Source organism: Burkholderia sp. Ax-1724 (assembly GCF_011752995.1).
Taxonomy (GTDB): domain Bacteria; phylum Pseudomonadota; class Gammaproteobacteria; order Burkholderiales; family Burkholderiaceae; genus Paraburkholderia.
Map to the genome: position 1 here is coordinate 170,985 of NZ_VWWL01000009.1, position 57,671 is coordinate 228,655.

Sequence of the window (57,671 nt, forward strand, 5' to 3'; positions counted from 1 at the left end):
CGGCATCGAGGTCGACTATCCGCGCGAGCAAACCTGCTGCGGCCAGCCGATGGCCAATAGCGGCGCGCATGCCGACGCGGCCGCCACCGAGCGGCTTTTTGCGCGCAATTTCGCGGGCTACGACTATATCGTCGGGCCGTCCGCGAGCTGCATTCATCACGTGCGCGAACATCTGACCGCGCTCGAACAGACCGACGCAGTGAAGAAGGTGCGGGCGAGTGCCTATGAACTGGTCGAGTTTCTGCATGACGTGGTCGGCGCGCGGGAATTTCCCTGGGCCGAGTTTCCGCATCGCGTCGGTCTGCACAATAGCTGCAGCGCGCTGCGGCATCTGAAGGAGGCGTCGGTGTCGGAAATCAGGGGCACGCCGTTTTCGAAGCCGCGTACTTTGCTCGAAGGCGTGAAGGGCATCGAGTTCGTCAAGCCGGCGCGGCCCGACGAATGCTGCGGTTTCGGCGGCACGTTCTCGGTTACGGAAGAGGCAGTGTCCGTGCGCATGGGGCAGGACAAGGTGCGCGATCATCTGAATGCGGGCGCCGAGTACATCGTTTCGGGCGACATGTCGTGCCTGATGCATCAGCAGGGCTGCGCGGAACGCATGCAGGCCGAGGCGCGCTTCATCCATATTGCGCAGGTTCTCAATGGAGCGCGCGCATGAGCCGCATCGATCACGCCAAGGCCGCGGGCGCGTTCATCAAAAAGACCGAGCACGTCGCGTTTCACGATCGGCGTCTATGGGACTTGCGCGAGAAGCGCGACGCGCAGGCGCACGGCATCGCCGAATGGGAAACGCTGCGCGTGCTCGCGTCGGGCATCAAGGAACATACGCTGTCGCATCTGGCCGACTATCTCGAACAGTTTGCGGCGGCGGCCGAAGCGAACGGTGTGATCGTGCATTGGGCCGCCACCGCCGAGGAGCACAACGCGATCGTCCATCAGCTGATGTCCGAGCGCGGCATGACGACGCTCGTGAAGAGCAAGTCGATGCTGACCGACGAATGCCGGATGCGCGAATACCTCGAACCGCGCGGTATCACGGTGATGGAAACGGATCTCGGCGAACGCATCCAGCAACTCGATCATCAGGACCCGAGCCATATGGTCGTGCCCGCCGTGCACAAGCTGCGCGCGGACGTGGCCGAACTGTTCGGCCGTACGATCGGCACCGATCCGGACAATAGCGACATTCACTATCTCGCCGAAAGCCAGCGCATGAATACGCGGCCGTATTTCGTGCGCGAAAAGACGGCCGGCATGACCGGCTGCAATTTCGCGGTGGCGGAAACGGGCACGGTGGTCGTCTGCACGAACGAGGGCAATGCGGACCTTTCGGCGAACGTGCCGCCGCTGCATATCGCGTCGATCGGCATCGAGAAGCTGATTCCGCAAGTATCGGACCTCGGCGTGTTCGTCCGCATGCTGTCGCGCAGCGCATTGGGTTCGCCGATCACGCAGTACACGTCGCATTTTCGTGCGCCACGTCCCGGCACCGAGATGCATTTCATCCTCGTCGATCATGGCCGTTCGGAGCGGCTCGCGATGGAGGACTTCTGGTACTCGCTCAAATGCATTCGCTGCGGCGCGTGCATGAATACGTGCCCCGTGTATCGGCGCAGCGGCGGGTTGTCGTATGGCGGCACCTATTCGGGGCCGATCGGCGCGATCATCAATCCGACTTTCGATCTGAAACGCTATAGCGCCTTGCCGTTCGCCTCGACGCTGAATGGCAGTTGCAGCAACGTGTGTCCGGTGAAGATCAATATTCACGAGCAGATCTACAAATGGCGCACGGTGATCGCCGAGCGCCACGAAGTCCCGTTCGTGAAGCAGGAAGTCCTGAAGATGGCGGGGCGTCTGCTCGCGAGTCCGACCTTGTATCGCGCGACGGTGTCGTCGATGGGCGGCGCATTGCGGCGCTTGCCGAATTTCGTGCTCTACAACCCGCTCAATATCTGGGGCAAGCAACGCGACTTGCCGGAAGCACCGAAGATGACTTTTCACGCATGGTACAAAAAGAATCGCGGAGGCGGCGATGACAACGCGTGAGGCTTTTCTCGCGAAAGTGCGTGCCGCGCAGCCCGAGGCGCGGCCGCGTCCCGAGGTGCCGCTTTTCGAGTCGGCCGGCGGCGATCCGCGCGCGCGTTTCACCGCTGCATTGGAGGCGATGGGCGGCGCCTGCGTCGAAGCGTCGAGCGCGAGCGAGGTGAGTGCATTGATTTGCGAGCGCTTCGGCGCGATGGCTTCGGTTGCCTCGGCAACGCCCGAGATACCGGGCACGCGCGAGCTTGCCGCGGGCACGGCCCCGGCCTCGCTGCAGGACGTCGAGGTCGGCGTGGTGCGAGCGCGCTTCGGTGTCGCCGAAACGGGGTCGGTCTGGTTCAGCGAGCGCGAGTATGTGGTCAATGCGCTCGGCTACATCGTTCAGCATCTCGTGGTTCTGCTCGATCCGGCGCAATTGCTCGATGGCTTGCAGGACGTTTACCGCCGCGACGATTTTCGCGAGGCACGTTATGCGGCGCTCGTCACCGGACCTTCCGCGACCGCCGATATCGAAGGCGTGCTGATTCGCGGCGCCCAGGGCGTGCGCTCGCTGACGGTCGTATGGATCACGGCGTGAGGTATCGGGTGCTCGCGCCCGTCATGGGGCGCGGCACGTCTCACGCATGCGGCGACGCCGGCCCCGGATTGCCGGCCGGACCCGGCTCGACCGGTATCTGATCTTCCACCGGCGCGTCGCCCTTGCGGGACGCCTTGCTTTCCATCTGCCCATGTCCGGGCTCGTGCGGCGTGCGGGGATCGGTCTTCACCGCATGGCTCTCCGGGTCCCACGTCAGCAGATGACGCTGCGGATTCGCGATCTCGATGCTGCGTTCGCTGAAGCGCTCGACGATGCGCCGGTTGAATTCGCGCTGCACGCCCCAGCGCGCCGTATCGCGGCATTGCATCTGACCGGCCAGCGTGACGGCCGAGCCGTCCACTGCATCGACGCCCCAGAACGCAAAGTCCGACAGGATGCCGTTCTGGAACTTCTCGTCGGTGCGCAGCGACGCGCCGATTTCCTTGAGCGTGTCGATCGCGCGCTCCACGTCCTGGCCGAACACGATGCTCACGCGCACGGCCGCATTGCCGAGTCCGCGATTGGTATTGTTCACGGTCGACACCGAACTGAACGGCACCGTGAACAGCGAACCATCGCTGCCGCGCAGCCGCACGGTGCGGATCGACAGATATTCGACGGTGCCTGACACGCCCGCGAGCGTGACCCAGTCGCCGACCTGCATCGCGTTTTCCATCAACAGGAAGATGCCGGTGATGAAGTCCTGCACGAGCTTTTGCGAGCCGAAGCCGAGCGCGACGCCGAAGATGCTCGCGCCCGCGAGCAGCGGCCCGATGTTCACGCCGAGCTCGCTCAGGCCGGTCAGCACGACGACGAGCGCGATCACGCAGAACAACGCGCTGCGCAGCATCGGCATCAGCGTGCGCAGCCGCGCGGCGCGCATCAGATCGCCGCGCTCGGTCCAGCTGTCGAGGCGCCGTTCGGCCGCCACGTTGACGGCTTCCCACACGGCCAGCGCAATCACTGCGGCCACGCCGATCGTCGCGAGCGCCGAGGCGAGCCGGTGGCCGATCGTGCCTGTGCGGAACAGATCGACGACGTCCACACCCCATGCCTGCAACAGCGCGAGCGCGGTGACGATGCCGATGATCCAGCTCACGAGCCGCCGCAGCAGCGGGTAATAGCGGTACGCGTGCTGATGCACGAGCGAGCGCGATGCTTCGTCCTGCACATGAAAAATACGCGCGAGCGCGCCGAAGATCACGATCGACGCGAGCCGCGCGCCGACCAGGATCGCGAGCGTCATGCCGCCGACGTGCATGAGCGTGTGATAGCCGTTCTGCACGTCGAAGGCCCAGACGAACCAGAGCGCCATGACGATCACGACCGTGACCCAGGCCCATGCGTCGGCGAGCGCGTTGCCGAACATCTGCAACGATTCGTTCGTGGAGAAGCGCTGGCGGATGCGCTTGCCGACTGGCTTCGCGCAGCGCAGTACGAGGATCGAGATCATCACGTGGCCGACGAGCGCGACCACCTTCAGCAGCGCGAGATGCGCGGCGTCGTTCATGCCGAGCGCCTGCGCGACTTCGGCGAGCGCGACACCGGCGCCGACCACGCCGACGATGCGCGTGATCCACTGGAGCACGAACGCGGCCCACGCGTCGCCCATGCGCAGCAGCCGCAGACGCGGCGCGCCCGGCTGCAGGAAGCACGCGCCGACGATCACGATGCCGCGGCACAGCGTGTAGACGTCGACGAGCGAATCGAGCGCGCGGTCCTGCGGCGTGCCGGTGTCGGTGAAGAACGACATCAGCGCGCCCGCCGCGCCGACGAAGACCGCGAGCGGCAGCAGCCGCAGCACGGTGATGAGCAGCGCGCGCGGCAGGCGTTGCAGCAGCGTCCAGTGATGCGTCGCGTTGCGCTTGCCTTCGGCCTCCTCGGCGGACGGCGTTGCTTCGGCGGCGGCCGGTCCGATGGCGACGGCCTGCGTCCCGGCTTCGAGCACGGGTGGCACCGGCGGCATGCGGGTCGGTACGTCGATCTCCTGCGGGTACGCGGCGCTGTCGCCGCCTTCATCCTGTTGCGTGCGCTCGCGACGCGCCGCGAGCGCCAGGTACGCGCGCCGCAATAGCCGGCGCGTCAGCCATTCGAGCAGCAGCGCCGGGATCAGCGCGGCGAGCAGCGACCACAGGACTTCGAACAGCACCGAGCGGGCCTGCGGATTGGTGAACTGCCAGTTCCACCAGGCGCGCACCGAGGCGACGTCGAGTAAGGCCGCGACCGAGCCGCGCAGCGACTTCGCCAGATACGCGGCCCAATACGCGCCACGGCGCGCGATCTGCGAGGCGAGACCGTTGGTTTTGAACGCGTCGGGTACGAGCGAGGCCGTGCCGCTGGCCGCAGCCGCAGCCGAGGCAGGGGGCGATGCAGCGGCTGGCGCGGAAGCGGGCGGCGCGCTCAGCGCGTCGGCGGCGGCGATCGCCTGCAGCGTAGCGGCGATTTGCGCGCGCCGCTGCGGATCGTCGAGTACCGCGAGTGCCTCGCGCGCCTGCTCCGGCGTCAGGCTGATCGCGGCAGCGGAAGCAGGCGAGGCGGCAGGCGAGGCGGCAGGCGTGGCGCAGAGGGCCGGCGCGGCGCCGGCAAGCAGGACAACGAAGAACCAGAGACGCAATAGTTTTTGCATGGGGTCTGAAGCAGATCTGAAGCGGCCGTAAAGCCAAGGGGATGCAACGAATGCGGACGATTGTGCCGGAATGCGGGACGTGTTTCAGCGACACTGACCAAGGACCGACACCCGCCGGGGCGCACAAGTTCCTCGCGCGGCGGTCCGCCGGACGGCCCGGAGCGCCTGGAGCGGGCAGAGACGGCGTGCTTGCCCGGGCTTACGGGCGAAGTAGCACGAAGCCTGCCCGGAGCCGGTTCAGGTGGAAAACAGAGGGGTGGAAAGGGCGTGGCGCGCTCGGGTAAACGGGCGTGACGGCGGCTCAGCAGCGTGTGGACGACCACTAGCGGATGCCGGCTCGCGGCACGAATCGCTACCCAGGAGTGGGGCAGGCCGAGGAGAAAATTCCAGCGATGCGACGGCGCGGCAAGTACGGTGCGACGATCTCAGTGCGGCGATCGCCACGGAACTCGATCACAGGACCCGATAAGCGTATGCAGTCAACCAGGCATGCGCCGTCACCGACAACAACACCAGGCGCTTTCAACCGCATGACCCTCGACCGGCCCGCCGCGCAAAAAAGCGCTTAAACCTCGCTCATGCCACGGACGATGCCTGCCGCTCCGCCTCGTCGTCGGCATCGGCGCCGCCCTGCGCGCCGCGTGTGCCGCCCGGCTCCTGATGCAGCCGGTTCGCATGCATGAGCCGGTACAGCGTCGCGCGCGAGATGCCGAGTTCGGCCGCGGCATCGGAGAGCTTGTAGCCGTGCCGCAGCAACGCCTGTTCGATGCCGTCTTTCTCGGCCTTGCTGCGGATTTCCGCGAGCGTGATGGCCGGGCCGCCATGCGTTTCCGGCAAGCCGAGATCGCTCGCGGTGATGAAGCGGCCCTCGCTCATCACGACCGCGCGGCGCACGCAGTTGATCAACTCGCGCACGTTGCCCGGCCACGGATAGTTCGACATCGCGACGATCGCGTCGCTCGACAGCCCGCGCAGTTTGCGCGCGCCGTCCTGGCGATACATGCTGAGCGCATAGTTGGCGAGCAGCTTGATGTCGCCGCCGCGCTCGCGCAGCGGCGGCTCGACGAGGCGCAGCACGCAGAGCCGGTGATAGAGGTCAGAGCGGAAGCGGCCGTCCTCGACCGCGCGGTCGAGATCGACGTGGGTCGCCGAAATCACGCGCACGTCGATGCTGATCGGGCCATTGCCGCCGAGCCGCTCGATCGTGCCTTCCTGCAGAAAGCGCAGCAGCACCGCCTGGCACTCGTGCGGCATGTCGCCGATTTCGTCGAGAAAGAGCGTGCCTTCGTGCGCGCTTTCGATTCGGCCGATCTTGCGTTGCAGCGCACCGGTAAACGCGCCGCGCTCATGGCCGAACAGTTCGGCCTGCAACAGGCTCGGCGGGATCGCCGCGCAATTGATCGCGACGAAGGGGCGGCTCGCGCGCGGCGAGCGCTCGTGAATCGCACGGGCGGTCAGTTCCTTGCCCGTGCCCGATTCGCCCGCGATGAACACCGGCGCGTCGGTCACGCCGCATTTGTCGATGCGGCGGTAAAGCTGCTGCATCGGCTCGCTTTGCCCGACCATGCCGTGCCGGCCGAGCGAGGGTTCCGGCGCGATGCGCGGCTGGCGCAGGCTGGAGAGGCCGTGCGCGTGCCCGAGCGCGAACACGAGCCGGTCGTTGAGCCACGGCTGCGTGACGAAGTCGAAGCAGTAATCGAGGATAAAGCGGCTGACCAGTTCGTTCTCGCTCTGGCCCGGCACGATCTGCGCGACCCAGTTGGTCTGGACGCCGCACATGCACGAGGCCAGTGCGGAGAGTTGCTGCGAGGTGCAGTCTTCGGGCAGTTGCACGAGACCGACCTTGATGTTGCCGCGTTCGATCATCCGTTCGGCGGCGGCTGTGCTTTTCGCATGCACGGCTTGCCAGCCGGACGCGGCCAGAAATTCGACGAGCTTAGGGTCGGGCGAGTTCGCCACGCACAGAACGGTGCGCTCCGTGTCGGCAGGCGTGCAGGTGGTAGTCATGATTCCCCCGGTTCGATACAGCTGTCAGGACTGCTGTGCGACGTACTGGCCAGATAGGCCGTGCGCGCGCCAGCCGCCTGTGCCTTCTGCAGGCCGCTCCGGTTGCACGGTTCCGGAGCCGCCCTCAACGCGTAACGGTCAGAGACAAGCCGGTAGCGACGCACAGACGGCAGCGGCGGATCGCGGAAACGGGAGCGGCGTGGTGCGAACCGCCACGCACTCGATGCGGGATGAATCAGGCAATGGCGCCGCAAATAGCGTTCATTGCTGAAACTGCCCGACGACTTTATCCCCGAATCGTGAAAACCACTAGAACCGATTGTCTCGCTCACTGCCTGATTTGTTTGCCTCGTTGACCTGATATCGGCGCTCTGATTGGCACATAGCCCCTTAACGATAAGCGAAAGCGACCAGGAGCGCCATACGAACATGCATGGATAAAGAAAGGATTTGCACGTTATCGGACTGACTTGAGCGGCTAAAGAATAAACGGTCAAGCCCACTTATGAGTGGCATCTAACATTAGATGACAAACTTCTAAGCATTTAGCGAAGTCACCGGTTCGCGACAGGCATGCGCGCGTGTTTCAAGCTTGCGACAGATTGGGCAGGCTCCGGCGGGCCGGTTTGCCGTTGCGCCGCGAGCGGTATCTTTGACCGGCCGCGCCGCGCAAGCCCCGCGCGGCCGGACCCGCGTTGCCCATGGCCGGGGGCGCGAGCCGGTAAATCGCGCCACGCGGAGCGCGATCGGATCACGAGGCTGCTTTATGGCGTGTCATGAACGAATCAATGCGCGCTATGCGGAGTGCGCGGACCGAAGGCGGGACGGCAAAAGCGCCGCGTCGGATCGCTAACGCCGACGATCGCACAAGGCTTTGACGGCGGCGGCGGTGCTTGGAACGGGTGTTGGCATGGCCATTGCAACAGGACGCCCGCACAAAAAAAGTTTTTGCCGCCGCTTCAATGGCACGGGGAAAGCCGGATTTAAAAAAATGGCGGCAAAAACAGGTTACTCGCGGACATGGCCGGGGAAGCCAATATCTGTTTGCGGTAGCGCGGCGGGGCCGAATAAAAAAGCAAGCGTCGGATAAAAAAGATGAGTGAAAGATTTTTGAAATCGGTCATTCAGAATCGAGCGACGAGAGGTATCGGACTCACCGTTTTCCTTTTCGGCTTTTGGTCAGGCCGACACGAAAAGGACGACGATAACGACAGGTGATGCGATTGCAACGTTTGCGAGCGACGCGCCGATCGAACGGAAGGGGCAGCGCCGGATCAGGACCTGGCCGGCGCGATGAAGCGGGGAGAGAGGCCACAGTCTCCGTAGAGAGACGGAGGTACGAGGTGAACTGGGTGCCGTGTCCGTGGTTCGACACGGGCACGGCGGCCCGGACGAGCGCCGGACTGTGCCGCATGGCGCAGTCCTGTCCGATATCGGGGGATGTCATGGAACAACTGATTCGCAAGCCGGCCGCCGTCCGCGCGGCCGGTGTTTCGAGGGCTCGCGGACTGGTCTGGCGGCGCCATGTGGTGGCGTCGCGGGCGCGCTTCTTTGCCGAGGCGCGCGTGTCGTCGGTCGATCTGCTGACGCTGGTGGTCGCCGATGCACTCAGGCGCAAGGCGCAGGCCGAGATCCGGCGCGACCTGCTGCGTGACGCCCTGTATGAAATGCCGCCGACATGCGGGCGGCAAGCCGAACGGGACGTGCGGCGGCCATCGGAGGATGACGACGAAGGCGGCTCGTAGCGCGACGCCGATCGACAAAGCAGGTCACCCCTTCCGTACAAGAGTACAAGAAAGAGCTGCCGGATAACGCCCTCGCGGCGCCGCAGACACGCCATGATCGAGATTTTCCTGATTGCCGCCAGCACCGAAAACGCGCAGCGCGTCGTCGAGCGGCTCGACGACAGCGGTGTGCGTTACCGCCTGCGTACCGCCTACGGTTCGGTCCGGCAACTGCGCATGCATGCGCATCTGATCCGCAACGCCGACCTGCTGATCGTCGACGACGCCAATCTGGACGCGCACGGGCTGGACGGCATCGAGGAAACGCTGGCCTGCGCGCCCACGCTGCATTGCATGCTCGTGACGCCTGCGCCGTCGAGCGCGTTGCTCGGCGCGGCGATGCGCGTCGGCGTGAGTCACGTGCTGTCGTGGCCGCTCGAACCCGAGGCCGTCGGCGACGCGCTCGCGCGGATCGACGCGGCGAAGGGCGGCTGCGAGCAGCGCGGCGCGCGTATCGTGTCGCTCGCCTCGAGCAAGGGCGGCAGCGGCACGACGCTGGTCGCCGTCAATCTCGCCTGCGCGCTCGCGGCGCAGCGCAACCGCCGCGTGCTGCTGATCGACCTGAGCCAGCAATTCGCCGACGCCAGCCTGCTGCTGGCCGACCGGCCGCCGCCGATGACGCTGGCCGATCTGTGCGCGCGCGACGAGCCGCTCGACGCGGGGCTGTTCGATGCCTGCGCGATGCACGTGCGCCCGAATCTCGATCTGCTGGCCGGCGCGGGCGATCCGCTGAAGGCCGCCGAACTCCTGCCGGCGCAGCTCGAGCGCGTGCTCGCATGGGTGCGCGAGCGCTACGACGCGGTACTGATCGACATCGGCCAGAGCCTCAATCCGCTGACGATCCGCGCGCTCGCGCATAGCGACGCGATCTGCATGGTCGTGCGGCAACATCCGCTGCACCTGCACGGTGCGCGCCGCATGCTCGATATTTTTCGCGAACTCGGACACCCGGCGAGCAAGGTGCGTGTCGTCGTCAATCAATACGAGAAGAGCGCACGGATCAATCTGCCGATGCTCGAGCGCACGCTCGGCGCGAAGGTCGCGCATCAGTTGCCGCGCGACGACCGGCACGTCAACGACGCGTTGAGCCGCGGTGTGCCGGTCGTCATTGCCGCGCGCGACAGCACGCTCGCGCAGGGCCTCGGCCTGCTCGCGAACATGCTGTGGCCGGCCGGCGCCGAGCGCCACCGCAGCGTGCCCGGCCGTCTGCTCGCGGCCTGGCCCGAGGTGCTGCCGCAACTGAAGCCCGGCGTTTGAGGCCGCGCACGCCCGGGCGCTCGCGTGCATATCGGAGTAAGGTCAAACAGACCGGCGATTCCCGGTATATTGCGACGGTATAGGGGGGCGCCGACGATGAGACGGCCCCGCCGTCCAGCCACTCCAGCGAGACATTCACGTGAGCGCAGCACAGTCCACACCCGACGCGCAGGGTCGTTCCGACTTCGCGTCGATCCTGGCCAATCCGATTCTGAACACGGATTCGTATAAGGCATCGCACTACCTGCAATATCCGCCCGATGCCTCGGCAATGTTCTCGTACGTCGAATCGCGCGGCGGGCGCTATGAGCGCACGCTGTTCTTCGGCCTGCAGATGCTGCTCAAGGAATACCTGTGCCGACCCATCACCACGGCGATGATCGAGCAGGCGCGCGGGTTCTTCAGCGCGCATGGCGAGCCGTTCAACGAAGCGGGCTGGCGTTACGTGGTCGAACAATACGGCGGCTATCTGCCGGTGCGGATTCGCGCGGTGCCCGAAGGCTCGGTCGTGCCGACGCACAACGTGCTGATGACGGTCGAATGCGACGACCCGCAGGTGTTCTGGCTCGCCTCGTATCTGGAGACGATGCTGCTGCGCGTCTGGTATCCGGTCACGGTCGCGACGCAAAGCTGGCATCTGCGCAAAACGATTCGGGCGTATCTGTGCAGGAGCAGCGACGACCTCGCGCAACTGCCGTTCAAGCTGCACGATTTCGGCGCACGCGGCGTGTCGAGCGCGGAGTCGGCGGCGATCGGCGGAGCGGCGCATCTCGTCAGCTTCATGGGCTCGGATACGGTGCTCGGCGTGCTCGCCGCGAATCATTACTACAACGAAAGCATGGCTGCGTTCTCGGTGCCGGCGGCCGAACACAGCACGATCACGTCATGGGGCCGCGAGCGCGAGATCGAGGCGTACCGCAACATGATCGCGCGCTTCGGCAAGCAGGGCGCGATCGTGTCGGTGGTGTCCGATTCGTACGATCTGTTCGCCGCGCTCGACGCATGGGGCACGGAGCTCAAACAGGCCGTGCTCGATTCCGGCGGCACGCTCGTGATCCGGCCCGACTCGGGCGATCCGCGCACGATCGTATTGGAGACGCTGCGCCTGCTCGAAGCGTCGTTCGGCGCCGTGACGAACAGCAAAGGACGGCGCGTGCTCAACAACGTGCGCGTGATTCAGGGCGACGGCGTGAACCCCGATTCGATCGAGGCGATTCTCGCCGCGATGGACGAGGCCGGTTTCGCCACCGACAACATCGTGTTCGGCATGGGCGGCGCGCTGTTGCAGCAGATCAATCGCGACACGCAGTGCTTCGCGATGAAGTGCTCGGCGATCCGCCTCGGCGACACATGGCACGACGTGTCGAAGGACCCGGTCACCGATCACGGCAAGCGCTCGATGAAAGGGCGGCTTACGCTGCTGCGCCATCGCGTCACCGGCGAGTACCGCACGGTGACGCTACCGCTCGCGTGGGATGAACGCACCGTTGCCGACGAATGGGACGAGGCGCTCGTGACGGTGTTCGATTCGGGGCGCCTGTTGAGCGACGTGTCGCTGGCCGAGATCAGAAGCCGAGCGCATGAGGATGAGGTGTGAAGTGTGCGTGGAATTCTTCGGTGATGTGGGTTCGTCATCGATCATGGCGAGGCCATGATGTGCCCAGATGATCCCTTTACACGAGTGACGGGTGCTGCGGCGAACAGCGGCGACGTGCTGCAATGGCCGGCCGATGCGCGAGTCGCCGGGTGCATGCGTGGCTGGTTGAACGAGGCCGCGCGCGCGGACCATCCCGACACGCGGCTCTTCGCCAAGCTGATCGCTGAGCGTGATGCGCGCAACGAACTCGCGTTGCTCGGTTTGCCGCTGCCCGAGTGGCGCGCATTGCTCGCGCGGCATTTTGGCCGCGCGACGAAATCCGCGTTACCGCAATCGCTGCCGCTCAGCCTCGAAGAACACGCGCGCTTCATTCGCGCGCTCCACGCGCTGCTGCTTGCCCATGCCAGCGGCACGGTCCATGCAGACGACGCGCGCTGCCTCGCCACGATCATCGCGCACGCGTGCCTGCGTCCCGATCATTTGTGGCGCGACCTTGGCCTTGCCGGCCGCGACGAAGTCACGTGGATGCTCACACGCTATTTCCCGTCACTCGTCGCGTTGAACGTCGAGAACCTGCGCTGGAAGAAATTCCTCGCCGCGCAATGCGCGCTTTCGCTGGGGTTGCAACCGGGACCGGCGCCGGGTTGCCCCGGCTGCGAGGACTACGGGTATTGTTTCCCACCGCGCCGCTGATACCTCATTGACACGCCGCTGACACCCCGCTGAGGCCCACGGTCAAGTGGCGGCGCGGGGCGCTTCGTGTATGCTTGCGCGCATGGCCGACACCGCTAAGACCGCGAAATCCGCGAAACCCCAATCCGCTCCGGCGACGAAATCCGCGAAGGTGCGTCCCGAAGTGCGCTTCAGAATGCGCATCCGTCATGGCGAGTCGGTCGCGCTCGGACCGGGCAAGGTCGATCTGCTCGAAGCGGTGCGCGAATATGGCTCGATCTCGGCGGCGGCGCGCAGTCTCGACATGTCGTACCGGCGCGCGTGGCTGCTGATCGACGAGCTGAACCGCTCGCTGAAGTCACCGGCCACGCATTCGGAGCAGGGCGGGCAAAGCGGCGGGGGCTGCACGCTGACGCCGGTCGGCGAAACCATCATCCGGCTTTATCGCGAGGTCGAAGAGGAGGCGCGCCGCAGTTGCTCGAAGCAAATCGGCGAACTGGTGAAGCTGATCCGCTCCTGAGCGGCGCGCTCGCATGCCGCGCCGGGTTATGCCGCTGGATTAGCCCGATATATCGCGCCATGCGGCCTCAGGTGCGGCGCTCAACCATGCCGCAGACAGAACGACGAAGGCGGCACCTGGCGAAGTTGCGCGAGATGTTCGGGATGCAGCCGCGCCATCAATTCGACGAAGCTCGCGACGCTCGCCGTGCGCAACGAGTGATAGTCGATTCCGTGACGCTCGCAGACCCGCTTGAGCGTGTTCATCGAATCGTGGTCGACACAGTCCACCGGAAACACGACGATATCGGCGCCCGGCAACGCGGCGGCCAGCAAGCCCTTGCGATCCTCGACCCCGCCGTCGTGCAGCACCAGTTCGCCGCCGGCCGCATCGACGAGCCGTTTGAGCGCGGCGTTCGAGCCGGGCCGGCCACCCACGTAGACGATCCGCTTGCCCTGCACGCCGTCGAGGCTCGCACGGCGCGCGCCCGCGCCGCCGGCAGCGGGCGTGGCCGTGGCGTGCGTGGCTTCGGCGGCATCGACGGTGGCGCGTTCGAGCGCATCGCATTCGCTTTGCACGAGCTTCAACTGCGCGAGCGCCTGGTCGCGGCTGCCGCGTAGCGCGAGCGCGGCTTCCTGTTCCTGCTGCATGCGCTGCTCGGCCGCTTCGCGGCGGCTCGTCTGCAGCGCAATGCGTTGCTCGGCATCGGCGAGCCGTTCGCGCAGATAGGCCAGCTCGGCTTCGAGGCCGGCGGCATCGGCGGGCAACTGGCGTGCCGCCTGAAGTTGCGCGATCTGCCCGTCGAGCGCGGCGACCGATTTATCCCGCTCGACACTGAGTTCCTGCAGACGGTTCTGTTGCCGCTCGATCTTCTCCTTCAACGCGACGTTTTCCGCTTCCAGGGCGACGAGCCGCCGGATATCGGCGCGATTGGCCGCGCCGACCAGATGCGAGAGCATGTGCAGGTCGCCGAATGCTTTCTGGCGCACGGGCATCGTCGTGAGCGGATGCGTCATCAGCGCCCAGTAGGCGGGCGGGATATCGCCGTTTTTCAGCGCTTCGTCCCAGAGCTTCAGGAGTTCGAAGTCGTCGGCGGCCTTTTCGAAGCGGCGCACCGCACCCGCGTAGCGTTCGTCGAGCAGCTTGTGCAGCGCTTTCGCGCCCGCGCCGCCTTCGATCGCGAGTTCGACCGCCGTGTGATGGATGTCGAGGTCGCTCGCGTCGTGACGGTCGAGGTTCGTGAATTTCGGCACCAGCTTGCGCAATTCGTGCGTGCCGAGGCAGGTGCCGATGATCGAGCAGTGCAGATGGCTGTCGAGTTCGGACAGGCGCGCACGGCGCTTGACGGCGGGCGGCATGGCCTGCGACGGCGCGCAGCATGCGTCGATTGTGCGAATGCCGGTGCTCGCGAGTTCGTCGCCGGACAGTTTCAGACGCGAAGGCTGGGCAAGGGGAAACGGGGGCGTGTGCATGAAGGTCTCGAATCCGGTTCGTGTCAGTCGGGCCGCGTGCTTGCGCCCGCGTTTATCGTGCGAATGGCGCGCAGGGCGTCGCCTGCGATGTATTCGCGTCGATATAACGAGGGGCGAAAAAAAGCGTTCATGGGCGGCGTTCGTGCATCGGGGTATGAGTCGGCGGGTCAGTCGGCGGGGTGAACCAGCGTTGCTCCGGCGTGTTCATGCGGCGCTTCGGCGGCCACTGCCGCTGCCACGGTCGCGGTTCTCGCGCTTTGCGAGCGGCGCACCGCGGCGCGTTCGCGCTGGGCCGCGGAGCGCAGCACGGGACGAATCGCTTCGCCGGCCGGTCGCGCATGCTGTTCGAGCACGTGCCCGACGCAGAGGCCGACCATCGCGGCGTCGAGCCGTTCGAGTTCGGCCACCGCCTGGCGCAACGCGGGCAGATCGTTGCTGAGCGCGTCGGAGAAAATCGCATCGCGCAGATGCTCGGCGAGACGCGCTTCCTCGATCGTCGCTTTCAGTTCGCGCAGACGCGCGAAGGCGTTCGCGCGCGCCCGCCCGGCGAGGAGCGACAGCAACGGGTTCAGCGCATGCGAGCCCGATGCGCCGATTGTCGCGATGCTCGACGGGTCGCCGCCGAGCATCGCGACGAAGCGCTGCACGCTGCCGTACAGGCGCCGGTAGGCGTCGACGACGTCGCGGATCGTTTCGGCCCGTCCGCGCCCGGACGCGGACTTCACCGCGACGATGGCCGACGATATCTCGTGCGCCACACGCTGGCCGTGCCCGGATTGAACGCGCGACCCGGGGGCCGGCAAAGTGGATCGACTGCGCACCGCTGAGGGCTCCTGCTGATTCGTTGCGCCTCGCCGTGGTTGCGGCAAAGCCTAGCGTAATATCCGTCAGGATATAACGAAAGCGGCCGTATGTGTTGCGGCGGACGCTGACGGTCGTGCGCTTTTGCTCGCAGACACGATCGACGCGAGTCTCCATGCGGAGCAGCGGTGCGCGTCAGCCCAGGTTTTTGACGCCGCGCGCGAAGCGCAGAAACGCCTTCACGGCCGGTGCCCGCTCGTACTGGCGGAACGCGAGCGCGATTTCCGAGGCAATCGGCTGACCGGCGATGTCGCGATACGCGACGCCGGGCAGCGCGATGCAATCGGCGAGTGTATGCGGCACGACCGCCACGTTGCCGCCGAGCGACACGCAGGCGAGTACGGCCGCGAGCGTGCCGGGGCGGGGGCCGAGACGCGGCGAAAAGCGGCCGCGCCGCGCGACTTCGAAGGTGCCCGATTCCTGTTCGGGCAGCGCGAAGCACTGGTCGCGTAACTGCGCGGGCCGCAGGCTCGCCGACGTCGCAAGCGGAGAACTGGCCGGCAGCGCCAGCACGAAGCGATCGCGATGCACGGTCACGGCCTGAATGCCGCTCGCGAGCGGCATCGGCGGGCGGATGTAGGCGGCGTCGAGCAGGCCGTCGCCGAGCATGCCGGCGACGGCGTCCATCGGGACTTCCTGAATCGCCACCTCGACGCCGGGATGCGTGCCGCGAAATCCGCCGACCGCTTTTTGCAGGACGCCGACATACACCGCCGACGCCACATAGCCGACCTCGATGCGCCCCAGCTCGCCGCGCTCGGCAAGCATCGCGCGCTGCCCGGCGCGTTCGAGATGGTCGAGCGCCGCGAGCGCTTCGGCGAGATAGGCGCTGCCCGCCGCGCTCAGCGCGACCGAGCGCTTGGTGCGGTAAAAGAGCCGCGCGCCGACGAGCCGCTCGGCTTCCTGGATCAGCCGCGTCAGCGACGGCGCGGCGATGCCGAGTTCGTCGGCGGCGCGCGCGAAGTGCAGTTGCCGCGCGACGCAAACGAAAGCGCGGATATGGCGCAATTCAAGTTGCCGCATGGTTTTTCGGTATTGCTTTCAGGGACAATTATTCTTCGATTCTATGTCAATGACAGACAATAATGACTTCGCTACGATAGCGTGACTTTCGCTTCGTGCTTGCTTCGTGCCTATTTCATAACCGCTTCGGGCCTATTTCATAACCGCTTCGGGCCTGCTTTGCGCATCGCGCCTTGTATCCTGCGCTAGCGCGCTTTGAAAACCTTTCGTCCAATCGCTATCCGCTCCTGATCCGCCCTTAATCCGTCCCGAATCCGCCTGTATGTCACTGATCCCCGGCCATCGCGCATCGTCCACGCAGGCCCCCCCCGCCCGTCCCGGCTTCGTGCTCGCCATCGCCTCGGCCACCTGCGCGTTGATCGTGCTCGACACCAATGTCGTCGCCGTCTCGCTGCCGTCGATTGCGCGCTCGTTCCACGCCAGTTTCGCCGACGTCGAATGGGTTGTCAGCGCGTACATGGTCGCGTTCGCGTCGTGTCTGCTGCCGGCGGGCGCGCTCGCCGACCGGGTCGGCCGCAAGCGCATGCTGCTGACCGGTCTCGCGGTGTTCCTGCTGGCCTCGCTCGGCTGCGGCCTCGCGCCCTCGGCGCTGGTGCTGAACCTCGCGCGCGCGCTCAAGGGCGTGGGCGCCGCGATGCTGCTGACCGCGGCGCTCGCGGTGATCGCCAACACCTTTCACGACCCCGTCGCCCGCGTGCGCGCGTGGGCCGTGTGGGGCACCTGCATGGGCGTCGCGACGACGGTCGCGCCGCTGGTCGGCGGCGTGATTACGCAATGGCTCGGCTGGCGCTGGATCTTTCTGCTCAATCTGCCGGTGTGCGCCGTGCTCGGCTGGAGCGCGGCGCGCGAGCTGCGCGAATCGCGCAACCCGTCGCCCGGTTCGCTCGACGCGGCCGGCAGCCTGCTGTTCGGGCTCGCGCTCGCATCCGGCATCTGGGCGCTGATCGAAGTGCCGTCGCATGGCCTCGCGAACTGGGCCACCGGTGCGCGGCTCGCGGCGTGCGTGCTGCTTGGCGGCGCGTTCGTGCAATTGCAGCGCGTCCGCGTTCACGCGATGGTCGATCTTGCCCTGTTCCGGCAACCGCGCTTCGTCGCGGCGGTGCTCGCGATGTTCGGCTATGCCGCCTGCGCGCAGGTGATGATGACGTTCCTGCCGCTGTATCTGCAAAACGCGTTCGGTCTGCCGGCGATCGCCGCCGGTGTCGGCATGCTGCCGTTCGCGCTCGCGATGGTGGCGGGGCCTTACCTCGGCGCGCGCCTTGGCCGACGCGTTCCGCAAATGACCCTGCTGAGCGTGGGCCTGCTGCTGATCGCGCTCGGCAATCTGCTGACCGCGCTCGCGGCCGGCGGCGAGCGCTACGCCTGGGTCGCGTGCGGGATGGTCGTGACGGGGCTCGGCGCGGGTGTGCTGAACGGCGATACGCAGAAGGCGATCATGGCATGCGTGCCGCCGGAGCGTACCGGCATGGCGTCGGGCATCAGCACGACGACGCGCTTCACGGCGATCGTCATGTCGGTCGGCGTGCTCGGCGCGGTGCTCGCGGCCCGCACCGAGGCGAGCTTCCTCGCGACCACGCCGCTGACGGCTCCGGTACGGGCCGCGCTCGACGCCGGTTTCATGTCGCGCGTGATGGCGGGCGATGCGGCGCAGGCCACCGCGCGGTTGTCGCCGGCCTTGCAGGCCATGCTGACGGCGGCCGCGCGCGCGAGCTTCGCGGGCGGTTTTGCGGCGGCGCTGGGCGTGGCGGCGTTCGTCGCGGCGTCGGTGGCCGCGGGAATATGGGTGCTGGCGGGCAGGGCCGAAGTCGCGAGGGGACGAGGGGCCGTGTCGCGGGGGTAGCGGCGCTTGTAGCTGGTTTTTGCCAGGTTTTGTCTGGGTTTTGCCGGGTTGGTACGTGGTTGATGGCGGGCTTGTACCGGGTTCGTGCGCGCCCGGACTCCCTCAGCAGCAGGCGCTTCGCCGCCGCAAAACATTCGCCAAAACCCCCGTTCACGCCATTTTCCGATATCGTGTGCGCCATGCCCGCCACCCACCCCGAGCGGGCGGTTTTTCCGGGGTGCGATACCGCGCGCTCCCGCAATACGCAACACACGACATCGAAACAATGAGCCATCCCAACACCGAGCTGATCGAACGCTTCTACACCGCCTTCCAGCAACGCGACGCCGAAACCATGGCCGCCTGCTATGCCGACGACGCCGTCTTCAGCGATCCCGCCTTCGGCGAGCTGCGCGGCGAGGAAGTGCGCGACATGTGGCGCATGCTCGTCAAACACGCGCAGGATTTCTCGCTGACCTTCGGCGAGATCGAGGCCGACGACGCGAGCGGCCGCGCGCAATGGGTCGCGAGCTATCAGTTCACCCAGACGGGGCGGCCCGTGGTCAACCGGATCGAGGCGCGCTTCGCGTTCCGCGACGGGCTCATCGTCGAGCACCGCGACCGCTTCGACCTGTGGCTGTGGATGCGTCAGGCGATGGGCGTGCGCGGCGCGCTGTTCGGCTGGTCGCCGCTCGTGCAGCGCATGCTCAGGGCGCAGGCGCGCCGCGGGCTCACGCTGTATCGTGGGCATCTGCATCGTTGAAACGGCGTAGCGATGTCGCTTCAATGCCGTTGCAGTGCCAACCGGGACTCGCCCGGAAGGCGCCGGAAAGCCGCTGAAAACCGCTCTTGAGACCTGGCCATCCGGCGAACTTTTTTGGCATGGCACGCTTGCTATGATCGTCCACTCGAGCCCGCGCTTTGGCGGGTGGGACGAACAGGGAACGCTATGCCGGTCGTAGATGCCGCATGGGAAGAATGGCTGGACACCAATGTCGCGCGCGGTTGCCTGCCGGATGCGCTGATCGACGTCATGGTGCAGGCCGGCTTTGCGGCCGAGGCCGCGCGCGTCGCCGTGCACAAGGCGGTTAGCGAGCGCAGGGCCGCCGTGCGTGCCGCCACCGAGGCGGCGGCCACCGATTCAGCGATCGGCGGCGCGATTGCGAGCGAGGCCGCCATCACCGACGCAGCCGTCGCCAAGGTCGCCGCTAACGTAACCGTTAATGCGGCCCTTAATGCAGCCGTTAATGCAACCGCGGGCAGGTCGGTCGCGAGCGAAGCGAGTGTCATCGAAACCACCGCCGCCAACGCCGCGCCGCACGGCTACCTCTACGACGCAGCGCCGGTCGCGCACGGCAACCTGATCCGCGCCGGCGAGCGCGACGTGCGCGTGCTGATGCGCTGCGAGCGGCCGCAACTGATCGTGTTCGCCGACGTGCTATCGCCCGAGGAGTGCGACGCGTTGATCGAGCGCTCGCGGCATCGGCTGAAACGCTCGACCACGGTCAATCCCGTCACGGGCAGCGAGGACGTGATCCGCAATCGCACCAGCGAAGGCGTCTGGTATCAGCGCGGCGAGGACGCGTTGATCGAGACGCTCGACCGGCGCATCGCGAGCCTGATGAACTGGCCGCTCGAAAACGGCGAGGGCTTGCAGGTCCTGCATTACGGCACGAGCGGCGAATACCGTCCGCATTTCGACTACTTTTCGCCCGATCATCCGGGCAGCGCCGTGCATACCGCGCGCGGCGGCCAGCGCGTCGCGACGCTCGTGATCTATCTGAACGACGTCGCCGAGGGCGGCGAAACGATCTTTCCCGACGCGGGCATTTCGGTCGCGGCGCGCGCGGGCGGCGCCGTGTATTTCCGCTATATGAACGGCCGGCGCCAGCTCGATCCGCTGACCTTGCACGGCGGCGCGCCAGTGCTGGCCGGCGACAAATGGATCATGACGAAGTGGATGCGCGAGCGCGCTTATGTCTGACGTGGGCCGATCCATCCGCGCCATATCACGCGGATAAAACCGCGCTCAGCCCTTCGCGGCCCGGCTTTTCTCCGCCGGGTTTTTCTCCGTATTCTCCCCGCTGCCCGAACCGCCGCCGATGCTCTGGCCGGCATTGCGCGCGAGCCCTCTATAACCGAGCACCGACAGCAGCGTCAGCACGCCGGCGAACAGGAACGCGAGACGGAAGTCGTCGAGCGTGAAAACGTGGCCGGTCGTCTCGCCGTTCAGGTGAGCCGCGACGCGCAGCGACACCGCGCCGAACGCGATGCCGAGGCCGAGCGTCATCTGCGCGGCGGCGCTCCATAGCGTGCTCGCGGCGCTCATCTGCGGCTGCGCGATATCGGCGTAGGCGAGGGTGGCGAGTGTCGAGAACTGCATCGAGCGCGCGACGCCGTACACGAACACGACGATCAGCACGAGCGCGAGCGGCACGTTCGGCGTCAGCAGCCCGCACGCGATGATGAACACGCCCGCGATCGTCACGTCGACGATCGACACCATGCGAAAGCCGTAGCGTTTCAGGATGCGCGTGGTCAGCGCCTTCATGCCGAGGTTGCCGGTCGCGCTGGCGAGCAGCAGCAGACCCGAGTGGAACGCCGAGAGCCCGAAGCCGAGCTGGAACAGCAGCGGCATCAGATAAGGTACCGCGCCGATGCCGATGCGCGTGAACGACCCGGTGATGACCGTCACCGAGAACGTCGGCACCTTCAGCGTCGATACGTCGACGAGCGGATGCGGGTGGCGCTTCGCGTGCTGGAACGCGATCACGCCGACCAGCAGGCCGCCCGCCATGACCGCGCAGGCGAGCCACACGTTGGTGGCGGGCTGGCTCGCGAGCTCGGCGCCGTACAGGAGCGCGGTCAGCGAGATGCCGCTCAGCACGAGGCCGACCACGTCGAGCGGCTTGCGGGCGGTTTCGCGCAGGTTCGGCACGAGCATCAGCGCGACCGTGATCGCGGCGATGCCGAACGGCACGTTGAGCAGGAAGATCCAGCGCCACGACGCGTAAGTCGTGATGAAGCCGCCGATCGGCGGCCCGACCACGGGCGCCGCGATGGCCGGCCAGGTGATGGTCGCGATCGCCTGCATCATGCGGGCCTTTTCGGTACTGCGCACGACGATGAGCCGGCCGACCGGCACCATCATCGCGCCGCCGATGCCTTGCAGCAGCCGCGCGGCCGTGAACTCGGGGACGTTCTGCGACAGCCCGCACAGCACCGAGGCGACCGTAAACACGCCGATTGCGCTGACGAACACGGTGCGCGCGCCGCAGCGGTCGGCGACCCAGCCGCTCGCCGGGATGAAGATCGCGAGCGCGAGCATGTACGCGGTCATGCCGAGGCTCAGGCTGTTCGGGCCGACGCCGAACGAGCGCGCCATCTGCGGCAGCGCGGTGGCGATCACGGTGGTGTCGAGATACTCCATGAAGAAGGTGGCCGCGACGATATACGGCAGCCAGCCGACGTGCGCATTGCGGGTGCCGGCGCCGCTCATCGCGCGATCTCCGCTGCCGGGCGCATGAGCGCATGCGCGTGAGGACGGTTGGCGAGCAGGGACGTGGTGCGCGAGGAGTTTGACTTCATGGTGCTTGCGATTGCCTTTCGATTGCGTTTTGCCGGCGTTCGTGGGAGCGGATCGGCGAGAAATTCGAAACCGGCCGCGGAACGGTGGCTGAGTGGCGGTGGCCTGGCGAAGACGTCGGTCCGCCTTTGGGCTTGCCCGGTCGCCAGCCCTGAATCGTAACGCAATAAATGGCGCCATATTGTTGCGGTGTGCAGGGGGTTGGGGTGCGGGGGCGTAGTGGATGGTTTTGTGTTAGCGGTTTTTGTCGGGGGCCTGGTTTTTGAAGCGGTTTATGTGTTTTGCGCGATCCGCACGCGGGTTTAAGAGCTTAGGGGAGAAATCTGGCTAACGTTGATACGCCTGGATCACGCGGGACGGGGTCGATCTCGCGGGACGCATCGCACGTTCCGTAACCGGCGATGGGCAAGCACTTCGAGAACCTATCCGTACAAAGGAGAGCCTATGATGCACGTCATTAGATTATTTGGGCTGCTTTGCCTGGTAGCACAGACGGCGTATGCGTCTACATCGATTTACGGATCGGCATTCGACTATAAGAAGGCTCAACCCGCGAGTGCATACTTCAGCGGAAAGAGCAGGGCAGAGATCGCATCGTATTGCAAGAAGGAATATCTCGGGACGATGGATGCATTCGACCATCAAATAGGCCTGTTCCTGCGTTCTCCCGGCGTGATCGGATAACGGCAGGCCTGGTCACGAGAATACGTAGCCGGCCTGCGCTTCCATGAGTGGCCGCCGTCTCCTTACTCCTTCGCCGCATACTCCTTATCGAGCCGGTCATACAACGGCTTATTAACCAGCCGCTGACGCTCGCTGAACGGCGCAACGATCGTCGCGTCTTCGTCGAGGCGGCCGTTGCTCCGGAGCGTGCCGAGCGCGCGCTGCATGCCGACCAGCGCGCCTTGCAGCGCCGCGTTCGCGTACAGCACGATGCCGTAGCCGAGCTTCGCGAGCGTTTCGCGCGACTGCACCGGCGTCTTGCCGCCGATCACGATGTTGATGAGTTGCGGCGTCTCGAACAGCGACGGCAGACGTTCGATGTCGGCGAGCGACTCGGTTGCCTCGATAAAGAGAATGTCGGCGCCCGCCTCGATGAAGCGATGGCCACGCTCGATCGCGTCCTCGATGCCATGCACCGCGGCCGCGTCGGTACGCGCCATGATCTGCAGGTTGGCGTCCTCGCGCGCATCGACGGCCGCGCGGAGCTTGCCGACCATCTCGCTCGTGGCGACCACTTCCTTGCCCGAGAAGTGGCCGCATTTCTTCGGCATCACCTGGTCCTCGAACTGGATCACGTCGGCGCCGCTGCGCTCGAGCACGCGCACGGTCTGCCGCACGTTCAACGCGTTGCCGAAGCCGGTGTCGGCGTCGACGAGCAGCGGCAGCGCAACCGCGTCGCGAATGCGTGCCGTGTGCTCGGCGACTTCGGCAAGGCCGATAAAGCCGAGGTCGGGCAGGCCCAGCGACATATTGGTGACGCCCGCGCCGGTGACGTAGATCGCTTCGAAACCGGCGTCCTCGATCACGCGTGCGCTCATCGCGTTGAACGCGCCAGGCACGAGCAGGCCCTGGCGTTGATTGACCTTGGCGCGGAACGCGGCGCGGCGGGTGGCGGCTGTCGTCATGGTGCTATGTCTCCGGAAGAAAAGCGTGGGTGGAACGTACGCAGCATTGTGCAGGAAGCATGCCATTGACTGGTGTTTCGGGGGCAAACCGGCGGATCAAGGGTTGGCGTGACATAAGCCGGTAAAAGGTGTTCATGGGGTGTTCATGGCAGAATAAGTAAAACGTTCCAGAAACGTTTCATCGACACTGCTTCAACCAGGAGCCCCACGGTGTCCACCTTCAACCCGTTTCTCGCCAACCCGATCCCACCCCTCAATTCGAACGCCGATTCCAGCCGTCCCGGCGTCGCGCTCGTCAGCATCAGCCGGCTGCAATCGCTGTGCGAGGCGGTCGAGCCGCGCTACGCCGGACGCGCGAAATTCTTCACGGTGCGCGAGGGCTACGGTGCGGCCGTCGCGGCACTGCAAGCCTACGTGGATGCGGGCGCGGTCGACGTCGTGCTGTCCGCCGGCTCGAACGGCGCGTATCTGCGCGAGAACCTCAGCGTGCCGGTCGTGATGGTCAAGGTGAACGGCTTCGACGTGCTGAGCGCGATCACGCGCGCCACGGCCACGTGGCCCGGCGCGCGCATCGGGCTCGTGCTGCACGCGGCGATCGCGCACGAACTCGCCGATCTGAGCCCGCTGCTCAATGCCGATTTGCGGCAGCGCGCCTATCGGTCGCTCGACGAGGTGCGGCTCGTGGTCGAACAGCTGGCCGCCGAGGGCTGCGGCGTCGTCATCGGGGCCGGCATGGCCTGCGATCTGGCGCAGCAGGCCGGCATGGAGAGCGTTTTCCTGTACTCGCTCGCGGCGGTCGAGGAAGCCTTCGAGCAGTCGGTCGAACTGGCGCGCGTGAGCCGGCAGAAGGAGGCGAAGCGCGTGCGGCTGAATACGATCGTCGCGCATCTGCGCGACGGCGTCGCCGCGTTCGATGAGGCCGGTCAGCTCGAAGCCGTCAACCCGGCCATGCTCGAACTGCTCGGGCTCAGGCTCGACACGGCGAAAGAAGCGCCTCTCGCAGGCGCCGGGAAACCGATTCCGCAGGACGCCGGCGACCTGTCATCGCAGGTCACACGCACGCTCGCGCCGCTGCTGCGCGAAATCCTCGGCCACGACCGGCCGGTCGACGAGCGCATCGAGCAGATAGGCGGGCGCGCGCTGATCGTCAATTGCGTGCCGATCGTCGAGCAGGGCACGCGCGCCGGTTTCGTCGTGACCGCGCAGGACGCGCTCGTCGCGCAGCGGATCGACCGCTCGCTGCGCACGAACCAGCGGCCGAAGCAACTGGTCGCGCGGCATCGGCTCGACGATCTGATCGGCGCGTCGGCGGCGCTCGAACGCGTGCGCCGGCTCGCGCTGGCCGGCGCCGCGCACGACGCGACCGTGCTGCTGAGCGGCGAAAGCGGCACCGGCAAGGAGTTGGTCGCGCAGGGCATCCACAACGCGAGCCCGCGGCGCGGCAATCCGTTCGTCGCGTTCAACTGCGCGGCGCTGCCCGAGGGGCTGATCGAAAGCGAACTGTTCGGCCACGAGGAAGGCGCGTTCACGGGCGCGCGGCGCGGCGGCAAGCCGGGGCTCTTCGAAATCGCGCATACCGGCACGATTTTTCTCGATGAAATCGGCGAAATGCCGGCCGCGCTGCAAAGCCGGCTGCTGCGCGTGCTGCAGGAGCGCGAGGTGATGAAGCTCGGTGCGAGCCGCGCCACGCCGGTCGACGTGCGCGTGATCGCGGCGACGCACCGCGACCTGCATGCGCTCGTCGAGCAGGGTGCGTTTCGCGCGGATCTGTATTTTCGATTAAACCTGCTTCAGATAAAATTGCCACCATTGCGTGAACGGCGCGCCGACATTGCCTTGCTGGCGCGGCATCTGCTGGGCCGCAACGCGCTGCAGTACGGCTTGCCGGCGGCGTCGCTCGAACGGGTGCTGGCGTTTCTGGCGCCGCTTTTTGCGAATTACGCGTGGCCGGGCAACGTCCGCGAGCTCGAAAACCTGCTCGTGCGCGCCGCGATCTATATCGGTTCGATGGCTGGCAACAGCGCGCCGGACGACGCCTCGGCGGACTGGCAGGCGGTGTTTCCCGAATTCGGGCGGCTTGGGCCGGCAACGGCGTCCGAAGCGCAGCAGACAAGCGCTGGCGTCGCCGCCGACGCCACGGCCCCGCGCGCGATGCCGACCCGCGAGGAAGTGCTGCTCGCGCTCGAACGCTCCGGCGGCAATCGCGCGGCCGCGAGCCGCGCACTGGGGATCGGCCGGACCACGCTGTGGCGGCTTCTGAAGGATTGAAGCGGCCTGGCCGCAGGCCCCCAAAGCGAGCCGATAGTCGGTACCGGTAAAATAAATAGTGTCAGACTATCAATATCATTTAAACAATCCGCTTTACCTATCGGGCTCGGTTTGGCATACTGACTCCACTTTCCACCCACTCAGAAAGAGGACTCAGCAAATGCCGATCATCAACAGTCAAGTCAAACCGTTCAAGGCACAGGCTTACCACAATGGCGATTTCACGACCGTCACTGAAGAAAGCCTGAAGGGCAAGTGGTCGGTTTTCGTGTTCTACCCGGCCGACTTCACGTTCGTCTGCCCGACCGAACTCGGTGACCTGGCCGATCGTTACGAAGATTTCAAGAAGCTCGGCGTGGAAATCTACAGCGTGTCGACCGATACGCATTTCACGCACAAGGCATGGCACGACACGTCGGACACGATCCAGAAGATCAAGTACCCGATGCTGGCCGACCCGACGCTCGCCATCTCGCGCAACTTCGACGTGCTGATCGAAGAAGAAGGCCTCGCACTGCGCGGCACGTTCGTGGTCAACCCGGAAGGCGAGATCAAGCTGTGCGAAGTCCACGACAACGGCATCGGCCGTGACGCCGGCGAGCTGCTGCGCAAGGTTCAGGCTGCCCAGTACATCGCGGCTCACCCGGGTGAAGTTTGCCCCGCCAAGTGGACGCCGGGCGCAGAAACGCTGACCCCGTCGCTCGATCTGATCGGCAAGATCTAAGGTCTGCGCAGCGCCTGCTGCGGCTGTAGTCGACATTTCCCGGTATTTTCCGGTGCATCACCGCGCGAAACGCCCGATACGGCGCTTCGTGCGTCCTCGGGCCGCACGTGTTCTATCCGACGCGTGCGGTGCCGGGAACCCCACACCCCACGTCACGGAAAACGCAAAGCCATGCTTGACGCCAATCTCAAGACTCAACTCAAAACGTACCTCGAAAAAGTTAGCAGGCCTATCGAACTCGTCGCTTCGCTCGACGACAGCGCGAAGTCGCAGGAGCTGCTGGCCTTGCTGAACGATATCGCGACGTTGTCGGAGCGCGTCACGGTGATCGAGCGTCGCGGCGACAGCGAACGCAAGCCGTCGTTTTCGATCGGCGAAGCGGGCAAGGACACCGGCATCCGTTTCGCCGGCATTCCGATGGGGCATGAATTCACGTCGCTCGTCCTCGCCTTGCTGCAGGTCGGCGGCCATCCGGTCAAACTCGACGACGCAGTGATCGAACAGATCCGCAGTCTCGACGGCGACTATCAATTCGAAACGTATTTCTCGCTGTCGTGCCAGAACTGCCCGGAAGTCGTGCAGGCGCTGAACGTGATGGCGTTGATCAACCCGCGCATCCGTCACGTCGCGATCGACGGCGCGCTGTTCCAGAACGAAGTCGAAGCGCGCCAGGTCATGGCCGTGCCGACGATGTTCATGAACGGCGAAGTGTTCGGCCAGGGCCGCAGCGGCGTCAAGGAAATCCTCGCGAAGCTCGACACCAACGCCGGTGCACGTGCTGCCAAGGAGCTGGAAAAGAAGCCGGTATTCGACACGCTGATCGTCGGCGGCGGCCCGGCGGGCGCGGCGGCGGCCATCTACTCGGCGCGCAAGGGCATTGCGACCGGCGTCGTGGCCGAGCGTTTCGGCGGCCAGGTGCTCGACACGCTCGCGATCGAAAACTTCGTCTCGGTGACGGAAACCGAAGGACCGAAGTTCGCGACCGCGCTCGAACAGCACGTAAAGGCTTATGACGTCGACATCATGGACGTGCAGCGTGCCGAAGCGCTGATTCCGGGGCGCATCAACGAGGTGCGTCTCGCGAATGGCGCGGTGCTGAAGGCGAAGACGATCGTCCTCGCGACCGGCGCGCGCTGGCGCGAAATCAACGTGCCGGGCGAGCGCGAGTATCGCAATCACGGCGTGGCGTACTGCCCGCACTGCGATGGCCCGCTGTTCAAGGGCAAGCGCGTCGCGGTGATCGGCGGCGGCAACTCGGGCGTCGAGGCGGCGATCGACCTCGCCGGTCTCGTGCGCGAAGTGACGCTGCTCGAATTCGGCGCGACGCTGCGAGCCGACGAAGTGCTGCAACGCAAGCTGCGCAGCCTGCCGAACGTGACGGTCGTCACGCAGGCGCAGACCACGGAGATCACCGGCGACGGCAAGAAGGTCAACGGTCTGGTCTACAAGGACCTGGCTTCGGGCGACGTGAAGACAATCGAACTCGAAGGCGTGTTCGTGCAGATCGGCCTCGTGCCGAACACCGAATGGCTCAAGGGCACGGTGGAGCTGTCGAAGCATGGCGAGATCGTCGTCGATGCGCGCGGTGCGACTTCGGTGCCGGGCGTGTTCGCCGCCGGCGACGTGACCACGGTGCCGTTCAAGCAGATCGTGATCGCGGTCGGCGAGGGGGCGAAGGCATCGTTGTCCGCGTTCGATCACCTGATCCGCAGCAGCGCGGACGAAGAGAGCGAAGCGCAGGTCGAAGCAACGGTTTGATCGTATTGCTTGTGCTGTAGTGGTGAACGGAACGGCGGCCTGAGGGCTGCCGTTTTTATTTGCGCGGGCCGTCGCGGCGAAGCTGCACAAGCCGAAAAGCAGCCGTTGAAGGGCGGTTTTTCTCTGCGAAATTCCCGCTGCAAGTCGTGCTGCCGCGAGAAAAGACGCGCATGCTGTCATAAAACGGTGTGACCGCCGACTAAGCTTCGGGTCACGCGCGAGGGGAAGCATCCATGCACCGGGATGCAGCATCGCACCGCGTGAACGATATGTTTTTTCCGGAGCGATCACCATGAATGACATCACGATTTTGCGGCAACAAACGGACATTGTTCAGATCGACGGCGGTCTCGCATCGCGATTCGCGAGCGTATCGACTGGGGTGTATCGACCGAGTGTGCGGGTTGAATGAGGAGACGCAAAATGAATCTCGGCAAGCGTAGTTTTCGTACCTCGTTTCGCGGCTTATTGCGTACTTTTTCGTCGATCTCGTCGTGTATTCCGGCTCGCTCACGTACCGCAGCAGTCTTCGCGCTGCTCGGCGCCGGCCTGTTTGCGCTGGTGTTCACGCAGCGCATCGCGTTCTCGGCGGAGACCGCGGTCGCGATCGCGCCACCCACACTCGATGAACCGCTTGCCGCCGGCATGCCGCGCGAGGAAACCGCGGTGTTCGCGGGCGGCTGCTTCTGGGGCGTGCAGGGCGTGTTCCAGCACGTACGCGGCGTGACGAAGGCGGTGTCAGGCTATTCGGGCGGCGCGCGCGATACCGCACAGTACGAGACCGTCAGCGGTGGCGAAACGGGCCACGCCGAATCGGTGCAGGTCACGTTCGATCCGGGCAAGGTCACGTACGGCCAACTTTTACAGGTCTATTTCTCGGTGATTCAGGACCCGACCCAACTGAACCGTCAGGGGCCCGATAGCGGTACGCAATACCGCTCGGCGGTGTTCCCGCTCAACGACGCGCAGCGGCGGGTGGCGCAGAGCTATATCGCGCAGCTCGACAGATCGCATGTGTTTCCTGCGCCGATCGTCACGAAGGCGGAGCCGTACAAGGGCTTCTATCCGGCCGAGTCGTACCATCAGAACTACCTGACGTTGCATCCCGATTCGGCCTATATCGCGATCAACGACATGCCGAAAATCGTCAATCTGAAACGGCTATTCCCCAATCTGTATCGCGACAAGCCGGTGCTGGTCGAAGCGCAGCAGTAGTGGCGCCGTGACGCCTTCTTCCTTACCTTCGTCGTCTTCCGGGCGACGAAGGCGGTCGTTGTTCGTGCTCTTTTGCGGCGCATGGCGCGACCGCTTCACTCCGATCTTCGCCCCGACCCCTCGCGCGCCGTTCCCGCAGCAGCGCCCGTATCATCCGATCATCGAATCACCACGAACGTGGCGCATATTTTGCGTAAGTGCTTTCCAGCGGCCATTTTCCGCAACCCGGCCGTTGATGCGAAAGCCGCGCACGGCGTGATCGTCGCGCGTCGCCGATGCAGTAGCGCGGCGCAAGCGCATGCCGCACAGCCCGCATCTCCTGCTGGAAAAATTACATTGCCGTCAGTAGCCGCGCGGCAGTCGCCCGAGTTTCAGGTCCGCTCATGGACCTCGGGCAAGGACCCAAGCTCCTCGCGACAAGGCGAGATCGGAGGCCCCTGGTGTTGAACAGCCGTAGAAAGAAGCGGGGCGGCAGGCTCCGCCACAAACAAACCGGCAGCGCGGCGAGTTCGCTCGTCGAGGCGACCCTTGGCGCAATGGTCTTTCTGCCCGGCGTCGCCTTCGCACAGACGCCGTCGCCGCTCGGGGAGTGGCAGTACTCGGCCGGCATTGCACTGCAGAAGATGTATCAGCCGGACATCCCCGACTGGCAGGTGCGCCTCGGCGCGGCGACGTCGTTTCAGCCGCGCTTCGAGGGTTCGGACCGCTATCACGTCGTGGCCGGGCCGAGCCTCGACGTGCGCTACAAGGACCTGTTCTTTCTGTCGAGCGGCGAGGGCTTCGGCGCGAACTTCGCGCAGGGCGAGAACTGGCGCATGAGTCTCGCCGCCGTCTACGACCTCGGGCGGCGCGCGCGCGACGATCCGCAGGAACTCGACGGACTCGGCAACATCAACGCGGCGCCGGGTCTGAAGCTGGCCGGCGAATACGTCGTGTCGAAGACGTTTCCGCTCGTCGTGCGCGCCGACATTCGCCGCTACTTCGGCGGCTCGAACGGATGGACCGGCGATCTCGGCGCCTATCTGCCGATGCCCGGCAGCACGAAGCAGTTCTTCTGGTTCGCCGGTCAGAACGTGACGCTTGCCGACTCGAAATACATGAACAGCTGGTTCGGCGTCAATCAGGAGCAGGCCGCTCACTCGCAGTATTCGCCGTACCACGCGAGCGCGGGCTTCAAGTCGGTGGGCTTCGGCATCAGCGCGGTCTGGCTGTTCAACAGGCACTGGTTCGCCACCGCGGATGGCGCATTCGAGCAACTGGTCGGCAGCGCGGGCAACAGTCCGATCACGCACAGCCGGGCGACCGGGGTTGCCGATGTGTCGATCAACTATCGGTTCTGAGGCGACCGGGGCCGGCGAATACGGCGACGCGATCAATCGCGTTGCCGTAGCCATGCCGATTCACACAGGACGGCGACTTCAGCGCCGCATGAGGGATCCAGTGCGAATAGCGCTGTTTTTCCTGCCTGTATGGATTGAGTGATCTGCTCCGCTTGCTCCTGAGACACGAGCACGGGTTTGGAGTCGGCCCAGCTGCGAATCCATCCGACGATGGTTCTCACCTCGTTGACGGAAAACGAATGTATCGGCGACAGCAATACGCGCGAGGCAACATTTTGCTCCGCGAAATCCAGCATCCGCATGGCAAGCACCTGCCTGAAAAGCAGGACCTCTATTTCACCATTGACACGCTTGAAGCCGAGCTCCAACTCGCGTTCATCGCGACGGTGCTCGATCCGCAAGAGTTCGGCATCGTGGAAGCTCGGGAAACTCTGGATTTCCCGCACGTTTGTGTAATTTGATTTTTCCATTTCGTTTCCGTCTATCAGGGGAGCAGTGAAAACGGCAGACCGGGGCCGTGCCCGAGCTGCCCGCCAGGCGGATCGATTGTCCCGTTGTGGGCGTGAGGGGCGCCCTGACCGCGATAGACGGTCAAGGACATAGACAGGCCGACGATTGATTTGAAGTCGCTGCCCGGATCGGCAGAGATCAGATAATCGTCGTGCGGCAGGCTGTCCGTACATGGGCGAAGGCCCAAAATAGAAAACCTGGTTGAATTGCATTCGCAGCAGCGTATCGACAGAGCGAGCGCGTCGAGGCAGTCAGCGCCTTCAGCGCAACCTGCCATCCAGCCTCACTCCCGCTTTCCCCGCGCCTCGCTCTGCATCTCCCGATCCCAGCGCCTTAACCACGGCATGACGAAATCCGCGAAACCATCGGCGGACGGCGACAGCGCGCGCTCGGTCGAGCGATACACGCAAACCCCGCGAATCGTTTCGGGATCGACGATGCGCCTCATCACGAGCCCGAACGTGCGCGCGAGCGGCGCGACGTAGGCCGGCGCCAGCGTGACCGCGAGCCCTTGCGAGGCGAGACCGAACGCGGTCGTGACGTTGTCGACGACGTCGACCGGGATAATGCGCGCCTCGGCCGGCAGATTCGCGCGCATCTGGTCGACCGCGCGTTCGTGATCGCGCCCGGTCGCGACGATCGGCACGTCGCGCAGATGCCGCCACTGCACGCGCCGGCGCGCCGCGAGCGCGTGCGTGGCCGCGCACCACATGACCCACGGGCTCGCGAACGCCGGATCGCAGCGCACGCGCGCGCCGCTTGGCCGGTCGGGGCCGATCGCGAGATCGACGTCGCCGCTCTCGACGCGCTCCACCAGTTGCTCGACCCCGGTGTCGCAGATGCGCACGACGACCTTCGGCTTGTCGCGCGCATAGTCGGCGATCGCCGCGGGCAGCGCGGTGGCCGCGATCACGAGCGGCGCGCCCACGCGCACGATGCCGGCCGCGCGGTTGCGGATGTCGTCGGCGGATTGCGCGGCCGCCCGTACGTGGCGCAGCACCGATTCGGCCGAGGCGAGGAAATCCTGTCCCGCGCTCGACAGCGCGACGCGCCGCGTCGTGCGATCGAACAGCCGGAAGCCGAGTTCGGTTTCGAGTTCGGCCAGCAACTGGCTGACCGCCGAGGCAGTCAGCCCGAGCCGGGCCGCCGCCGCGCCGATGCTGTGAAGATCGACGATGGCGAGAAACGCTTCGAACTGGCGGATCGTGACACGGGTAAGAGGCATAGGGCCGATTCTAAAGAAAAACTTACGAATCGTGAAAAATCGCTTGATTGTGCCGCGCGCGCCGAGGGCCGATACTCGTGCAAATCGACGTCGTCGGGCAAACCCGCTTAGACTTGAGTTTTGCCTGGTCGTCCGCGGCCGCGCCCGACGTCGCCGAAACCGCTCGGCCGAGGTGCGCGGCCCCGGTGTCGCGGCCGCTACCCTTGGCCTTTCGAGGCCGCCTTCAAGGACTTGCCATGTTTGACCACATTCCCGCCTATCCCGGCGACCCGATTCTGAGCCTGAACGAAGACTTTCAGCTGGACCCCAGGCCGAACAAGGTCAACCTGAGCATCGGCATCTATTTCGACGACGCCGGCAAGCTGCCCGTCATCGACGCGGTGCGCCGCGCCGAAACCGCGCTGCTCGACGCGATCGGCCCGCGCTCGTATCTGCCGATGGCGGGTCTGCCGCTCTATCGCGACACCGCGCAGGCGCTCGTGTTCGGCGCGAACCACGCGGCGCGCGAGGCGGGCCGCATCGCCACCCTGCAGACGCTCGGCGGCTCGGGCGCGCTCAAGGTCGGTGCCGATTTCCTTAAGCGCTATTTCCCGGGCTCGCAGATGTGGATCAGCGACCCGAGCTGGGAAAACCATCGCGTCGTGTTCGAGGCGGCGGGGCTCACGGTCAACACCTATCCGTACTACGACCCGCAAACGGGTGGCCTGCGTTTCGCCGAGATGCTCGCCGCGATCGATACGCTGCCCGAAAAGAGCGTCGTGCTGCTGCATGCGTGCTGCCATAACCCGACCGGTGTCGATCTGAGCCCGGCGCAATGGGCCGAACTGGTGCCGGTATTGCAGCGCCGCAAGCTGATCGCGTTCGTCGACATGGCCTACCAGGGTTTCGGCGCGGGCCTTGAGGAAGACGCCGCCTGCGTGCGTCTGCTCGCCGACGCGGACGTGCCGCTGATCGTCGCCAATTCGTTCTCGAAGAACTTCTCGTTGTACGGCGAACGCTGCGGCGCCTTGAGCGTCGTGTGCCGGAGCGCCGACGAAGCCGCGCGCGTGCTCGGCCAACTGATGGCGGCGGTGCGCGCGAACTACAGCAATCCGCCGACGCACGGCGCGCGCCTCGTCGCCAACGTGCTTGCCGATGCGCAACTGCGCGCCTCGTGGGAAGCCGAACTCGGCGCGATGCGCGAGCGGATTCTGGCGATGCGCAACACGATCTACGCGGGCCTCGAAGGCCGTGTGGACGACGTAATGCGCACGCGCTACGTCGCGCAACGCGGCATGTTCACGTACACAGGGCTGTCCGAAAGCCAGGTCGAGCGCCTGCGTAACGAATACGCAGTGTACGTGCTGCGCTCGGGACGCATGTGCGTCGCGGGCCTCAACGCGCGCAACGCCGAGTACGTGGCCTCGTCGATCGCAGCGGTGGTGTCGGGCGCCTGAGTCCGGCATCGAGCCAGGCATCAAGCGCGGCAGTATGCCGCGCATGACGGCGGCGAATGGCGGCAGGTATCGACGGGCGGCGCCGCGGCATAACATGGCATGGCATGACGCAGCGCCGCCACGACAATCACGGAGACACGAATGACGACCCTCGAAACCCGGCCGGCGAGCGTAGCGCCGTCCACCGCCCTGCATCCCGACGAATGGCAGGCGCGCGTGCAGCTCGCCGCGTGCTATCGCATCTTCGACATGCTCGGCTGGACCGAGATGATCTACAACCACATTACGTTGCGCGTGCCGGCGAGCGTCGCCGGCAACGAGCGCCACTTCCTCATCAACCCGTTCGGGCTGCACTACAGCGAAGTGACCGCGCGCAATCTCGTGAAAATCGATGCGCACGGCCGCGTGCTCGACGGCTCGCCGCATCCGGTCAACCCGGCCGGCTTTGTCGTGCATGCGGCGATTCACGAAGGCATTCCCGAGGCGCACTGCGTGATGCACACGCATACGACAGCGGGTGTCGCCGTGGCCTGTCTCGAAGACGGCTTGCAGCAGACCAACTTCTATAGCGCACAACTGCACGAGCGCATTGCGTACCACGACTTCGAGGGCATTACGATTCATGCGGAAGAGGGGCCGCGTCTGCTCGAACATATCGGCAACCGCCAGGCGGTGATCCTGCGCAATCACGGCCTGCTCGCATGGGGCCACACGTTGCCGCAGACCTTCGCGATACTGTGGACGCTCAACCGCGCGTGCGAAATCCAGATGGCGACGTTTGCGATGGGCCGCGTGCGGCCGGTGCCCGAGGACGTGGCGGCCCGCTGCTCGCGCGATGCGCTGCAGTTCGACCCGCGCCACGGCGCGGGGCAGGACGTGTTCGATGCGCTGGTGCGGCGCGTCGATCGCATCGACGCGAGCTACCGGCAGTGAGCGCGTGATGGGCGCATGAGGAGCACATGACCCGTTCGAAGCCTCAACGCGGCAAGCAGGTCAAGAAACCCAGTCAGGAATCCACGCAAGGATTGAAGCGATGAAAGTAGCGATCTATGGCGCCGGCGCGATCGGCGGCTGGATGGGCGTGAAGCTCGCACAGGCCGGCCACGCGGTGAGCGTGGTGGCGCGCGGCGCGACGCTCGACGCATTGCGCCAGCACGGGCTGCGTCTGGTCGAAGGCGGCGTCGTGTTCGCCGAACAGGTCGAGGCGAGCGAGAATCCCGCCAGCCTCGGCGTGCAGGAACTCGTCGTGATCGCGGTGAAGGGACCGGCGATGGCGGCGGTGGCCGCGCGAATCGCGCCGCTGCTCGGCCCCGGCACGATCGTGCTGACGGCGATGAACGGCGTGCCGTGGTGGTTCTGCGACGGGCTCGGCGGCGGCTTCGCGCGGCAGCGCCTGACGTCGATCGACCCGGACGGCGCAATCGCGGCGGCGATTCCCGGCGCGCGGACGGTCGGCTGTGTCGTGCATGCGAGCTGCCTCGTCGATGCACCCGGCGTGATCCGCCATCACCAGGGCAACGGGCTGATCGTCGGCGAGGCGTCGGGGCAGCCGAGCGAGCGCGTCGAACAGCTCGCGGCGCTGCTGAGGGCGGCCGGCTTCGATGCGTCGATGTCGGCGCAGATCCAGCGCGACGTCTGGTACAAGCTGTGGGGCAACATGACGATGAACCCGGTCAGCGCGCTCACGGGCGCGACGACGGACCGGATTCTCGGCGACGAACTCGTGCGCGGCTTCGTTACGCAGATCATGCTCGAAGCGAAGGAGATCGGCGCGCGCTTCGGCATTCCGATCGAGCAGGCGCCCGACGATCGTCACGCGATCACGCTGAAGCTCGGCGCGATGAAAACCTCGATGTTGCAGGACGTGCAGGCGGGCAAGGCGGTCGAGCTCGACGCGCTGGTCGGGGCGGTACGCGAACTCGGGCAGCTGACGCAGGTGCCGACGCCGTATACCGACGTATTGCTCGGGCTCGCGCGGTTGCAGGCGAGCACGTTGGGTTTGTATCCGAAGCAGTGAGGCGGTGAGGCAGTCAGGGTTCGAGGCACGCAGGCCCGAACCCTCGAGCGCGGTCTTGCCTGAAAACCGCGCGGTTTTTCATGCGGACTCGCCGCAATGAGTCCGCGCGCGCGTTACTCGGCCCCAGCCGCATGCACCGACGGCCGCATCGGCAGCTCGCCCGTCGCGGCGTGGCATTCCTCGATCATCGCCCGAAACGTGGGCGACGCCGGCAGGGCGCCGGCCGTTTCCAGTTCCGCGCCATTACGTTCCGCCGGCTCGCTGATGCCGACGCCCACCACGAGCGTCGCGCGCGGCCGCCATTCGCGCGTGCGCCGCAGCATGTTGCGCAGATACGGCGGCGACTCGGGCGCATCGAGCGACACGATGCAGATGATCGACGCGTCCTTGTAGCTCGGCTCGTCGGCGTGCGCGCTGCGATAGCCGGAGTGCGTCGCCATCATCGGCGCGAAGCCCTGGCGGCCGAGCAGTTGCACCGCGATCGCGGTCGTCACTTCGTCGAACGCGCCGCGTCCGGGCACGCACAGCACCGCCGTTTTCGTCGCGTCCCGCGACTCGGGCGTATGCGCGGGCACATGATCGCCGCGGTGCCCGGCCGCTTCCTGCGGCGCGCTGGCGAGCAGCGTGCCGCCCATCTCGGTGGCGTGGGTGGCGTGGGCCGCATCGGCGCGCGCGAGCGTGTCCGGCAAGCCATCGGCGACTTCGAGGTTCTCGACGATATCGACGAGCGCGTCGTTGATCCGCTGCAACTGGTCCGGCATCAGCACGCCGCGCAGCGCGTCGTTACGCGCGAGCCGCAAGCCTTCGAGCGCGACCTTGTCGTAGTAGTCGATCAGCGACATCTCGCGCAGCAACCGCTCGGCCTGCACGATCGCCTCGTGCGGATCGTCGGCGAGCAGGCGCTGGTAGAAATTCTGCGCGGGCGTCAGCGCGGGCTGGTCGCCGAGCAGCACGGTGAGGAAGTTGAGGCGGTCGGCATAGCGCCCGAGCGTGACGACGCACAGCGTGAGCGGCGTCGACAGCACGAGCCCGATCGGCCCCCACAGCCAGCTCCAGAAGATCGCCGCGACCACCACCGCGAGCGGCGAGAGCCCCGAGCGATGGCCGTACAGCAGCGGCTCGGCAATCTGCCCGGCCACCACGTCGACGACGATGAACAGGATCAGCGTATAGACGGCCATCGTCCATTGCGGCTGGATCGCGGCCGCGAGAAACACGGCGAGGATCGCCGCGATCCAGATGCCGATATACGGCACGAAGCGCAGCAGCGCGGCGATCACGCCGAACAGCAGCGCGCCCGGCACGCCGATGACCGCCAGCCCGATCGCGATCACGCCGCCCGTGCTGAGGTTCACGCCGAGCTGCGCGACGAAGTAGCGGGACAGACGCCCGGCGGCGTCGTTGATCGCCGTGGTCGTGCGGTGCAGGTCGCGCGAGCCGAACAGGCTGATGAGCCGGTCGCGCAGGTCCTCGCGCTGCAAAAGAATGAAGATCGTCACGACCAGCACGATGAAGCTCGTCTCGATCGGCGCGATGGCCGGCGACAGCGCGCGCTGCGCAAGCTGGATCGGCGTCGGCGCGGGCTCGTGCACCTCGACCGGCTGCGGCACCGCGGGCGCGTTGCGCGCGGCGCGCCCGGTCGGATGCGGCGGAGCGGGGCGCGACGGCGCCATGCGCTGCAGCACGGAAGCGGTGCTGCTCATCAGCGAGTCGGCGCGGCCGACGGTTTTTTCCTGCACCGTTTCGATCTTCTGCTCGATCGCTTCCTGATACTGCGGCAGGGCGCCGGCCAACTGCACGATCTGCGCGCCGATCAGCGCGCCGACCGCGAGCATCGAGGCGAGCGCGAACAGCACGGCAATGAAGATCGACGGCCACTGGCCCATGTGCAGGCGCCGCAGCATCTGCACGAGCGGCGCGAGCAGAAAGCTCAGCAGCACCGACAGCGTGATCGGAATCAGCACTGCCCGGCCGAAGTAGAGGCCGCACACGACCACGACGCCGGTAATCAGCGACACGAGGCCATGCAGGCCTGGCGTGCCCGGCGGGTAAACGCGGTTCGGCGGCCGCTGCGGCGGCGGTAACGATATTTTCATGTGAACAGAGATTCCGGTTGGAGCGCGCTGCCGGGGCGTTCCGGGAGATAACGGGGCAGCAAGACATATGCCTGAATTGTAGGCGGTTTGGCGTGCCGCGAACCAGAGGCACGCATCGTAACGGAGCGGCGCGATGGGCTCGCTCGAGTTGGCCGATTCGCCGGCTCGCCAGCTAGCCGACCTGCATGCGCAGCAGCTCCAGCAGTTGCGAACTCGCATACAGCAAGAGCCCGATAAAGCCGCCGACGAGCGTTCCGTTGATGCGGATGTATTGCAGGTCCTTGCCGATATTCAGTTCGATCTGCCGCGACATCTCGCGCGAGTCCCAGTTCTTCACCGTATCGCTGATATGACGCGTGAGGAACTGCGCGAAGTCGGGGGCCATCGCGCGCGCCGCGTCTTCGAGATGATCGTTCAGCGATTGCCGCAGCGCCGGGTCGCTCGCGAGTTCGCGGCCGATCCACTGGCCCATTGCCGCCACGCGCGCATGCAGCGCCGAGTCGGTGCTGTACAGGTCGCGCTTGAGCCACGCGCGCAACTCGCTCCACATGTCCTTCACGTAGGCGCTGAACGCCTCGCCTTCGACGAGATAGCGCTTCAAAGCCTCGCCCTGCCGCAAAAACGCGGGATCGGTCTTCAGCTTCGCGATCAGCTTTCGCGCAGCCTCGTCGAACCGCTCGCGCATCTCGTGCGCGGGATTCTCCGCGATCTGTTCGAGCATTCGGTTCGCGGCGCTCGCGATCGCGTCCGCGCCTTTCTCGCCGAGCCATGCCGAGGGCAGAATCTTCTCCATCTTCGGATACTCGCTCCTGACCCAATCGACGATGCGTGCCGCAATGAACTCGCGCGCGGGCGGCTCGCGCAGCAGTGCGATCAGCTGATCGAGCGCAGTGTCGAGCAGTTCCTGATGGCGGCCGTCGCGCGTGAGCGTGTCGAGCATCGCGCCCGTCGCTTGCGACAGATCGACCTTCGCGAGCACGTCGCGCAGCGCGTCGCGGATGAAGCTTTGGATGCGCGCGTCGTCGGCCACGTCGAGCATGCCGCCCGTCAGGCGCACGACGTAATCGCCGAGGCGTGCGGTATTGGCCGGCTCGGTGAGCCACAACGTGATGCTGCGCGCCGGGTCGTGGCGGCGGATCAGGCCGACGAGCGAGGGCACGTCGAGAAACTTGTCCTGCACGAAGACCGCGAGGTTATCGGCGATCTTGTGCTTGTTGCGCGGGATGATCGCGGTATGGCGCGCGACGAGCGGAAGCGGTACGCGCCGGAACAGCGCGGCGACGGCGAACCAGTCCGCGAGCGCGCCGACCATCGCGGCCTCGGCAATCGCCTTGATGCCGTCGATCCACACGCCGCGCGGCATGAACGCGGTCACGACGAAAACGCCGGCGGCCACGAGCAGCAGCAATAAGGGCGTGCGCCTGGCGCGCTTCAGTTCGGTGGTCTTGTCCATCGTCGGGGTGGTCCTGTCGGGCGAGGGCGGTGCGGTACGGTGCGGGTGCCATGATGCGGCACGGCCGGCGCATGCGTCCAGCCGGCGTACGCGCGGCGGCTTCGGCAAGGTAACATTCGCGCTTGGACTCGCATGCGGCTGCGTCGAATGCGATGGCGCGCAGCAGGATGTGATGCGGGTCGTGGCAAGGCACGCCGGCGCACCCGGCAGGACAACCACGCGGCGACACAACACAACACAACACGGCGAAGCAGCGTAACAAAACGCGGTTCGGCGCAACGAACCACGATGCAGCATGGCACGAGACAGGACAACCGCAACGAGGACCCAGTGAGCAGATTTCTACACACCGCGGATTGGCAGATCGGCACGCAGTTCGGCCAGTTCGAAGCGGACGAGGCCGCGCATCTCGCACAGGCGCGCTTCGATACCGTGCGCCGCATCGCTGAGGAAGCGGCCGCGCGCAACGTCGATGCGGTGCTCGTCGCGGGCGACGTGTTCGATCTGCAAACGGTTTCGGACACGGTGATCCGGCGTCTGTTCGCGGCGCTGCAACCGTTCTCCGGGCCTTGGATCATGCTGCCCGGCAATCACGACGCCGCCCTCGTCGAAAGCGTGTGGACCCGCGCGCAGCGCCTGAACTGCATCGCGCCGAACGTGCGCGTCGTGCTCGAACCCGGCGTCGTGCTGCTCGACGCCTGCCGTTGCGCGCTGCTGTGCGCGCCGCTCACGCAACGCATCACCTACGACGACACCACCGCCTTCTTCGATACGGCCGAGACGCCGCCTGGCTATGCGCGCGTCGGGCTCGCGCATGGCAGCGTCGGCGGAATTCTGCAGGAGAGCATCGATTCGTCGAATCCGCTCGCGCCGACGCGTGCCGCGAGCGCGCGGCTCGACTATCTCGCGCTCGGCGACTGGCACGGCCATCTGCGTGTCGACGACCGTACGTGGTACGCGGGCACGCACGAGCAGGACCGCTTTCGCGCCAACGAGCCGGGTTTCGTGCTCGACGTGACGCTAGGCGAGGACGCGCCGCCGCGCGTCGAAGCGGTGCGGGTCGGGCAATACCGGTGGCATCGCTGGGACGAAACGATCTCGGTGCCGAGCGACGTCGAGGCGCTCCGGACGCGGCTCGCCGCGCTCGGCGCCGACGACGTGCTGCGGATCGAGGTCGGCGGCACGGCGGCGCTCGCCGATGCCGAGGCGCTGCGTGTCGCGGTCGAGGAAACCCGCGCCCGCGTGCGCGCGCTGCGGGCCGATCTTGGCGACCTGCACGTACTGCCCACCGCCGACGATCTCGCCGAACTCGGCGCGCAAAGCGGTTATCTGGCCAAGGTCGTCGCGCGGCTGCGCGGCTTGCAGGAAGACCCGCAGGGCGATCCGCAGCAGGCGCGGCACGCTGCCGAGGCGCTGTTGCTGCTCGCGCGTTTTCAACGTGAACAGCAACCCGCGCGGCAACGTGAGACACATATGGCACATACCACGCCGCAGCGCGAAGCGAGGTCCGCATGAAGCTGCAGCGCATTGCGATTCAGGAATTCAGGCAGTTCAGCGGGCGGCTCGTGATCGACGACCTGGCGCCCGGCCTCAATCTGTTCACGGGCCCGAACGAGGCCGGCAAGAGCACGATCGCGGAAGCCGTGCGCACGGTGTTTCTCGAACGCTATAAAGCCTCGCATCTGAAGGACCTGCTGCCGTGGGGGCTCGCGAGCGGACAGCCGTCGGTGGAAGTGAGCTTCGATCTCGATGGCGAGGCGTGCCGTCTGTCGAAGCAGTTCGTCTCGCGGCAGCGCTGCGAACTGCGGATCGGCCAGGCCGTGTTCACCGAGGACGAAGCCGAGGACAAGCTCGCCGCGCTGCTCGGTTTTTCGCGCGCCGCGCGCGGGGCGATGAAGGCCGAGAACGCGGGCGTGCCCGGTCTGCTGTGGGTGCAGCAGGGCGGCACGCAGGAACTGTGCGATTCGACCGGGCATGCCGCGCAGTATCTGCGCGATGCGCTCGCGCAGTTGTCGGGCGGCAGCGACTCGGCCGGCGAGGATGCGCTGATCGCCGCCGTGCAGCGCGAATTGCGCCAGTTGCTGACCGCGCGCACGCAGAAATCGACCGGGCCGCTCGCCGAAGCCGAACAGAAGCTCGCGGCGCTCGTCGCGAGCCGCGACGAGTTGCAGCAGCAGCGCCAGCAGTTCGACGACAACATCGCGCGCCTCGCCGCGCAGCAGGAAGCGTTCGACGACGCCGGGCGCCGGCGGCCGTGGGAGCTGCACGAGCAGAAGGCCGCGCTGGCGCAGCAACGCGCGGCCGCGCTCGCGGAACTCGAACGCAGCGTAGAGGGGCTCGCGCAGTCGTTGCAGGTCGGCGAGGCCGAGCTGGCGTTGTCGGTGCAGCAGGAGCAGGGCGCGCTCGAACTCGAAGCGGCGGTCGCGCGCGAACGCGAACAGCTCGATGCGGCGCGCGCCGAAGTGGCCGCCGCGCAGAACGCGCATGCGCAGGCCGCGGGCGGCGTCGCGCAATTCGAGCAGGCTTCGGCCGAGGCGAGTCGCGCGCTCGAACTCGCCAACGCGGCCGTGACCGCCGCCGATCTGCGCAGCCAGATCGAGCTTTATCGCGCGGAAAGCACGCGCCTCGACGCGTCGATTGTGGAAGCCGACAAGGCGAACGAAGCGGTGCTGCAAGCCGCGCGCGAGGCGGCGGCGCTCGAAATCGACGAGGCGCGGCTGAAGCGGCTCGTCGCGCTCGACGGCGAATTGACCGTGCTGCGCGCGCGCACCGAAGCGGCGATGACGCGCATCGAGTATCGGCTCGACGGCGAGTTGAGCGTCGGCGAGGCGCGCATCAGTGGCACGGGAGTGTTGCGTGTCGACGAGGAAAAGCGCATCGGCCTGGGCGAACTCGGCGAATTGCGCGTGATTCCGGGCGTGTCCGATCTGCCCGCGCAATTGTCGGAATTGGCGTCGCTCGAAGCGCAGCATGCGCAGTTGTTGCAGACGCTCGGCGTCGCGTCGGCGGGCGATGCGCAGGCGCGGCACGAGCGCTGGAAAGCGTCGCTCGCGCAGCAGAAGCGCCACGCGGAAATTCTGCGGGTTCACGCGCCGCAGGGCATCGATGCGTTGCGCGCGGCGCTGGCCTCGACGGCCGCGCGTTTGCAGGCATCGAGCGAGCGGCTTGCGGGCTTGCCCGACGTGTCCGCCGCACCGCCGCTCGACGACGCGCGCCGCCACGCCGACCTCGCGCGCGACGCACTGGATGCGTCGCGCAAGGTGCTCGCGCAGGCTGCCGAAGCGCGCTCGACCGGCGTCGCGCGGGCCGATTCGCTGGCCGCGCAGCTACAGCGCAAGGAAGCGCAACTCGCCGACGATGCGTTTCGCCGCAACCGCGCGCAATGGCAGGCGAATCTTGTCGCGCAGCGCGTGAAGGTCGATGCATTGCGTCAGCAGCGCGAGGGCCGCGAGCGCGAACTCGATGCGGCGCGTCTCGACGATCCGGCCGCCGAGGCGAAGCGCTATCGCGCGTCGGCGGAGCTTGCGCGCAGCGAGCAGCACGAGCGTCAGGTGCGGATCGCGCAACTGCGCAGCCAGTTGGAGACGATGGGCGCGTCCGGTCTCGGCGAACGGCTGGCGGCGCTCGACGCGCAGATCGAGCAGGCCACGCGCCGCAAGGACGAGCTGAGCCTGCGCGCGGGCGCGCTGAGTTTGCTCGACGAGGTGCTTGTCGACGAACGCGATGCGGCGGTGGCGCAACTGCGCGCGCCGTTGACCGAGCGGCTGGGCCACTACCTGAAGCGGATTTTTCCGCAAGCGAGCCTCGCGCTCGGCGACGACCTGAGTCCCGCGGCGCTCGATCGCGCGGGCCGCGAGGAACTGCTCGACGCGCTCAGCTTCGGCACGCGCGAACAGCTCGGCATCCTGACGCGGCTCGCCTACGCGGACCTGCTTCAGTCGTCGGGCCGGCCAACCCTGCTGATGCTCGACGACGCGGCCGTGCATACCGACGCGTCGCGGCGCGATGCGCTCAAGCGCGCGCTGATCGACGCGGCCACGCGGCACCAGATTCTGGTGTTCACGTGCCATCCGGAGTTGTGGGACGACCTCGGGGTCAGGCAGCGAGCGGTCGAGGATCTGAAGGTGGCGTGAGCGGGGCGAGGCAGGGAGAATCGGGACGAAGCGAGGGGACGTGTTTCCCGCAGGTCTCGTGCGGGTTTTGTACAGGCGCGCCCGCTTACTCGTACCAGCGCGGCGTGTACACCCACTGCGCGCCGTCGGCCCCGCAAGCAAACCTTCGCGTCAGCGATGAGCCGACGATCACCATCGTGCGCATGTCCACGTCCGACGAACGCAGCTCGCCGAGTGTGAGCGTGCGCAGCGTGCCGCCGGGCCGGCCGATGTCGCGGCCGAGCACGACCTCGGTCGAGGCCGCGCGATACTCCCGCACGATGTCGAGCGCCTTGTCCAGTTGCCACGGGCGCGCACGCGAAATCGGGTTGTAGAACGCCATCACGAGATCGGCTTCGGCCGCGTGACGCAGGCGTTTTTCGATGATCGTCCACGGCTTCAGGTTGTCCGACAGCGACAGCATGCAGAAGTCGTGGCCAAGCGGCGCGCCGGCTTGCGCGGCGGTTGCGAGCGCGGCCGAGACGCCCGGCACGATCGACAGTTCGACGGTGGCCCAGGCGTCGTCGCGCGAGGCGTCGAGCGCTTCGAGCACGGCTGCCGCCATCGCGAACACGCCGGGGTCGCCCGAGGACACCATCACGACCGCGCGGCCCTCGCTCGCGAGTTCGAACGCGTGGCGCGCGCGCTGCATTTCCTCGCGATTGTCGGTGCCGTGCACGCGCTGATCCGCGCGCAGCGGGCCGGCCATTTTCACGTAGGTGTCGTAGCCGAGGATGTCGGTGGCCTCGTTCAATGCCGTGCGCGCGGCCGGGGCTAGCAGGTCGGCGCGGCCGGGGCCGAGGCCGATCACGGTCAGGCGGCCGCGCGCTCGGCCGATGGTCGCGGGATCGATGGCAAGCGGGGTGAGGGCGAGAGCGAGGGCGATGGGGGGATGGGCGTGCGGCGCCTCGTGGGATGTTTCGTGCGGCGTGTTGTGAGCCGCTGCGTCTGGTGTGTTGGGTATGGCTTCATTCAGCGTCTTATGCGGGACGCGCAGCGAAGCATGCAGCAATGCCTCGGGGGTTGAGCGATCCGCCGCGGAGCTTGCGTCGGCGAAGCGCAGCGGCACGTTCAGGAGCGCCGCGGCTTGCGCCAGCGCGGGGTGGGTCATGCGCGCGGTCGGCGCGAGCAAGGCCGCTAGCGACAGCGCGGCGAGGCCGTGTGCGTCGAGGGCTGCACGTACGTGTGCGGCGATCGCTTCGGCGGATTGGGTAACGGACTCGGCCGGGGCGCTGTCAGCCATCGCGGCAGGCTGAGCGGTAGTGCGGCCTGTATGGGCGTTGGCTTCGGCGGTAGCGGTCGCAATAGAGGTCGCAGCAGCACTGTCAGTTGCCGTGCCGCTCGCGTTATCGCTGGCTTTGGCCTTGGCGTGACCGGCATCGCCACCGGTTTCCTCAGCCGCGCCGGCAGTACGAGCCTGCGCTTGCTCAGCAGCATCGGTACTGCCCCACGCATCCGCCAGCACCACCGCCGCCACCACGCTCCGTGGATGAATCACCAGTTCATCCACGCGGCCATCCCACGCATGCGGCGTCACGCGAATCGCGAGCCGTGCGTGGGCATCGCGCGGCAGTTGCGCGTCGTCGAGCCAGGGCGCGTCGCCTTCGATGCGCGTGCTTGCCCCCGCGAGCAGATCCGACACGAAGCGCTTGCCTTGACCCAGATCGGCGAGCGTATAGCCCTCAGGCGGATTGAGCACGCAGGTGCCGAAGCGCAACTCGCCGCTCGTCGTGATCGCGGGCTGCACGGTCAGGGCCGTGGCAATGTCGCGCGCCATCACGTTGACGCCCGCGAGGCCGCCGAGCAGCGGCACGACCGCGCTGCCGTCCTCGGCGACCGCGAGTACCGGCGGCTCCGCGCCCTTGTTCGACAGCAACGGCGCGAGACAGCGGATCACGATACCGGCCGCGCACAGCGCGACGATCGGCGTGCCGCGCGTATAGAGTTCGCGCAGGTGCGCGCCGAGTTCAGTGTAGGCGACGTCGGCTCCGCCCCCGACCCCTACGCGGCCTTGCAGCGCGTGGATTTCGCAGCGAGCGGGAGTGGAGAGAACAGGTTGAACGCTGCGATCGACGGCAGCCGTACCGCGAGCAGCGTCGGCATCGCCGTCACGGGCGGCGTCGGCGCCGTGTGTCGCCTCAGCGTCGCACATAGCCTGTGCGCCGCGCCCCTCATAAACCGCCCGAATCCGCCGCGCGGTCTCCAGCGCCCCCGCGCCGAGAATCACGATGGCCGGCACGTTCATCCTTGCCATTTTTGCCCCGGCACGACAAGCAGCGAAAAATACGGCGAGGCCATCGGATCGACCTCGGCAAGCGGCACGATGCGCTGATTGCCCATCGTCGCGCGTTCGACGTAGAGCGCGCGCCCGGCGAGTCCGAGGTCGTCGAGCACGCGCCGCACCTTGTCGAAATTGCGGCCGAGTTTCATGACGACGGCGGCGTCGGCATCGGCGAGACGGCGGCGCAATTCGTCCTCGGGCAGCACGCCCGAGAGCACCGAGAGGCTCTGGTTGCGATACACGAGCGGCGCGCCGAGCACGGCCGCGCCGCCGAGCATCGAGCACACGCCCGGCACGACTTCGCTGTCGTAGCGCGCGGCCAGCCGGTCGTGCAGGTACATGTACGAGCCGTAGAAAAACGGATCGCCCTCGCAGATCACGGCGACGTCGCGGCCCGCGTCGAGATGGCCGGCGACGATTTCGGCGGCCGTGTCGTAGAAGTCCGCGATGATCGCTTCATACGACAGCGGCGGTTCGAGCGCCTCGGTCGTGACCGGATAGACGAGCGGCAGATGCTGCTGCGCCTCGTCCAGATGCGCCTCGACAATACCGAACGCGTTGCCTTTCTTGCCCTTCGCGACGAAGTACGCAACCACCGGCGCGGCCTTCAGCAAACGCAGCGCCTTCAGCGTGATGAGTTCGGGGTCGCCGGGGCCGACGCCGATGCCGAACAGCCGGCCCCGGGTTGCCGTATGCCGCGTCGCCAGGGAGGTCGCTTGAGTTGTCGTTTGAGTCGTCACCTGTGCCGTCATTTACTCGATCTCCGTTGCGAGCGCGTTGACCGCCGCGGCCGCCATCGCGCTGCCGCCGCGCCGTCCGTGCACGACCACGTAGGGCACGCCGCGGCTGTTTTCCGCGAGCGCCGCCTTCGATTCGGCCGCGCCGACGAAGCCGACCGGAAAGCCGAGAATCAGCGCGGGCTGCGGCGCGCCCGCATCGAGCATGTCGAGCAGATGGAACAGCGCGGTCGGCGCATTGCCGATCACGACGACGCTGCCGGCGAGGTGCGGGCGCCACAGCTCGAGCGCGGCGGCCGAGCGCGTATTGCCGATCTCGCGCGCGAGCGCGGGCACGTTCATGTGCGTGAGCGTGCAGATCACCGCATTGTCGGCGGGCAGCCGCGCGCGCGTGATGCCCTGCGCAACCATGCCCGCGTCGCACAGGATCGGCGCGCCTTGCGCGAGCGCCACGCGGCCCGCCGTGCCCGCGCCGGCGGAGAACGCGAGGTCGTCGATCACGTCGACCATGCCGCACGCGTGGATCACGCGCACCGCGAGTTTTTCGAGGTCGGCGGGAATGCGTGACAGGTCGGCCTCGGCGCGAATCGTCGCGAAGGATTGGCGATAGATCTCCTGACCGTCGCGGATGTAATCAAGCATCGGGTTTATTCCTGACGAGACGCGCGAGCAGGTCGGCGGCCTCGTCGATCGTCAGTGGGGGTGCGACGCAGTGGCCGAAACCGGAGCGGCCGTCGCGTCGATAAAGGTCGTAGACGCCGGGCGCGGCGGCGAGCAGCGTGTACGGCGTGCAATGCGCGGCCGCGCACGAGCGCGGGCAGCCGCTCAGATGCACGTCGACGCCGGCGGGCAGTCGCGCGGCCAGTTGCAGCGCGTCGGCCTTGGTGTCGGCGAGACTCTTCGCGCAGCCTGGCGAGCCGGTGCAGGCGATCACGTGCGTGATGGCTTGGGCGGGATCGCAGGCGAGGCCGAGCGCGCCTAGCTGCGCGAGGACGGCGGGCACGGCCTGCGTCGGGATGTCGGGCAGCAGCGCGCTTTGCCAGGGCGTGATGCGCAGCGTGCCGTTGCCGTAGCGCTGTGCGAGCGCGCCGAGGCCGTGCAGCGCGGCGGCGCTCAGCCGCCCGAGCGGCGGCTGGCCGCCGACGTGCCAGGTGTTGGCGTCACGTTGGGCGTGTGCGCCGAGGCGCAGCGAGGCGTCGGCGCCGGGAGCGCGTTGCCAGCGCGCGAGCGAGGCGTCGCGGGCGAGCGGGAAATCGACGTAGCGCTGCGCGTGTTCGAGGATCGTGTCGGCGGAGTGCGTGGCGAGCAGGTCGCGCATGCGGGTGGCGTGGGGGGCGGCGTTGGCGTTGGCGTCGGCGAGATCGAGGAACGTGTGCAGCAACGCGCGTACGAGCGCCAGGGCATGCGATGGTGCAACGGCAGCAAGGGGGCGGGGGCCGGCGAGGTCGCGGCGAGTGCCGGTGTCGGCACCAAGGTCCGCCCCATCTCCCGGGCATCCCGCGAGCCCGAACACGAAGCGCACGCCGCCTTCATCCGCCGACGCCGCGAGCCACACATCGTGCGGATGATCGACCCGCGCGAGCCGTTCGCCGCCGTCGAGCAGCAGGGCGAATTTCGGCGACAACGCCGCGAAGCGCGCCTCGCTTTGCAGCAGCGCGAGCAATTCGGCGCACAACGGTCTCGTATCGATCAACGCAGACGGATCGCGGCCGGCGGCGGGGCTGGTCATCACGTTGCGGATGTCGTCGGCGAAACCGAGAGCGGTGGTGTCCGGAGGAGCGTTTGCGCCGTTCGCGTCGAGCGGGGAAGAGCAAGAGCCAGCGGCCGAACCGGAAGCAGGAGCAAAAGCAGGATCAAAAGCGCACAGAGAACCCGCCCCCGGCCCCAACCCCGCTTCGATCAACTCTCCGCTCAACGCCGCCTCATGCCGCTCGCGCACGCCGCGCAGCTGCAGATTCGCGCGATTGGTCAACTCGATCACGCCGTTCGCGTGCCGCGTGCTCGCCTCGGCGATCGCGCGCGCCTGCGCGGCGCCGAGTTCGCCGCCCGGCAGCTTGATCCGGCAGAGGCCGCCGTCGCGCGCGGCGACGATGCGCAGCAGCCCCGGACACGCCGAGGGCCGCGACATCGGAAGCGCGTGGGGCAAAACGGTTGAGGGCGAAGCTCGATTCAAGACGGACACCGGGAATAGCGTCGCGCAACGGCCCGAGCAGGCCGCGTCGCGGACCTTGCTGCGGCATCGGTACACCCCGCCCGATGTTGGCTGGCACGAACAGTTGCGCCGGCAGGTCTCCTGGCTCGCAGGTCATGGTCCGCCGCGGCCTTCCTGGTCGAACCAGTGGCGCGTGGCGCAGGCGGACTCGCTGCATACAGTTGCGGGGGGCAGCCACATCGTTACTGTGTTCCCTCTTGGGCCCCGAAGGGCGCCGGCGGCTGTATTATGCCTTTTTTCGAACCGCGCAACGAGGCTGGGCGCTTTGACTGGCGCGCCTCGGCGCGCTTTCGAAGGCTTCGCCGGCCGCGCTGCCGGACGGCTTTCGTAGGCGTTTCGGGCATGCTTTGAGCCTGTTTTTGAGCCTGTTCCAAGCGCCTTTTCAACCGCTTTTCCAACGACAAACGATGAGGATGGATGCATGCCGGCATGGCTGACCGTGGTGGGCATTGGCGACGACGGCTTCGCCGGATTGGGACGGCCCGCGCGGCGTGCTTTGCTTGGCGCCTCGGTGGTGTATGGCGGCGAGCGGCATCTCGCGATGCTGCCGGCGCGGCTTGCCGCGCGCCGCGCCGCATGGCCGCGTCCGTTCGATCTCGCGCCGCTGCTCGCCGAGCGTCCGCACGCGGTGTGCGTGCTGGCGAGCGGCGACCCGATGCTGTTCGGCGTCGGCGCGACGCTCGCGCGGCAGTTGCCGGCCGGCGAGTTGCGCGTGCTGCCCGCGCCGTCGTCGTTGTCGCTCGCGGCCGCGCGGCTCGGCTGGCCGTTACAGGACGTCGCGACGGTGTCGCTGGTGGGCCGGCCGCTCGCGGCGCTGAACGCGCATCTGCATGACCGTGTGCGCCTCTTCGTGCTGAGCGCCGATGGCGGCACGCCCGCGGCGCTCGCGGCCGCGCTCGTCGCGCGTGGCTTCGGCGCGACGCGCATGAGCGTGCTCGAACATCTCGGCGGCGAGCGGGAACGGCGCATCGAGGGCCGCGCCGATCAATGGCCGGCCGGCGAGATGGCCTCGCTCAATCTGATCGCGCTCGACTGCCGCGCGTCCGCGCATGCGCCGCGTCTGCCACTGAGCGGCGGCCTGCCCGACGACGCGTTCATTCACGACGGCCAGTTGACCAAGCGCGATATCCGCGCGATCACGCTCGCGCGCCTCGCGCCGGCGCCCGGCGAATTGCTGTGGGACGTCGGCGCGGGCAGCGGCTCGATCGGCATCGAGTGGATGCGCGCGCATCCGGCCTGCCGCGCGATTGCGATCGAAGCGCACGAGATGCGCCAGGGCTTTATCGAGCGGAATCGCGATGCGCTCGGCGTGCCGGCGCTGCAACTCGTGGCCGGCCGCGCGCCCGCCGCGTTGCAGGGGCTGCCCGCGCCGCATGCGGTATTTATCGGCGGCGGCGTGAGCGAGCCCGGTGTGCTCGACACCTGCTGGGCGAGTCTGCGCAACGGCGGCCGGCTCGTCGCCAATGCGGTCACGCTGCAAGGCGAGGCGGCGCTCGTCGCATGGCGCGAGCAGCATGGCGGCACGCTCACGCGTATCGCGCTCGCGCAGGCGCAACCGCTCGGCGGTTTCGACACGTGGCGCCAGGCGTTGCCGATCACGCTGCTCGAAGCGACGAAGCCGGCCGATGCGTCGCCGGATAACCGGTCGGCCGATTCGTGATGCGCGACGAGACTCCCGAACAGCCGGCGCCGCTGCGCAGCGGCTACACGACCGGTAGCTGCGCGACGGCGACCTCGCTCGCGGCGGCGCGGCTGCTGCTTGCGGGCGTGGTCAGCGAGGTCGCCGAGATCGTGCTGCCGAAGGGCCAGCATGTACCGATGCGGCTCGTGTTTTGCCGGTTCGTGGCGCGGGGCGATGAGGGCGGGACGCAGGACAGCGGGTTAACGGGCACGCATGGCAACGAACATGACAATGAACAAGCGGGTGTGCAAATAAACCCGCAAGCAAGCCCACACAGCGGACGGATCGCCGAAGCCGGCACGATCAAGGACGCCGGCGACGATCCCGACGTGACCCACGGCGCGGTCGTCTTCGCGCGCGTGCGCCTCGTGCCCGAGCCCGGCGTGATCTTTCGCGCGGGGCCCGGCGTCGGCACGGTCACGCGCGCGGGGCTCACGCTGCCGGTCGGCGAACCGGCGATCAACCCGGTGCCGCGCCAGATGATGACGCGGCACCTGAGCGAACTCGCCGCGCAGCACGCGTACCGCGGCGGCTTCGAGGTGACGGTCGGCGTCGAGGGCGGCGAAGAACTGGCGCTGAAAACGATGAACCCGCGCCTCGGCATTCTCGGCGGGTTGTCGATTCTCGGCACGACCGGCATCGTGCGGCCGTTTTCGTGCTCGGCGTATATCGCGTCGATCCATCAGGGCATCGACGTCGCGCGCGCGAACGGCTACACGCATCTCGCCGCCTGCACCGGCAACGCGAGCGAGGACGCGATGCGCGCGCACTACGGCCTGCCCGATATCGCGCTGATCGAAATGGGCGATTTCGTGGGCGCGGTGCTAAAGCATATGAAGCGCGCGCCGGTCGAGCGGCTCAGCATCTGCGGCGGCTTCGGCAAGCTCAGCAAGCTCGCGGCGGGCCATCTCGATCTGCATAGCCGCAATTCGAGCATCGACCTCGAACAGCTTGCGGCATGGGCCGCCGCGCATGGCGCCGACGCCGCGCTGCAAGCCGCGATGCGCGCGGCCAACACGAGCCAGCAGGCGCTCGCGCTAGCGCATGCGCAGCAGGTGCCGCTCGGCGATATCGTCTGCGCGCGCGCGTTGGCCGTCGCGCGTGAGATCGTGCCGCCGCAGGTCGGCGTCGAGACGTTCGCGATCGATCGCCAGGGCAAGCTGGTCGGAGCCGCGCGATGATGCGGGTTCTGCTGCTCGGCGGCACCGGCGACGCGCTGAAGATCGCGCGCCGGCTCGGCCCCACGCACGTGTACAGTCTCGCGGGTCTCGGCAAGGTGCCCGACGATTTGCAGTGCGCGGTGCGCGTCGGCGGTTTCGGCGGTGCCGACGGCCTCGCGCGTTACCTCGAAAGCGAACGGATCGGGCTCGTGATCGACGCGACCCATCCGTACGCGGCGCAAATCAGCGCCAACGCGGCGCAGGCGAGCCGCGCGGCGCGCGTGCCGTGCTGGGCGCTGCGCCGTCCGGCGTGGCAGCCGCAAGCCGGCGACGACTGGCGCATGGTCGGCGACTGGCACGAACTGACGGCGGCGCTCGCGCCGTTCAGGCGGCCGCTCTTCACGCTCGGGCGCGAGCCGCTCGCGCATCTCGACGAAATCCCGCCGCATCAGTTCTGGACCGTGCGCGTGCTCGACCCGCACCCGGACACGGCGCGCTCGCGCACGCTCGCGGCGCGCGGGCCGTTCACGCTCGATGGCGAGCGCGCGCTGTTCGCGCTGCAGGCATTCGACGTGGTCGTCAGCAAGAACAGCGGGGGCGGCGCCACCGAGGCGAAGCTCGAGGTCGCGCGCGAACGCGGCCTGCCGGTCGTGATGCTGCGGCGTCCGCCACTGCCGCCGGCCGAGCGCGAGTTTGCCGCCGTTGCCGATCTGCTCGACGCATTGCGTACGGTCGGCGCGGTCGGCGCAACAGCTCATTGAATAACGTTTGGAGTCTTGAATGACGGTGTTTTTTATCGGCGCGGGTCCGGGCGACCCGGAGCTGATTACGGTGAAAGGGCAGCGGCTCGTGCGTGCCTGCCCGGTGATTCTCTACGCGGGTTCGCTCGTGCCGGCCGCGGTACTCGAAGGACATTGCGCCGAGCAGGTGGTCAACACCGCGGACCTCGATCTCGACCAGATCGTCGCGCTGCTCGCAGCCGCGCATGCGAAGGGGCAAGACGTCGCGCGCGTGCATTCGGGCGATCCGTCCCTGTACGGCGCGATCGGCGAGCAGATTCGCCGTCTGCGCGAACTCGGCATTCCGTACGAGATCGTGCCCGGCGTGACCGCGACGGCCGCCTGCGCGGCCGCGCTCGGCTGCGAACTGACGCTGCCCGATGTTTCGCAGACGCTGATCCTCACACGTTATGCGAGCAAGACGGCGATGCCCGAGGGCGAACAGCTCGCCGATCTCGCCCGGCATCGCGCGACGCTGGCGATTCACCTCGGCGTGCGGCATCTCGCGCGCATCGTCGACGAGTTGCGGCCGCATTACGGCGGCGTCTGTCCGATCGCGGTGATCTATCGCGCCAGCTGGCCCGACGAGGAGAAGATCACCGGCACGCTCGACGATATCGTCGGCAAGGTGGCAGGGACGTCGATCGAACGGACCGCGCTGATTCTGGTCGGCGAGGTGCTGGCCGCCGAGGGCTTCGCGGAGTCGACGTTGTACGCGAAGGGCGCTTGAGCGTGGCGGGCGGCAGGGGGCATGTCGCGTGTGCGTGCCGGGTAGGCGCTAGGTCTGCCTGCATGGGGCCGCTGTTCTCAACGCGTCATCAGCGCTTCGTCAACGCCTCAGCAGCGCCTTCACGGGCGCTCCTGCCTCTCCTTGCGCTCGGCGCCAGGCGGGCGCACCACGCGCCCATGCGAAAGCTTCGTGACCAGATCGATCTGGTCGCGCGCATCCTTGGCGAGCGCGCGGATCGGAGCCTGCGTGGCGTCGTCGGTCTCCTGCGGATGCGTCAGCAGCACCGCTTCACGGTGGAAGATCTGCCGGTTGTCGTCGAGATAGCGCAGTAGCGCCGTGCGCATCGCGGTGCGCGGCGACCGGGGCGGCAGCTTCGCGTGGTCGATCGCCGTGTAGAGGGCGTCCCACTCCGGCAGGATATCGGTGATGAGCCGGTTCGAGGCCACGTCCCGTTCGACCTGCGACGCCATGCGCATGTGCCGCCATGCGTCGAGGTCCGCGAGCGCTTTCAGTTGGGCTGGATGCATGTCGAACAGCACTTTCTCGAACTGCGCATCTTCGAGTCTCGCCGCGCTCATGTGCGTAAGCGGATAGGCGAACGCACCGAGCGCGGCGCCCCCCACCAGCGTCGACGCCAGCAGGCTCGTGCGCGAGCGGCGCTCACGCGCGACGGGTTCGAGCGGCCGCGCGAGCAGCGCGCCGATCAGCATGCCGCCGATCAGGCCGCCGACGTGCGCGGCATTGTCGACGCCGCGATGCACCAGACCGCTATAGAGATTGAAGAGAATGAACACCCACATCGCGCTGCGATTGCGCTCCGCGAGCGTCTTCGGCAACTCCTTGCGATAGCGCAGCACGTAGACCAGCAGCGCGCCGGCCACGCCGAAGATCGCGCCGGACGCCCCCACGGTGCTGAGCGCGGGATGCACGAAGATGCTGAACATGCTGGCGCTGAGCCCGGCGAACAGATAGAGCGCGAGAAAACGCGCGTTGCCGTACAAACGTTCGGTCAGTCGGCCGAGCGCATAGAGCACGAGCATGTTCGACGCGAGGTGAGCGAGGCCCGCATGGACGAACAGGGCACTCACCAGACGCCACGGCTCGCCGCTGAGCGTATCGGGCGCGAAGTTCGCGCCCCAGTCGAGCAGTGTGCTCGGATGGGGCTTGAACGGGTCGGCGCCGGCGGCGTACATTGCCATGAAAACGACGAGGTTCAGCACGATCAGCGCGTAGGTGACCCACAGGTGCGGCGTCAGCGCGGCAAGCCGGTAGTTGATCGTGTTGAGCGCGCGCCGCTCGGCCGCGAAGGCGGGCGTCATCTGCGCGGGCAGCAGGCCGACGATCTGCTGCACGTCTTCGAGGCTGCCGGTGGTCAGCGCGACGCGTCGCACGTCGCGCGAGCCCGCGCGCAGATCGAAGCACAACTGCCGCCCGTCGAACTCGATGTCGTAGATTTCGTCGCGGTGAAAGTCGTACTGTTGACGGCCGCTCGCTCGACGCAGCACGACGCGCTCCTGGCGGATCGATAGTTCGCCTTTGATGCGTAATGCATGGCGTAAGGCGGACAACGGATTCCAGCGCAGATGCCAGTTTTTTGGCCGGACTGAATAGCGCAGCTTGAAAGTCGCTGCGCTGTCCCAATCCGCGAAAACGGAAAACGCAGCAGGGGGCATGCCCGAAGCGTGGCCCGACGCTCCGGGATGGGGTTCGACACGATCCATGTGATCGCCTTCTCTCGATGTTTTTCTTGGTATGCCTTTGAGGCGTTGCGCCATTCTGAGTTGGGCGCGTTTTTATTTCAAGTGAGAGAAAGCGCTCAGTCTTCCATCGGCGACAGGACTTCGACCGGCACCGGCTTGTCTCCGCTGAGCCGGATCGTCGGCACGAGCGAGAACAGCGAGACGACGCACAGCCCGATCACGAAGATCGACACGAACGTCAGGTGCAGCGACTGATGCAGCACGAGGCGGATCAGGTCGCTGTCGCCGAGATCGGCCGCGCGGTTCTGCAGCAGTGCCTTCAGCTGGTCCGACGTCACCGTGGCGACGCCTTTCGAATGACTGAGTCCGAAGTTCAGCACCGCGCCGAACAGCGTCGCGCCGAGCGTGCTGCCGAGATTGCGCGAGAACAGATTCGATGCGGTCGCGCTGCCGCGCTCCTCGGGCTTGACGATCTCCTGGATCAGCATGAGCGAACTGACGCTCGACGTGCCCATGCCGAAGCCCATGATGAGCGACGCGACGCCGGCGATGACCGGCGAGGCGCCTGGCGACAGGAACAGCAGCAGTACCGCGCCGAGCGGCACGAACGAACTGCCGCCGATCAGCATGCGCCGCAGCCCGAGCCGGTGGAACGACTTCGCCGCGAAGGTCGCGCCACTCGGCCAGCCGACCATCATCATCGTGAGCGCGAGGCCGGCCACGACCGGCGAGCGGTGCAGCACACCCTGCACGTACATCGGCAGGAAAGTGGTCGCGCCCATCAGGATCATGCCGGCCAGCACCGTCGCGCTGTTGCAGGCGGCGATCGGCCGGCGGCTCCAGAGCGCGAACGAGATCATCGGCTCGGCCGCGCGGCGCTCCTGCAGCACGAAGCCGACCACGCACACCACGAACACGCCGCCCGCCCAGCCGGCCTGCGTGAGGGCGTTGTCGCCGGCGTAGGTGAGCGCCATCATCAAGGCGGCGATCGCGGCCATGAAGAGCGCGGCGCCGCCGAAGTCGATCGACGGCCGCGCGTGCCGTTCCGATTCGCGCAGGAACGCGATGAAGCCGGCCGCCGCCGCGAGGCCGATCGGCAGGTTGATCCAGAAGATCCACGCCCACGACAGGTTGTGAATGATGAAGCCGCCGACCATCGGGCCGAGCACCGCCGAGATCGCCCATACGCTGGCGAGATAGCCCTGCACCTTGCCGCGTTCGCGCGCCGGGTAGAGGTCGGCGACGACGGTCAGCGCGACCGGCTGGATCGCGCCCGCGCCGACGCCCTGGAGCAGGCGGAACGCGATCATCGAGGGCATCGACCAAGCGAAGCCGGAAAGCGTCGAGCCGACGAGAAAGATCGCGATGCCCGTGAGGAGCACGGGCTTGCGTCCGTAGAGGTCGGCGAGCTTGCCGAAGATCACGGTCATCGCGGTCTGCGTGAGCAGGAACGACGAGAACACCCAGCTATACAGATGCAGATCGCCGAGTTGCGAGACGATCTGCGGCATGGCGGTGGAGACGATGGTCGCCTCGATGGCGACCATCGCCATCGAGGCCATCACGGCGATGATGACGAGATGGCGTGCGGATTGAGGGCTGCGGGACATGAAGGCGTAGTATCGATGTGTGGAGCGCGTCGGGCGGCTCGCCGGGGGCGAGGCGCGACGCATCGGCGCGGCCGCGCAAGGCGGCCGCTGTGGAGTATGCACCTTACGGCGCATGCGTGCCCGGATTCCTCGTGCAGGCAAGCCCGGCCGCGGGTCCGCTCCGTTCGGGCGAGCGGGCGGGAAAAAGCGGGTCAGCGTGTAAGCGGGTCAGGCCGGCCTTGCCGCTTTGGCACGGGCGTTGCGCATTCAACATTCCCTTTCGACACATGGAGGACCATGATGAGGATCGAATTCACTGGACGTCGGGAAGTGATAGCCGCCGCGCGCGTTGCCTTCGAGGCCAAGGTGGACGGCACGGGCGTATGGTGCAGCGTATCGCTGGACGCGCTGAACAGCCACTTCGGCAACGGCGGCTCATCGGCCCACGATCTGGTGGGGACCTTCGAGGCGAACCGCGCACGCATTGAAAATGCCACACGGCGCGTGCTCGAGAAAAATGGCGGGCAGTCGGTGGAGCTCGAGGGCAGCGATTTCAGTTGAGGTGCGCGGGGACTCCCGGGTTCGAATCCGTCGCTCGCGCAACGCCGATTAGCACGGCGGTTCGCGCGAGCGGCGGGAGGCTCCTGTATAGTCGCGGCAGTCAGCAAACAGTCTCTTCGAAACTCTGGAGAATATCTTGCAGGAAATCATCGAAGGTTTGATCCGCTTTCAACGGGAGATCTTTCCGCAACAGAGCGCGCTGTACAAGCGTTTGTCGACGGCACAGAATCCCAGCACGCTGTTCGTGACCTGTTCGGATAGCCGCGTGGTGCCGGAGTTGCTCACGCAAACCGAGCCGGGTTCGCTCTTCGTGATCCGCAACGCGGGCAACATCGTGCCGTCGTACGGCCCGGAGCCGGGCGGCGTGTCGGCCACCGTCGAATATGCGGTGGCCGTGCTCGGCGTGACCGACATCGTGATCTGCGGCCATTCGAACTGCGGCGCGATGACGGCGATCTCGACCTGCACGAACCTCGAACACATGCCGGCGGTCGCGAGCTGGCTGCGTCACGCGGATGCGGCCAAGGCCATCAACGCATCGCGTCACTACTGCTCGGATGCCGAGCGTCTCGAAGCGCTCGTCAAGGACAACGTGATCGC

The 57,671-nt window shown here is 67.0% G+C and carries 46 protein-coding genes and 1 riboswitch (2 of these 47 cut by a window edge); of the genes, 29 read left to right on the forward strand and 17 right to left on the reverse strand.

Annotation, left to right across the window (positions count from 1 at the left end; translation table 11 throughout):
• The 3 genes in view from F3J19_RS12730 to F3J19_RS12740 are tightly spaced (each overlapping or abutting the next) and all read left to right on the forward strand, a layout consistent with a single transcriptional unit that may run on beyond the window.
• Positions 1-658, forward strand: partial view of a (Fe-S)-binding protein gene (locus tag F3J19_RS12730; RefSeq protein WP_167041681.1) — the 3' portion only. It extends 86 nt beyond the left edge of the window; the window shows 658 of its 744 coding nt (coding positions 87-744); its start codon lies off the left edge, out of view; the stop codon is at positions 656-658.
• The gene (locus F3J19_RS12735; protein ID WP_167041684.1) at positions 655-2,046 is read left to right on the forward strand and encodes a lactate utilization protein B; all 1,392 of its coding nucleotides are present in this window, start codon (positions 655-657) and stop codon (positions 2,044-2,046) included. Before F3J19_RS12730 ends, F3J19_RS12735 begins: the two co-directional genes overlap by 4 nt.
• Positions 2,033-2,617, forward strand: coding sequence for an LUD domain-containing protein (locus F3J19_RS12740; protein ID WP_167041687.1), 585 nt, complete (start codon positions 2,033-2,035; stop codon positions 2,615-2,617). The genes F3J19_RS12735 and F3J19_RS12740 overlap by 14 nt, the downstream gene beginning before the upstream one ends.
• Positions 2,618-2,657: 40 nt before the next feature.
• Here the strand turns inward: F3J19_RS12740 and F3J19_RS12745 are convergent, their stop codons facing one another.
• Both F3J19_RS12745 and F3J19_RS12750 read right to left on the reverse strand, forming a co-directional pair.
• A complete protein-coding gene (locus F3J19_RS12745; RefSeq protein WP_167041690.1) occupies positions 2,658-5,243 on the reverse strand; it encodes a mechanosensitive ion channel domain-containing protein in 2,586 nt (861 codons plus the stop codon).
• 576 nt (positions 5,244-5,819) lie between these two features.
• On the reverse strand, positions 5,820-7,250 hold the full coding sequence (locus F3J19_RS12750) for a sigma-54 dependent transcriptional regulator (protein ID WP_167041694.1): 1,431 nt from the start codon (positions 7,248-7,250) through the stop codon (positions 5,820-5,822).
• 893 nt (positions 7,251-8,143) lie between these two features.
• Between F3J19_RS12750 and F3J19_RS12755 the strand changes: the two genes are divergently transcribed.
• The 6 genes from F3J19_RS12755 (at position 8,144) to F3J19_RS12780 (ending at position 13,080) form a co-directional block, all read left to right on the forward strand.
• Positions 8,144-8,353 carry a hypothetical protein gene (locus tag F3J19_RS12755; RefSeq protein ID WP_167041697.1) on the forward strand — a complete coding sequence of 70 codons (210 nt, stop codon included), beginning with the start codon at positions 8,144-8,146 and terminating at the stop codon, positions 8,351-8,353.
• A gap of 342 nt (positions 8,354-8,695) precedes the next feature.
• Complete coding sequence (locus tag F3J19_RS12760) at positions 8,696-8,995, forward strand: hypothetical protein (RefSeq protein WP_240158912.1); 300 nt, start codon at positions 8,696-8,698, stop codon at positions 8,993-8,995.
• A gap of 93 nt (positions 8,996-9,088) precedes the next feature.
• Entirely contained in the window at positions 9,089-10,291 is a 1,203-nt protein-coding gene (locus F3J19_RS12765) for an AAA family ATPase (protein ID WP_167041703.1), read from the forward strand.
• A gap of 139 nt (positions 10,292-10,430) precedes the next feature.
• Positions 10,431-11,888, forward strand: coding sequence for a nicotinate phosphoribosyltransferase (locus F3J19_RS12770; RefSeq protein WP_167041706.1), 1,458 nt, complete (start codon positions 10,431-10,433; stop codon positions 11,886-11,888).
• A gap of 153 nt (positions 11,889-12,041) precedes the next feature.
• On the forward strand, positions 12,042-12,581 hold the full coding sequence (locus F3J19_RS12775) for a nitrogen fixation protein NifQ (RefSeq protein ID WP_167041992.1): 540 nt from the start codon (positions 12,042-12,044) through the stop codon (positions 12,579-12,581).
• An 82-nt stretch (positions 12,582-12,663) separates the two neighbouring features.
• Positions 12,664-13,080, forward strand: coding sequence for a LysR family transcriptional regulator (locus F3J19_RS12780; RefSeq protein ID WP_205192809.1), 417 nt, complete (start codon positions 12,664-12,666; stop codon positions 13,078-13,080).
• A gap of 80 nt (positions 13,081-13,160) precedes the next feature.
• On the opposite strand, the gene F3J19_RS12785 is transcribed toward F3J19_RS12780, so the two are convergent.
• The 3 genes from F3J19_RS12785 to F3J19_RS12795 all read right to left on the reverse strand — a co-directional run bounded on the left by F3J19_RS12785 (position 13,161) and on the right by F3J19_RS12795 (position 16,415).
• Complete coding sequence (locus tag F3J19_RS12785) at positions 13,161-14,531, reverse strand: DUF2325 domain-containing protein (protein ID WP_167041709.1); 1,371 nt, start codon at positions 14,529-14,531, stop codon at positions 13,161-13,163.
• A 167-nt stretch (positions 14,532-14,698) separates the two neighbouring features.
• On the reverse strand, positions 14,699-15,289 hold the full coding sequence (locus tag F3J19_RS12790; protein WP_345891029.1) for a hypothetical protein: 591 nt from the start codon (positions 15,287-15,289) through the stop codon (positions 14,699-14,701).
• 238 nt (positions 15,290-15,527) lie between these two features.
• Positions 15,528-16,415, reverse strand: a complete 888-nt coding sequence (locus tag F3J19_RS12795; protein WP_167041712.1) for a LysR family transcriptional regulator — start codon at positions 16,413-16,415, stop codon at positions 15,528-15,530.
• Between the two features lie 262 nt (positions 16,416-16,677).
• On the opposite strand from F3J19_RS12795, the gene F3J19_RS12800 reads away from it, so the two are divergent.
• From F3J19_RS12800 to F3J19_RS12810, 3 genes are all read left to right on the forward strand, one after another.
• Entirely contained in the window at positions 16,678-18,255 is a 1,578-nt protein-coding gene (locus tag F3J19_RS12800) for an MFS transporter (protein WP_167041717.1), read from the forward strand.
• Positions 18,256-18,520: 265 nt separating this feature from the next.
• Positions 18,521-18,997, forward strand: coding sequence for a nuclear transport factor 2 family protein (locus F3J19_RS12805; protein WP_167041720.1), 477 nt, complete (start codon positions 18,521-18,523; stop codon positions 18,995-18,997).
• Between the two features lie 186 nt (positions 18,998-19,183).
• Positions 19,184-20,218 (forward strand): 2OG-Fe(II) oxygenase, encoded by a 1,035-nt coding sequence (locus F3J19_RS12810; RefSeq protein ID WP_205192811.1) that lies wholly within the window; start codon positions 19,184-19,186, stop codon positions 20,216-20,218.
• A gap of 45 nt (positions 20,219-20,263) precedes the next feature.
• Here the strand turns inward: F3J19_RS12810 and F3J19_RS12815 are convergent, their stop codons facing one another.
• On the reverse strand, positions 20,264-21,733 hold the full coding sequence (locus tag F3J19_RS12815) for an MFS transporter (RefSeq protein WP_167041722.1): 1,470 nt from the start codon (positions 21,731-21,733) through the stop codon (positions 20,264-20,266).
• A gap of 531 nt (positions 21,734-22,264) precedes the next feature.
• Here F3J19_RS12815 and F3J19_RS32375 point away from each other — a divergent pair.
• Positions 22,265-22,504, forward strand: a complete 240-nt coding sequence (locus F3J19_RS32375; RefSeq protein WP_205192813.1) for a hypothetical protein — start codon at positions 22,265-22,267, stop codon at positions 22,502-22,504.
• A gap of 62 nt (positions 22,505-22,566) precedes the next feature.
• On the opposite strand, the gene F3J19_RS12825 is transcribed toward F3J19_RS32375, so the two are convergent.
• Complete coding sequence (locus tag F3J19_RS12825; protein ID WP_167041725.1) at positions 22,567-23,448, reverse strand: oxaloacetate decarboxylase; 882 nt, start codon at positions 23,446-23,448, stop codon at positions 22,567-22,569.
• A 210-nt stretch (positions 23,449-23,658) separates the two neighbouring features.
• Here F3J19_RS12825 and prpR point away from each other — a divergent pair, with 210 nt between their 5' ends.
• From prpR to F3J19_RS12850, 5 genes are all read left to right on the forward strand, one after another.
• Positions 23,659-25,716, forward strand: a complete 2,058-nt coding sequence (gene prpR, locus F3J19_RS12830; RefSeq protein ID WP_167041728.1) for a propionate catabolism operon regulatory protein PrpR — start codon at positions 23,659-23,661, stop codon at positions 25,714-25,716.
• 160 nt (positions 25,717-25,876) lie between these two features.
• Positions 25,877-26,440: an alkyl hydroperoxide reductase subunit C gene (ahpC, locus tag F3J19_RS12835; RefSeq protein ID WP_167041731.1), complete on the forward strand. Its 564-nt coding sequence runs from the start codon at positions 25,877-25,879 to the stop codon at positions 26,438-26,440.
• 171 nt (positions 26,441-26,611) lie between these two features.
• On the forward strand, positions 26,612-28,198 hold the full coding sequence (gene ahpF, locus F3J19_RS12840) for an alkyl hydroperoxide reductase subunit F (RefSeq protein ID WP_167041734.1): 1,587 nt from the start codon (positions 26,612-26,614) through the stop codon (positions 28,196-28,198).
• Positions 28,199-28,621: 423 nt separating this feature from the next.
• Positions 28,622-29,413, forward strand: coding sequence for a peptide-methionine (S)-S-oxide reductase MsrA (msrA, locus tag F3J19_RS12845; protein WP_167041738.1), 792 nt, complete (start codon positions 28,622-28,624; stop codon positions 29,411-29,413).
• Positions 29,414-29,853: 440 nt separating this feature from the next.
• Positions 29,854-30,753, forward strand: coding sequence for a MipA/OmpV family protein (locus tag F3J19_RS12850; RefSeq protein WP_167041741.1), 900 nt, complete (start codon positions 29,854-29,856; stop codon positions 30,751-30,753).
• A gap of 32 nt (positions 30,754-30,785) precedes the next feature.
• Here the strand turns inward: F3J19_RS12850 and F3J19_RS12855 are convergent, their stop codons facing one another.
• Together F3J19_RS12855 and F3J19_RS12860 are read right to left on the reverse strand one after the other, a co-directional pair.
• Positions 30,786-31,223, reverse strand: coding sequence for a hypothetical protein (locus F3J19_RS12855; protein ID WP_167041744.1), 438 nt, complete (start codon positions 31,221-31,223; stop codon positions 30,786-30,788).
• Positions 31,224-31,546: 323 nt separating this feature from the next.
• Positions 31,547-32,488, reverse strand: a complete 942-nt coding sequence (locus F3J19_RS12860; protein ID WP_167041747.1) for a LysR family transcriptional regulator — start codon at positions 32,486-32,488, stop codon at positions 31,547-31,549.
• 236 nt (positions 32,489-32,724) lie between these two features.
• On the opposite strand from F3J19_RS12860, the gene F3J19_RS12865 reads away from it, so the two are divergent.
• The 3 genes from F3J19_RS12865 to F3J19_RS12875 all read left to right on the forward strand — a co-directional run bounded on the left by F3J19_RS12865 (position 32,725) and on the right by F3J19_RS12875 (position 35,941).
• On the forward strand, positions 32,725-33,924 hold the full coding sequence (locus tag F3J19_RS12865) for an amino acid aminotransferase (RefSeq protein ID WP_167041750.1): 1,200 nt from the start codon (positions 32,725-32,727) through the stop codon (positions 33,922-33,924).
• Between the two features lie 141 nt (positions 33,925-34,065).
• A complete protein-coding gene (locus F3J19_RS12870; protein WP_167041753.1) occupies positions 34,066-34,857 on the forward strand; it encodes a class II aldolase/adducin family protein in 792 nt (263 codons plus the stop codon).
• A gap of 100 nt (positions 34,858-34,957) precedes the next feature.
• On the forward strand, positions 34,958-35,941 hold the full coding sequence (locus F3J19_RS12875; RefSeq protein WP_167041756.1) for a 2-dehydropantoate 2-reductase: 984 nt from the start codon (positions 34,958-34,960) through the stop codon (positions 35,939-35,941).
• 113 nt (positions 35,942-36,054) lie between these two features.
• Here F3J19_RS12875 and F3J19_RS12880 read toward each other — a convergent pair whose 3' ends face one another.
• On the reverse strand, positions 36,055-38,037 hold the full coding sequence (locus F3J19_RS12880) for an AI-2E family transporter (RefSeq protein WP_167041759.1): 1,983 nt from the start codon (positions 38,035-38,037) through the stop codon (positions 36,055-36,057).
• Between the two features lie 172 nt (positions 38,038-38,209).
• The gene (locus tag F3J19_RS12885) at positions 38,210-39,490 is read right to left on the reverse strand and encodes a DUF445 family protein (protein WP_167041762.1); all 1,281 of its coding nucleotides are present in this window, start codon (positions 39,488-39,490) and stop codon (positions 38,210-38,212) included.
• A 330-nt stretch (positions 39,491-39,820) separates the two neighbouring features.
• Here F3J19_RS12885 and F3J19_RS12890 point away from each other — a divergent pair, with 330 nt between their 5' ends.
• Both F3J19_RS12890 and F3J19_RS12895 read left to right on the forward strand, forming a co-directional pair.
• The gene (locus tag F3J19_RS12890; protein ID WP_167041765.1) at positions 39,821-41,005 is read left to right on the forward strand and encodes a DNA repair exonuclease; all 1,185 of its coding nucleotides are present in this window, start codon (positions 39,821-39,823) and stop codon (positions 41,003-41,005) included.
• Positions 41,002-43,623: an AAA family ATPase gene (locus F3J19_RS12895; RefSeq protein ID WP_167041768.1), complete on the forward strand. Its 2,622-nt coding sequence runs from the start codon at positions 41,002-41,004 to the stop codon at positions 43,621-43,623. The genes F3J19_RS12890 and F3J19_RS12895 overlap by 4 nt, the downstream gene beginning before the upstream one ends.
• 85 nt (positions 43,624-43,708) lie before the next feature.
• On the opposite strand, the gene cobJ is transcribed toward F3J19_RS12895, so the two are convergent.
• Genes cobJ through cobG form a run of 4 tightly spaced genes read right to left on the reverse strand, consistent with a single transcriptional unit; the run spans position 43,709 to position 48,787 of the window.
• Positions 43,709-45,895, reverse strand: coding sequence for a precorrin-3B C(17)-methyltransferase (gene cobJ / locus F3J19_RS12900; RefSeq protein WP_240158914.1), 2,187 nt, complete (start codon positions 45,893-45,895; stop codon positions 43,709-43,711).
• Complete coding sequence (locus F3J19_RS12905) at positions 45,883-46,674, reverse strand: precorrin-2 C(20)-methyltransferase (protein ID WP_240158915.1); 792 nt, start codon at positions 46,672-46,674, stop codon at positions 45,883-45,885. The genes cobJ and F3J19_RS12905 overlap by 13 nt, the downstream gene beginning before the upstream one ends.
• Positions 46,675-47,301 carry a precorrin-8X methylmutase gene (locus tag F3J19_RS12910; RefSeq protein ID WP_167041771.1) on the reverse strand — a complete coding sequence of 209 codons (627 nt, stop codon included), beginning with the start codon at positions 47,299-47,301 and terminating at the stop codon, positions 46,675-46,677.
• Entirely contained in the window at positions 47,294-48,787 is a 1,494-nt protein-coding gene (gene cobG, locus F3J19_RS12915; protein WP_167041774.1) for a precorrin-3B synthase, read from the reverse strand. The genes F3J19_RS12910 and cobG overlap by 8 nt, the downstream gene beginning before the upstream one ends.
• A gap of 137 nt (positions 48,788-48,924) precedes the next feature.
• Positions 48,925-49,105, reverse strand: a riboswitch (cobalamin riboswitch).
• A gap of 187 nt (positions 49,106-49,292) precedes the next feature.
• On the opposite strand from cobG, the gene cbiE reads away from it, so the two are divergent.
• The 4 genes from cbiE to cobM are packed head-to-tail and all read left to right on the forward strand — an operon-like array spanning position 49,293 to position 53,221.
• Positions 49,293-50,531 carry a precorrin-6y C5,15-methyltransferase (decarboxylating) subunit CbiE gene (gene cbiE / locus F3J19_RS12920; protein ID WP_167041777.1) on the forward strand — a complete coding sequence of 413 codons (1,239 nt, stop codon included), beginning with the start codon at positions 49,293-49,295 and terminating at the stop codon, positions 50,529-50,531.
• Entirely contained in the window at positions 50,531-51,733 is a 1,203-nt protein-coding gene (locus F3J19_RS12925) for a cobalt-precorrin-5B (C(1))-methyltransferase (RefSeq protein WP_167041780.1), read from the forward strand. The genes cbiE and F3J19_RS12925 overlap by 1 nt, the downstream gene beginning before the upstream one ends.
• Positions 51,730-52,473, forward strand: a complete 744-nt coding sequence (locus tag F3J19_RS12930) for a cobalt-precorrin-6A reductase (protein ID WP_167041783.1) — start codon at positions 51,730-51,732, stop codon at positions 52,471-52,473. Before F3J19_RS12925 ends, F3J19_RS12930 begins: the two co-directional genes overlap by 4 nt.
• A 19-nt stretch (positions 52,474-52,492) precedes the next feature.
• Positions 52,493-53,221, forward strand: a complete 729-nt coding sequence (gene cobM, locus F3J19_RS12935) for a precorrin-4 C(11)-methyltransferase (RefSeq protein WP_167041786.1) — start codon at positions 52,493-52,495, stop codon at positions 53,219-53,221.
• A gap of 119 nt (positions 53,222-53,340) precedes the next feature.
• On the opposite strand, the gene F3J19_RS12940 is transcribed toward cobM, so the two are convergent.
• Together F3J19_RS12940 and F3J19_RS12945 are read right to left on the reverse strand one after the other, a co-directional pair.
• A complete protein-coding gene (locus tag F3J19_RS12940; protein ID WP_167041788.1) occupies positions 53,341-54,942 on the reverse strand; it encodes a rhomboid family intramembrane serine protease in 1,602 nt (533 codons plus the stop codon).
• 95 nt (positions 54,943-55,037) lie between these two features.
• The gene (locus F3J19_RS12945) at positions 55,038-56,531 is read right to left on the reverse strand and encodes an MDR family MFS transporter (RefSeq protein ID WP_167041791.1); all 1,494 of its coding nucleotides are present in this window, start codon (positions 56,529-56,531) and stop codon (positions 55,038-55,040) included.
• A gap of 279 nt (positions 56,532-56,810) precedes the next feature.
• Here F3J19_RS12945 and F3J19_RS12950 point away from each other — a divergent pair, with 279 nt between their 5' ends.
• Together F3J19_RS12950 and F3J19_RS12955 are read left to right on the forward strand one after the other, a co-directional pair.
• A complete protein-coding gene (locus tag F3J19_RS12950) occupies positions 56,811-57,071 on the forward strand; it encodes a DUF1488 domain-containing protein (RefSeq protein ID WP_167042002.1) in 261 nt (86 codons plus the stop codon).
• 136 nt (positions 57,072-57,207) lie between these two features.
• Positions 57,208-57,671, forward strand: the 5' portion of a protein-coding gene (locus tag F3J19_RS12955; protein ID WP_167041794.1) for a carbonic anhydrase. The gene runs 172 nt beyond the window's last position; the window shows 464 of its 636 coding nt (coding positions 1-464); the start codon lies at positions 57,208-57,210; its stop codon lies off the right edge, out of view.

Bases quoted from the DNA above. Each gene is read 5' to 3' on its own strand.
- F3J19_RS12780 (WP_205192809.1), top strand. From the start codon at position 12,664: ATGGCCGACACCGCTAAGACCGCGAAATCCGCGAAACCCCAATCCGCT.
- F3J19_RS12825 (WP_167041725.1), bottom strand. From the start codon at position 23,448: ATGACGACAGCCGCCACCCGCCGCGCCGCGTTCCGCGCCAAGGTCAAT.
- F3J19_RS12785 (WP_167041709.1), bottom strand. From the start codon at position 14,531: ATGCACACGCCCCCGTTTCCCCTTGCCCAGCCTTCGCGTCTGAAACTG.
- F3J19_RS12885 (WP_167041762.1), bottom strand. From the start codon at position 39,490: ATGGACAAGACCACCGAACTGAAGCGCGCCAGGCGCACGCCCTTATTG.
- cobJ (WP_240158914.1), bottom strand. From the start codon at position 45,895: ATGGCAAGGATGAACGTGCCGGCCATCGTGATTCTCGGCGCGGGGGCG.
- ahpF (WP_167041734.1), top strand. From the start codon at position 26,612: ATGCTTGACGCCAATCTCAAGACTCAACTCAAAACGTACCTCGAAAAA.
- ahpC (WP_167041731.1), top strand. From the start codon at position 25,877: ATGCCGATCATCAACAGTCAAGTCAAACCGTTCAAGGCACAGGCTTAC.
- F3J19_RS12925 (WP_167041780.1), top strand. From the start codon at position 50,531: ATGCGCGACGAGACTCCCGAACAGCCGGCGCCGCTGCGCAGCGGCTAC.
- F3J19_RS12775 (WP_167041992.1), top strand. From the start codon at position 12,042: ATGCGTGGCTGGTTGAACGAGGCCGCGCGCGCGGACCATCCCGACACG.
- F3J19_RS12740 (WP_167041687.1), top strand. From the start codon at position 2,033: ATGACAACGCGTGAGGCTTTTCTCGCGAAAGTGCGTGCCGCGCAGCCC.
- F3J19_RS12745 (WP_167041690.1), bottom strand. From the start codon at position 5,243: ATGCAAAAACTATTGCGTCTCTGGTTCTTCGTTGTCCTGCTTGCCGGC.
- F3J19_RS12855 (WP_167041744.1), bottom strand. From the start codon at position 31,223: ATGGAAAAATCAAATTACACAAACGTGCGGGAAATCCAGAGTTTCCCG.
- F3J19_RS12945 (WP_167041791.1), bottom strand. From the start codon at position 56,531: ATGTCCCGCAGCCCTCAATCCGCACGCCATCTCGTCATCATCGCCGTG.
- F3J19_RS12895 (WP_167041768.1), top strand. From the start codon at position 41,002: ATGAAGCTGCAGCGCATTGCGATTCAGGAATTCAGGCAGTTCAGCGGG.
- F3J19_RS12760 (WP_240158912.1), top strand. From the start codon at position 8,696: ATGGAACAACTGATTCGCAAGCCGGCCGCCGTCCGCGCGGCCGGTGTT.
- F3J19_RS12950 (WP_167042002.1), top strand. From the start codon at position 56,811: ATGAGGATCGAATTCACTGGACGTCGGGAAGTGATAGCCGCCGCGCGC.
- F3J19_RS12860 (WP_167041747.1), bottom strand. From the start codon at position 32,488: ATGCCTCTTACCCGTGTCACGATCCGCCAGTTCGAAGCGTTTCTCGCC.
- F3J19_RS12865 (WP_167041750.1), top strand. From the start codon at position 32,725: ATGTTTGACCACATTCCCGCCTATCCCGGCGACCCGATTCTGAGCCTG.
- msrA (WP_167041738.1), top strand. From the start codon at position 28,622: ATGAATCTCGGCAAGCGTAGTTTTCGTACCTCGTTTCGCGGCTTATTG.
- cobG (WP_167041774.1), bottom strand. From the start codon at position 48,787: ATGTCGCGGCCCTCGGCGTGTCCGGGGCTGCTGCGCATCGTCGCCGCG.
- F3J19_RS12905 (WP_240158915.1), bottom strand. From the start codon at position 46,674: ATGACGGCACAGGTGACGACTCAAACGACAACTCAAGCGACCTCCCTG.
- F3J19_RS12805 (WP_167041720.1), top strand. From the start codon at position 18,521: ATGAGCCATCCCAACACCGAGCTGATCGAACGCTTCTACACCGCCTTC.
- F3J19_RS12940 (WP_167041788.1), bottom strand. From the start codon at position 54,942: ATGGATCGTGTCGAACCCCATCCCGGAGCGTCGGGCCACGCTTCGGGC.
- F3J19_RS12765 (WP_167041703.1), top strand. From the start codon at position 9,089: ATGATCGAGATTTTCCTGATTGCCGCCAGCACCGAAAACGCGCAGCGC.
- F3J19_RS12880 (WP_167041759.1), bottom strand. From the start codon at position 38,037: ATGAAAATATCGTTACCGCCGCCGCAGCGGCCGCCGAACCGCGTTTAC.
- cobM (WP_167041786.1), top strand. From the start codon at position 52,493: ATGACGGTGTTTTTTATCGGCGCGGGTCCGGGCGACCCGGAGCTGATT.
- F3J19_RS12810 (WP_205192811.1), top strand. From the start codon at position 19,184: ATGCCGGTCGTAGATGCCGCATGGGAAGAATGGCTGGACACCAATGTC.
- F3J19_RS12815 (WP_167041722.1), bottom strand. From the start codon at position 21,733: ATGAGCGGCGCCGGCACCCGCAATGCGCACGTCGGCTGGCTGCCGTAT.
- F3J19_RS12910 (WP_167041771.1), bottom strand. From the start codon at position 47,301: ATGCTTGATTACATCCGCGACGGTCAGGAGATCTATCGCCAATCCTTC.
- F3J19_RS12930 (WP_167041783.1), top strand. From the start codon at position 51,730: ATGATGCGGGTTCTGCTGCTCGGCGGCACCGGCGACGCGCTGAAGATC.
- F3J19_RS12735 (WP_167041684.1), top strand. From the start codon at position 655: ATGAGCCGCATCGATCACGCCAAGGCCGCGGGCGCGTTCATCAAAAAG.
- cbiE (WP_167041777.1), top strand. From the start codon at position 49,293: ATGCCGGCATGGCTGACCGTGGTGGGCATTGGCGACGACGGCTTCGCC.
- F3J19_RS12800 (WP_167041717.1), top strand. From the start codon at position 16,678: ATGTCACTGATCCCCGGCCATCGCGCATCGTCCACGCAGGCCCCCCCC.
- F3J19_RS12870 (WP_167041753.1), top strand. From the start codon at position 34,066: ATGACGACCCTCGAAACCCGGCCGGCGAGCGTAGCGCCGTCCACCGCC.
- F3J19_RS12875 (WP_167041756.1), top strand. From the start codon at position 34,958: ATGAAAGTAGCGATCTATGGCGCCGGCGCGATCGGCGGCTGGATGGGC.
- F3J19_RS12750 (WP_167041694.1), bottom strand. From the start codon at position 7,250: ATGACTACCACCTGCACGCCTGCCGACACGGAGCGCACCGTTCTGTGC.
- F3J19_RS12795 (WP_167041712.1), bottom strand. From the start codon at position 16,415: ATGCGGCAACTTGAATTGCGCCATATCCGCGCTTTCGTTTGCGTCGCG.
- F3J19_RS32375 (WP_205192813.1), top strand. From the start codon at position 22,265: ATGATGCACGTCATTAGATTATTTGGGCTGCTTTGCCTGGTAGCACAG.